49 protein-coding genes and 2 pseudogenes are annotated in these 53,857 nt (G+C 44.9%); 29 read left to right on the plus strand and 22 right to left on the minus strand.

The annotated features are described in order from the left end of the window. From MMY95_RS09615 to MMY95_RS09650, 8 genes and pseudogenes are all read left to right on the plus strand, one after another. Positions 1-269 (plus strand): hypothetical protein (locus tag MMY95_RS09615; RefSeq protein WP_241277620.1); only part of this gene is annotated, 269 nt, incomplete at its 5' end. Between the two features lie 122 nt (positions 270-391). Beyond that, a complete protein-coding gene (locus MMY95_RS09620) occupies positions 392-2,926 on the plus strand; it encodes a M1 family metallopeptidase (RefSeq protein WP_047672916.1) in 2,535 nt (844 codons plus the stop codon). Positions 2,927-3,337: 411 nt separating this feature from the next. Continuing rightward, a complete protein-coding gene (locus tag MMY95_RS09625) occupies positions 3,338-3,673 on the plus strand; it encodes a hypothetical protein (protein ID WP_053267331.1) in 336 nt (111 codons plus the stop codon). 35 nt (positions 3,674-3,708) lie between these two features. Next, a complete protein-coding gene (locus MMY95_RS09630) occupies positions 3,709-3,900 on the plus strand; it encodes a helix-turn-helix domain-containing protein (RefSeq protein WP_021355871.1) in 192 nt (63 codons plus the stop codon). A 51-nt stretch (positions 3,901-3,951) separates the two neighbouring features. Then, positions 3,952-4,071, plus strand: coding sequence for a hypothetical protein (locus tag MMY95_RS09635; protein ID WP_225914134.1), 120 nt, complete (start codon positions 3,952-3,954; stop codon positions 4,069-4,071). A 268-nt stretch (positions 4,072-4,339) separates the two neighbouring features. Beyond that, positions 4,340-4,438, plus strand: a pseudogene (locus MMY95_RS09640) (IS3 family transposase); the annotation flags it as partial. Between the two features lie 50 nt (positions 4,439-4,488). Further along, positions 4,489-5,055 (plus strand): annotated as a pseudogene (locus MMY95_RS09645) (IS3 family transposase); the annotation flags it as partial. A gap of 465 nt (positions 5,056-5,520) precedes the next feature. Further along, positions 5,521-6,039, plus strand: a complete 519-nt coding sequence (locus MMY95_RS09650; protein WP_087509813.1) for a hypothetical protein — start codon at positions 5,521-5,523, stop codon at positions 6,037-6,039. Positions 6,040-6,910: 871 nt separating this feature from the next. Here MMY95_RS09650 and MMY95_RS09655 read toward each other — a convergent pair. Then, entirely contained in the window at positions 6,911-7,441 is a 531-nt protein-coding gene (locus tag MMY95_RS09655) for a histidine phosphatase family protein (protein ID WP_053267329.1), read from the minus strand. Positions 7,442-7,555: 114 nt separating this feature from the next. Beyond that, positions 7,556-11,329 (minus strand): MucBP domain-containing protein, encoded by a 3,774-nt coding sequence (locus tag MMY95_RS09660; protein WP_202861297.1) that lies wholly within the window; start codon positions 11,327-11,329, stop codon positions 7,556-7,558. A gap of 208 nt (positions 11,330-11,537) precedes the next feature. Between MMY95_RS09660 and MMY95_RS09665 the strand changes: the two genes are divergently transcribed. From MMY95_RS09665 to MMY95_RS09680, 4 genes are all read left to right on the plus strand, one after another. Continuing rightward, positions 11,538-11,657: a putative metal homeostasis protein gene (locus tag MMY95_RS09665; RefSeq protein ID WP_003645748.1), complete on the plus strand. Its 120-nt coding sequence runs from the start codon at positions 11,538-11,540 to the stop codon at positions 11,655-11,657. An 87-nt stretch (positions 11,658-11,744) separates the two neighbouring features. Further along, complete coding sequence (locus MMY95_RS09670; protein ID WP_003644055.1) at positions 11,745-12,239, plus strand: kinase; 495 nt, start codon at positions 11,745-11,747, stop codon at positions 12,237-12,239. A gap of 68 nt (positions 12,240-12,307) precedes the next feature. After that, positions 12,308-13,060 (plus strand): helix-turn-helix transcriptional regulator, encoded by a 753-nt coding sequence (locus MMY95_RS09675; protein ID WP_021357437.1) that lies wholly within the window; start codon positions 12,308-12,310, stop codon positions 13,058-13,060. 99 nt (positions 13,061-13,159) lie between these two features. Then, entirely contained in the window at positions 13,160-13,711 is a 552-nt protein-coding gene (locus MMY95_RS09680) for a helix-turn-helix domain-containing protein (RefSeq protein ID WP_021357438.1), read from the plus strand. Positions 13,712-13,781: 70 nt separating this feature from the next. Here the strand turns inward: MMY95_RS09680 and MMY95_RS09685 are convergent, their stop codons facing one another. Beyond that, positions 13,782-14,708, minus strand: a complete 927-nt coding sequence (locus MMY95_RS09685; protein WP_021357439.1) for a LysR family transcriptional regulator — start codon at positions 14,706-14,708, stop codon at positions 13,782-13,784. Positions 14,709-14,894: 186 nt separating this feature from the next. On the opposite strand from MMY95_RS09685, the gene MMY95_RS09690 reads away from it, so the two are divergent. After that, complete coding sequence (locus tag MMY95_RS09690) at positions 14,895-16,784, plus strand: FAD-binding protein (protein WP_045352123.1); 1,890 nt, start codon at positions 14,895-14,897, stop codon at positions 16,782-16,784. A 275-nt stretch (positions 16,785-17,059) separates the two neighbouring features. Here the strand turns inward: MMY95_RS09690 and MMY95_RS09695 are convergent, their stop codons facing one another. From MMY95_RS09695 to MMY95_RS09725, 7 genes are all read right to left on the minus strand, one after another. After that, a complete protein-coding gene (locus MMY95_RS09695; RefSeq protein ID WP_021357441.1) occupies positions 17,060-17,533 on the minus strand; it encodes a MarR family transcriptional regulator in 474 nt (157 codons plus the stop codon). Between the two features lie 108 nt (positions 17,534-17,641). Continuing rightward, positions 17,642-18,271, minus strand: a complete 630-nt coding sequence (locus tag MMY95_RS09700) for an FMN-dependent NADH-azoreductase (protein WP_003644060.1) — start codon at positions 18,269-18,271, stop codon at positions 17,642-17,644. Between the two features lie 170 nt (positions 18,272-18,441). Further along, complete coding sequence (gene asnS, locus MMY95_RS09705) at positions 18,442-19,737, minus strand: asparagine--tRNA ligase (RefSeq protein ID WP_003645743.1); 1,296 nt, start codon at positions 19,735-19,737, stop codon at positions 18,442-18,444. A 38-nt stretch (positions 19,738-19,775) separates the two neighbouring features. Then, on the minus strand, positions 19,776-20,783 hold the full coding sequence (gene asnA / locus MMY95_RS09710) for an aspartate--ammonia ligase (protein ID WP_003641196.1): 1,008 nt from the start codon (positions 20,781-20,783) through the stop codon (positions 19,776-19,778). 452 nt (positions 20,784-21,235) lie between these two features. Next, a complete protein-coding gene (locus MMY95_RS09715) occupies positions 21,236-22,642 on the minus strand; it encodes a C69 family dipeptidase (protein WP_003641197.1) in 1,407 nt (468 codons plus the stop codon). A gap of 35 nt (positions 22,643-22,677) precedes the next feature. Beyond that, positions 22,678-23,910, minus strand: coding sequence for a hypothetical protein (locus tag MMY95_RS09720; protein WP_003645742.1), 1,233 nt, complete (start codon positions 23,908-23,910; stop codon positions 22,678-22,680). Positions 23,911-23,960: 50 nt separating this feature from the next. Continuing rightward, a complete protein-coding gene (locus tag MMY95_RS09725; RefSeq protein ID WP_003644064.1) occupies positions 23,961-24,227 on the minus strand; it encodes a hypothetical protein in 267 nt (88 codons plus the stop codon). Between the two features lie 219 nt (positions 24,228-24,446). Here MMY95_RS09725 and MMY95_RS09730 point away from each other — a divergent pair, with 219 nt between their 5' ends. From MMY95_RS09730 to MMY95_RS09740, 3 genes are all read left to right on the plus strand, one after another. Beyond that, complete coding sequence (locus tag MMY95_RS09730) at positions 24,447-24,644, plus strand: helix-turn-helix domain-containing protein (protein ID WP_003641200.1); 198 nt, start codon at positions 24,447-24,449, stop codon at positions 24,642-24,644. A gap of 257 nt (positions 24,645-24,901) precedes the next feature. Then, on the plus strand, positions 24,902-26,710 hold the full coding sequence (gene recQ, locus MMY95_RS09735) for a DNA helicase RecQ (RefSeq protein ID WP_053267245.1): 1,809 nt from the start codon (positions 24,902-24,904) through the stop codon (positions 26,708-26,710). A 42-nt stretch (positions 26,711-26,752) separates the two neighbouring features. After that, positions 26,753-27,634: an RluA family pseudouridine synthase gene (locus MMY95_RS09740; RefSeq protein WP_003645740.1), complete on the plus strand. Its 882-nt coding sequence runs from the start codon at positions 26,753-26,755 to the stop codon at positions 27,632-27,634. Between the two features lie 191 nt (positions 27,635-27,825). On the opposite strand, the gene MMY95_RS09745 is transcribed toward MMY95_RS09740, so the two are convergent. After that, a complete protein-coding gene (locus MMY95_RS09745) occupies positions 27,826-28,152 on the minus strand; it encodes a metalloregulator ArsR/SmtB family transcription factor (protein WP_003641203.1) in 327 nt (108 codons plus the stop codon). Between the two features lie 334 nt (positions 28,153-28,486). On the opposite strand from MMY95_RS09745, the gene MMY95_RS09750 reads away from it, so the two are divergent. The 6 genes from MMY95_RS09750 to MMY95_RS09775 all read left to right on the plus strand — a co-directional run bounded on the left by MMY95_RS09750 (position 28,487) and on the right by MMY95_RS09775 (position 34,085). Then, positions 28,487-29,269 (plus strand): NAD(P)H-dependent oxidoreductase, encoded by a 783-nt coding sequence (locus MMY95_RS09750; protein ID WP_003641204.1) that lies wholly within the window; start codon positions 28,487-28,489, stop codon positions 29,267-29,269. 419 nt (positions 29,270-29,688) lie between these two features. After that, positions 29,689-30,690, plus strand: coding sequence for a hypothetical protein (locus MMY95_RS09755; RefSeq protein ID WP_241277621.1), 1,002 nt, complete (start codon positions 29,689-29,691; stop codon positions 30,688-30,690). Next, on the plus strand, positions 30,654-31,904 hold the full coding sequence (locus tag MMY95_RS09760) for a YibE/F family protein (RefSeq protein ID WP_015640120.1): 1,251 nt from the start codon (positions 30,654-30,656) through the stop codon (positions 31,902-31,904). The genes MMY95_RS09755 and MMY95_RS09760 overlap by 37 nt, the downstream gene beginning before the upstream one ends. Continuing rightward, complete coding sequence (locus MMY95_RS09765) at positions 31,901-32,665, plus strand: YibE/F family protein (RefSeq protein WP_003641207.1); 765 nt, start codon at positions 31,901-31,903, stop codon at positions 32,663-32,665. Before MMY95_RS09760 ends, MMY95_RS09765 begins: the two co-directional genes overlap by 4 nt. A 2-nt stretch (positions 32,666-32,667) precedes the next feature. Next, the gene (locus MMY95_RS09770; RefSeq protein WP_238352281.1) at positions 32,668-33,285 is read left to right on the plus strand and encodes a GNAT family N-acetyltransferase; all 618 of its coding nucleotides are present in this window, start codon (positions 32,668-32,670) and stop codon (positions 33,283-33,285) included. Between the two features lie 131 nt (positions 33,286-33,416). After that, positions 33,417-34,085, plus strand: coding sequence for a histidine phosphatase family protein (locus MMY95_RS09775; protein ID WP_003644074.1), 669 nt, complete (start codon positions 33,417-33,419; stop codon positions 34,083-34,085). A 208-nt stretch (positions 34,086-34,293) separates the two neighbouring features. Here MMY95_RS09775 and MMY95_RS09780 read toward each other — a convergent pair whose 3' ends face one another. From MMY95_RS09780 to MMY95_RS09815, 8 genes are all read right to left on the minus strand, one after another. After that, positions 34,294-34,623, minus strand: coding sequence for a bacteriocin immunity protein (locus MMY95_RS09780; RefSeq protein WP_003641210.1), 330 nt, complete (start codon positions 34,621-34,623; stop codon positions 34,294-34,296). Between the two features lie 143 nt (positions 34,624-34,766). Beyond that, positions 34,767-35,783, minus strand: a complete 1,017-nt coding sequence (locus tag MMY95_RS09785; protein WP_003645733.1) for an alpha/beta hydrolase — start codon at positions 35,781-35,783, stop codon at positions 34,767-34,769. Next, positions 35,767-37,167: an MFS transporter gene (locus tag MMY95_RS09790; protein WP_003645732.1), complete on the minus strand. Its 1,401-nt coding sequence runs from the start codon at positions 37,165-37,167 to the stop codon at positions 35,767-35,769. The genes MMY95_RS09785 and MMY95_RS09790 overlap by 17 nt, the downstream gene beginning before the upstream one ends. Positions 37,168-37,510: 343 nt before the next feature. Beyond that, the gene (locus tag MMY95_RS09795; protein WP_053267242.1) at positions 37,511-38,992 is read right to left on the minus strand and encodes a UDP-N-acetylmuramoyl-L-alanyl-D-glutamate--2,6-diaminopimelate ligase; all 1,482 of its coding nucleotides are present in this window, start codon (positions 38,990-38,992) and stop codon (positions 37,511-37,513) included. A 194-nt stretch (positions 38,993-39,186) separates the two neighbouring features. Further along, entirely contained in the window at positions 39,187-40,389 is a 1,203-nt protein-coding gene (gene dapG, locus MMY95_RS09800; RefSeq protein ID WP_003641214.1) for an aspartate kinase, read from the minus strand. A 4-nt stretch (positions 40,390-40,393) separates the two neighbouring features. Next, positions 40,394-42,295, minus strand: coding sequence for an asparagine synthase (glutamine-hydrolyzing) (gene asnB / locus MMY95_RS09805; protein ID WP_003645730.1), 1,902 nt, complete (start codon positions 42,293-42,295; stop codon positions 40,394-40,396). A 470-nt stretch (positions 42,296-42,765) separates the two neighbouring features. After that, a complete protein-coding gene (locus tag MMY95_RS09810; protein WP_241277622.1) occupies positions 42,766-43,092 on the minus strand; it encodes an AzlD domain-containing protein in 327 nt (108 codons plus the stop codon). Beyond that, a complete protein-coding gene (locus MMY95_RS09815) occupies positions 43,089-43,790 on the minus strand; it encodes an AzlC family ABC transporter permease (protein WP_202861301.1) in 702 nt (233 codons plus the stop codon). The genes MMY95_RS09810 and MMY95_RS09815 overlap by 4 nt, the downstream gene beginning before the upstream one ends. Positions 43,791-44,120: 330 nt before the next feature. Here MMY95_RS09815 and MMY95_RS09820 point away from each other — a divergent pair, with 330 nt between their 5' ends. Beyond that, positions 44,121-44,339, plus strand: a complete 219-nt coding sequence (locus tag MMY95_RS09820; RefSeq protein ID WP_003641218.1) for a helix-turn-helix domain-containing protein — start codon at positions 44,121-44,123, stop codon at positions 44,337-44,339. 984 nt (positions 44,340-45,323) lie between these two features. Further along, the gene (locus MMY95_RS09825) at positions 45,324-46,466 is read left to right on the plus strand and encodes a hypothetical protein (protein ID WP_104795583.1); all 1,143 of its coding nucleotides are present in this window, start codon (positions 45,324-45,326) and stop codon (positions 46,464-46,466) included. A 769-nt stretch (positions 46,467-47,235) separates the two neighbouring features. On the opposite strand, the gene MMY95_RS09830 is transcribed toward MMY95_RS09825, so the two are convergent. Both MMY95_RS09830 and MMY95_RS09835 read right to left on the minus strand, forming a co-directional pair. Beyond that, the gene (locus tag MMY95_RS09830; RefSeq protein ID WP_003641222.1) at positions 47,236-47,958 is read right to left on the minus strand and encodes a DUF4811 domain-containing protein; all 723 of its coding nucleotides are present in this window, start codon (positions 47,956-47,958) and stop codon (positions 47,236-47,238) included. Then, entirely contained in the window at positions 47,958-49,436 is a 1,479-nt protein-coding gene (locus MMY95_RS09835) for an MDR family MFS transporter (RefSeq protein ID WP_003641223.1), read from the minus strand. The genes MMY95_RS09830 and MMY95_RS09835 overlap by 1 nt, the downstream gene beginning before the upstream one ends. A 129-nt stretch (positions 49,437-49,565) precedes the next feature. Between MMY95_RS09835 and MMY95_RS09840 the strand changes: the two genes are divergently transcribed. Beyond that, a complete protein-coding gene (locus MMY95_RS09840) occupies positions 49,566-50,030 on the plus strand; it encodes a MerR family transcriptional regulator (RefSeq protein WP_003641224.1) in 465 nt (154 codons plus the stop codon). Positions 50,031-50,533: 503 nt separating this feature from the next. Here the strand turns inward: MMY95_RS09840 and MMY95_RS09845 are convergent. Then, the gene (locus tag MMY95_RS09845) at positions 50,534-50,878 is read right to left on the minus strand and encodes a hypothetical protein (protein WP_003644081.1); all 345 of its coding nucleotides are present in this window, start codon (positions 50,876-50,878) and stop codon (positions 50,534-50,536) included. 211 nt (positions 50,879-51,089) lie between these two features. On the opposite strand from MMY95_RS09845, the gene MMY95_RS09850 reads away from it, so the two are divergent. The 4 genes from MMY95_RS09850 to MMY95_RS09865 all read left to right on the plus strand — a co-directional run bounded on the left by MMY95_RS09850 (position 51,090) and on the right by MMY95_RS09865 (position 53,602). Next, positions 51,090-51,737: a metal-dependent transcriptional regulator gene (locus MMY95_RS09850; protein ID WP_003641226.1), complete on the plus strand. Its 648-nt coding sequence runs from the start codon at positions 51,090-51,092 to the stop codon at positions 51,735-51,737. A gap of 251 nt (positions 51,738-51,988) precedes the next feature. Continuing rightward, entirely contained in the window at positions 51,989-52,189 is a 201-nt protein-coding gene (locus tag MMY95_RS09855; protein ID WP_003641227.1) for a cold-shock protein, read from the plus strand. Positions 52,190-52,357: 168 nt separating this feature from the next. Then, positions 52,358-53,107 (plus strand): threonine/serine exporter family protein, encoded by a 750-nt coding sequence (locus MMY95_RS09860; protein WP_003641228.1) that lies wholly within the window; start codon positions 52,358-52,360, stop codon positions 53,105-53,107. Positions 53,108-53,140: 33 nt separating this feature from the next. Further along, a complete protein-coding gene (locus MMY95_RS09865; protein WP_003641229.1) occupies positions 53,141-53,602 on the plus strand; it encodes a threonine/serine exporter family protein in 462 nt (153 codons plus the stop codon). The last annotated feature ends 255 nt before the right edge of the window (positions 53,603-53,857 follow it).

Consider the following 53,857-nt stretch of genomic DNA (forward strand, 5'->3'; position numbering starts at 1 on the left):
ACCCGGTATGGGTTTATTTTTTTACTTTGTGTTGCATTTCAATTGTAAATTCGCCGGATAAAAATAATCATCAAATTTCAGGGCAAATCCTGATTAATGCAAATAGTAAGGATACCCAAGTTGAAAAGAGAATATGGCGAGCCAATCTCACCTTAGTGGATCAGCCGTATGATCGCAATCAAGTGTATGACTTAGTTATTGAAAATATCGAAAGTGGTGCACAAAATCGAGTTCACTATCGAATTGATATTGTAGACGATCGGGGCTAAGTGCTTCATGAAAAGTGTTGGTAAGAGCCAACACTTTTTTATTTGTCTTGGCAACGTGAATACGGCATTAAAGTGATAATTGTCGTATAATGAATATATTCTTAAAAAACGAGGAGAATAATATGGCAACCACAACTCATTTTTACGAAACATTTCAACCAGAACATTACGATCTTTATATCAATATTAACCGGGCGGATAAGCTGATTTCGGGGAAGTCAACGATTACCGGGGATGCTAAGGCGCAGGAAGTGCTGATTCATCAGAATGGTTTGACCATTGCTGGTGTCCAAGCCGATGGTGCGGACGTGCCCTTTACTGTGGATGATGCGATTCAAGGAATTCGAATTGAACTTGCCAAGGCCGGTCAAACAACTTTGACGATTACGTACAGCGCCAAATTGACGGACACGATGATGGGTATCTACCCATCATATTACGAAGTCAACGGTGTGAAGAAAGAACTAATCGGGACGCAGTTTGAAACGACCGCGGCCCGGCAAGCCTTTCCGTGTGTCGATGAACCAGAAGCTAAAGCGACTTTTGATCTTGCCATCAAGTACGATGAACATGATGGTGAAACAATCTTAAGCAACATGCCCGAAGATCATGAAGCCGATGGGGTGCATTACTTTGAAACCACGGTGCGGATGTCGACTTACTTGATTGCGTTTGCCTTTGGTGAATTACAAGGCAAGCAGACGAAGACCAAGAGTGGCGTGACCATCGGTGTTTTCGGTACTAAGGCCCACAAGGCTAACGAGCTCGACTTTGCTTTGGACATTGCTAAGCGCTCAATCGAATTTTATGAAGATTTTTATCAGACGCCATATCCATTGCCACACTCATGGCAATTGGCCTTACCAGACTTCTCAGCTGGTGCGATGGAAAACTGGGGCTTAGTTACTTATCGGGAAGCCTACTTACTATTAGATCCTGACAACACGGCCCTCGAAACGAAACAACGGGTCGCCACGGTGATTGCCCATGAACTTGCCCATCAATGGTTCGGTGATTTGGTTACGATGAAGTGGTGGGATGACCTCTGGTTAAATGAAAGTTTCGCCAACATGATGGAATATGTGGCGACGGATGCCTTAGAACCAGACTGGCATATTTGGGAAACTTTCCAAACGTCCGAAGCATCAATGGCGCTTCAACGGGATGCCACGGATGGGGTTCAGTCAGTCCACGTTCAGGTGGAAGATCCGGCCGAAATCGACTCGATTTTTGACGGTGCGATTGTCTACGCTAAGGGTGCGCGGATGTTAGTAATGGCACGGGCCTTAGTTGGTGATGATGCCTTACGAGCAGGTTTGAAGCAGTACTTTATCAATCATAAATATGGTAATGCCAAAGGTGATGACTTGTGGAACGCCTTAGCGGATGCTTCTGGGATGCAAGTTGGGGACATCATGCATTCATGGCTGGAACAACCTGGCTATCCAGTGGTCACGGCAGCGGTTGTTGACGGTCAGTTGACCTTGTCACAACAACAGTTCTTCATCGGTGAAGGTGAAGAAGTCGGTCGTCAATGGCAGATTCCGTTGAATAGCAACTATGAGGCGGCACCGGCGATTATGAAGGACCAAGCTGTGACGGTCGGCGATTATGCCAAATTACGTGATGCGAGTGGGCAACCATTCCGCTTGAACGTTGGGAATAACTCCCACTTCATCGTCAAGTATGACCAAACGTTATTGGATGATATTCTAGCGCATGTTGATGACTTAACGGCTATTGACCAGTTACAGTTGTTACAAGACTTACGCTTATTAGCAGAAGGTCGTCAAATCTCATACGCAGCCGTTGTGCCATTATTAAGTCGGTTTGCAGCCAGCCATTCAACGGTCGTTAACGCAGCGTTGTACCAAGTTGCGGGTAACTTACGTAAGTTTGTTACGCCAGATTCTGATGAAGAAAAGCATTTACAAACGTTATTTGACCAATTGAGTGCCGCTCAGGTTAAACGGTTAGGGTGGTTGCCACAAGCTGGTGAATCCAACGATGATCAGTTGACGCGGCCATACGTCTTGAGTGCGGCTTTGTACGCCAAGAATAGCGCGGCCGTATTGGCTGCCCATGAATTATTCGAAGGTAACCGTGATAAGTTAGCGACCTTACCAGCCGATGTGCGGGTCTTCATTTTACGGAATGAAGTCAAGAACTTTGGTAGTAAGGACTTATTCGATAGTTTATTGACGGCGTCACGGCAGACAGCCGATGCTAGTTACAAGGCTGACATTTGTGACGCATTGACCGCAACTACGGACCCCGAATTAATCAAACAGTTAGTTGTGAAGTTTGAAGATGCGGATACGATTAAGCCACAAGACTTGCGGGCCTGGTTCCGCGGCGTCTTGGCTAATCCAGCTGGTGAACAAGCAGCTTGGGATTGGATTCGCGACGAATGGTCATGGTTGGAAGCCACGGTTGGTGGTGACATGGAATTTACCACTTACATCACCGTCATTTCCCGGGTCTTCCATACGGCTGAACGTTTAGCAGAATTCAAGGCGTTCTTTGAACCAAAAATCAATACGCCTGGTTTAACGCGTGAAATTAAGATGGATACGAAGGTAATCGCCAGTCGCGTTGCCTTAGTTGAGGATGAACGTGATGCGGTGAATGCGGCGGTCGCGGAAGTTGTAAAATAAGTTAATATTCGTTATAAAGGTGGTTCGGTGCTGGACGTTTCAGCGCGGGCTACCTTTTTAGTTTGTGTTGTAAGCTCTTTTGTCCCTTGATCTTTCATGTATAATAAAGCCAGATAGATTTTTTAACACGAGGATGAAGATATGCGATACAACAAAATTGAAGAAAACATTGGCGACATTGAGCCGGTTGTAGAAATTGTTCCATATAAAATACTGGTTATAATGTTAGCCTACATAGAGATATGCAGAATAGAGAGCTGATATTTGAATATCCGACAGTCTATTTAATTTATGATAAATTAGGTTTCTGGCCGCAGTAGTAATGACCCTAAGTTCAAAGTTTATGTTGGAGAAACTAACGACATAAGTAGAAGAACACGACAACATTTAAAAGATACTGGAAAGTCACGGATGGATTGGAAAGCATTAAATGAGAGTCATAATTCACAGATGATTGTAATTGGGGACTATTATTTTAACAAATTCCTAACGCTCGACATTGAAAATAAATTGATGGTGTATTTATTAAGTGCGGAGAGTGTTACTCAATTGAATAATCGACGCTCAAATCCGCAGCGAAAATACTTTATGTCGGATCAGTTTGAAAATGTGCTTGAAGGAGTCTGGCAAACGCTTAGGAAAAAAAGGCCTGAGATTTTCCCGGAAAAATCAGAAATTGAAAATTCTGCGGTGTTCAAAGCATCGCCTTTCCATTCTTTAAACGCTGAACATAAAGTGAACCCCTAAGGTTGGACACTACATCCAATCTTAGGGGTTTTACTATGACTAAATTTAATTTAGATTTTCGCATAAAGGTCGTTACTGAATATTTGTCTGGTAAAGGTTCAACAGCTTTAGCCAGAGCGTATGGCATTAGCACGCATTCAATCATTCTGGATTGGGTTCATCGGTTTGAGCGGCGAGGCATTAAAGGTCTGAAAGATCGGTCAATGTCTCAAGAATATTCTAGTTAGTTTAAAGTCGATGTATTAAACTGGAAGACACAAAATCGAGCTTCGCTTCCAGTGACTGCACTACACTTTGACCTATCATCGCCAAGTACTATTTGGCAATGGGAAAGACGTTTCAAGAAATCTGGGATTGCGGGACTTGAGCGAAAACACCGACCCCAGCCGCAGAATTGAAACAGTTGAAACAAGAGAATCAAATGTAAAAAATTGAAAATGAATTCTTAAAAAAACTCGATTCCTTAGCACGAAAGAAGTCAAAATACACGAACTCATTGAACTAGTAGACGAGTTAAGGCCGGAGTTTCAAGTTTCCATCAAACTAGTTCTTAAAGCGGTTCATATTCTTCGCAGCACGTATTAGTACGCTAAGGAACATCGTGGCCGTGACTTAGACGATTCACAAATTATTCAGGCCATTGACGAGCTTCGTCAACAAGATCCGAAGTACACTCGTAAATATGGATACCGACGAATAACTGATGTTTTACATGATTACGGCTTTAAAATCAATCACAAGCGGGTCTTACGTATCATGCGGGAGCATGACTGGTTATGTCGAGCTTTTAATCGCCAGAAGCGAAATATAATTCTTATAAAGGAACCGTTGGTGTGATCGCACCTAATCGGCTTAAACGGCGCTTCAAAACAGATCGACCTTACCAGAAGTTGGTCGCCGATGTTAGTGAATTTCGATACGGAAACAAAAGTCAAGACGAGCGGGTCTATTTAGAACCAATTTTAGATCTCTTCAACGGAGAAGTTTTAGCTTTCAATATTAGTAATCACCCCACCGTTGAATTCGCCGTAAAGCCTCTAAAAGAAGCCTTAAATCAGATACCGGTGTTAGATTATCGCACGACCGTTCATACTGACCAAGGATTTCAATACCAGCATCATCACTGGCAAATCGTGCTTAAAGACCATCGTGCATTTCAAAGTATGTCTCGTAAAGCGACTTGTCTCGGTAACGCCGCCATGGAATCGTTCTTTTACATCATGAAAGTCGAAGTTATAGATGAGCAGTTTGAGACCAAAGTAGCACTTATCAAAGCTATGACTGAATGGATAGATTTCTATAATCACCGTCGTATCAAAACAAAACTGGGCGGTAAGTCCCCGGTAAAATATCGGGAACTTACCGCCCAGAAAGCAGCTTAATAAAGTTGTCCAAGTTTAAGGGTTCACTTCAAGGTACACAGATTTTTTGTTATTAAATCTGTGTACCTATGGCGGAGTATATCCAATTTAGAAATTAAGATATGACGGACTTTTTTTCAGGAATAATATTATGACAAAATCATAGGGGGAAACCCTTCCGTCACTAAAATCGTGACTACTAGCTTCTGGAGATAAAAAAATTTTAGTTGACCTATTTACTGTTTAAAGTGCTTTTTCTGTGCAAACGACGAACAAGCTCAGTTGAATCTTTTCTGAGATTTTGTTAATGTCAAGGCGTTGATGATGACTGTTTTCAGATTCGAATGGAGATAATTATTGTGTTAAAAAAAAAGTTTTGCGATTTTTGCTGCCACGTTACTCTTGATCTCGTCTTTTCTAACACTATCAAATGTCAAAGCTGACACTATCTCTCTTGCAGTTACACAAGAAGAAAGTGTAACAGATTTGTTTTCTAAAGCTAATAAATATGTCACTCTCAAAGGAAAGTTTTTCGTTTTAGATAAAACGGCTGAAAATCTTTTTACAAATTCGGAAATAGAAAAAATTAACACACAGATTTCCCAAACTAACAAAATGCTAGATGAAACTTATTCAGCTGAAAACGCAAAAAAAATCGTAGAAGTCAATCATAGCAATAATACCGTTTTAATTGATCCAGATAATCAAGATAATTACCAAAATGTGGAGGCTCTAACTAGAAGTCGATATCATCAAGGTGTCAATAGTGTTTCAGTACACTGGAATTATATTTTGATCAAAATAAAGAAGAGTACGCTTAACAACATTAAAAATGGTTCAATAGGTGCTGCTGGCTATTTAGCCGGTAAATTTAAAAACATATACATTGCAATAGCTGCCTCAGCAATCGTTGGTGTATTATCAGCTAACTCAATAAAGGGTGGTATGTGGTTTAGAGTCCACACCTACGTTTACACTGCATTAGAAGGGTGGGGGTGGCAATGAGAATCAACAAAGCAATGTGGACTATCATCATAGGAATCCCATTATTTGCAGGACTCCTTCAGCTGATATTTCCAGATTACAATGTTAATTGGTATTCAGTATGGACTGTTGAGTTTATAGTAATCGTCCTAAATATAGTTGATTTTACATGGAATTTTCTCAAAAGGAAAAAGAATACCAAGTAAAATCTAGGCGCAGTCTTCACAAACTTAGTTGTAATAGTAATATGAAGGAATAGAATGATGATTCATGCTATACCCCAGAAGAAGGAGTACGCGAAACGGCTATTAAGTACTATATGCCAGCTTTTGCACGTCGTGTTTTAAACTAATAAGTTATTGATTGATAATTTTTAGTGAGCTATAATTAGTGAATTCGAAAATTTGGTCAGTCTACCTTTTTCTGGTCATATTTTCAAACTTGGAAAAATATACCTTGTATCTGGATTTAATAATGTCCTTTTAATGAAGGTCTGAATTAAGCTTTCTTTCAAGTTATGAGCGGCAGCCCTGTCAAGCTGATAAGGAAATTTTTCTAAATAGATTTATGAACAGTACGCAACAGCCTAATTCATTTACGAATTGAGCTGTTGTTTTTGTTAAAAGCAATGATATATTGTGAGGCCAGGGTAAACATGTCAAATGGTTAATCGTTTCTACTTCACAGTATTTAAGTTGTGTTCAGCCATTAAATTGACATATGACTTCATTATGAGTGATATAGGCGATATACTAGTACTTACCAAAGACTGTATGGCGTGGTGGCGAATGTCGGCACTTGTTTCGTAGTTTTTAAGCCTGATTATTATTAGATTGACAGTGGTTGATAGTTCATTATAGGCGACCATTGCTTGACAACTGCTTATGAATTGTCAATCAACCGCAATAACACGCACACCACAATAATCCACGTCTTTCTGATCGCCAAACTGCCGCATGACCTCGCCGTGCGTGACGCAGGCGATGCAATCGTAAGATGCGGCATACTTATTCAAAGTTGCCAAAACTCGGGTCTTCATTTCAGCTGCCGATTCGTAAGGGAGGGGACTAGCGGTGGTGCGTTTGCCGGCGTGTTGGCGATAGAGCTTGTAGGCCGTGGCCGCTTGTTCATCGGTATCAGTCCGACTACCCGTGTTATCGGGCAGCCACTCGTGTAATCCAAGGTCGACCTTTAGTGGAATATCATTAAAACGCACGATTTCCAGTGCCGTTTGTAAGGCACGCGTGTAGGGTGACGACAGAATTAATTGGACTTGTGCAAATAACGGCTGCTGGGCGCATTGTTGTGCCAGCATAATACCACGGTCGGTTAAGCCGCCGAGTTCACGGCCGAAACCAGTTAATCCAGCTGTAGTGACCTGTTGGTAAGTTGGTTCGGAGTGACGAATGAGATAGACTTTCATCGATTAGGACTTCCTTCATTGGAATTATAATGATTAATTTCATTATAGGCACCTTTGATCAGAAAAAACGACACTTCATTTTTCGAAGTGTCGTTTTCGTTAGACCTAATGACGCTATGATTGCCGATGTTTACCATAGAACCCGAACGTGACGACGGATAATAACAGTCCTAGGATCACCGCTAATTTGCCAGTCTGTTCGTCGGTTTGTGGTAACTGGGCTGAGTGTTCAGTGACGGGACTCGTTGTTTTGACCAAACTTGCCTGGGCGGCCGCGGGTTTAAGCGCTGGTTTCACGGTCGCTGCTGGTTTTACAGCTACCGCTGGTTGAGTCGGTTTAATACGATCCGGCTGCGTTACGGTCGTTCCTGGTTCGTTAGGCGTCTCGGGTGTGGTTGGCTCAACCGGCTTAGTCGGTTGTTCCGGTTCTTCGGGATCAATAATATCGTCGGTACCAGCCGTGTCAGTTGCTTGGTAGACGTACGTGACGTCCACGTTATCAGCAGTGAAGAGACCCGTGGCATTTTCCGGCTGACCAACGAGTTCATGATCAGTGAACGTCAGGGGCACGGTTTGATAAGTGGTTCCCGTCTTGCCGCTCAGCACGGTTGGTTCGTTTAGTTTAATGCCGTCCTTGGTCACGTAATGCACCGTAACGGTTCCTTGGGTATCTGGAATCGTGGGGGTGTTTTCAGTGTAAACGTAGGTCACAGTCTTCGCGGTAGTTCCGAACGTCCCACTGACGTCACCCTGCACAGCCTTGAAGGTGTAACCATCGATAACCAGCTGTTTAGTCGAGTAGCTGTCACCCAAATAACCACTGAGAACAACGTCAGGATGGATAGACTTACCATGCTCATCCAGATACTTGACAGTGACGGGTAGCCCTGCCGTCCGTTCGTAGACGTAGGTCACAGTCTTCGCAGTAGTCCCAAATGTCCCATTGACATCGCCTTGAACAGTTTTAAAGGTATAACCATCGATAGCGAGTTGTTCGGTCGAGTAGTTGTCACCCAAATAACCGCTGTGAACAACGTCAGGATGAATAGACTTACCATCTTGGTCCTGATACTTGGCAGTGACCGGCTGTCCAGCTGTCCGTTCGTAAATGTAAACGACGCGTTGCGGCTGTGCAGTATAGGTCCCAGTCGTGTTACCCTGTGTCGATTTTACCGTATAGCCGTTAATGTTCAGCGGCGACGTTTCATAGGGCTGTCCTAATTGACCTTGACCGCTTAATACGTTATCGGCGGCTAACTGCTGGCCGTTTTCATCTAAATACTGAACCGTGATGTCACCCGCATCCTCGCGAGTGTAGACGTAGATGACAGTTTGCGCTTGGTCGCTGAATTGCCCAGTAGCGTTCGCTGGCGTTTGAAATAAGCGATAGTTTTCAATCGTCTTGGCGTTCGTCTGGTAGGGGCGACCTAGCTGACCGTTACCGGTTAGGATGTCGTCGGGAGCTAAAGTCGTGCCGTTAGCGTCCTGATACTTCACCGTGATATGGCCAGCATTCGAGCGCGTATACTGGTAAATAACAGTTTGCGTGTCGGTTGAAAAGGTCCCAGTGGCGTTCGCGGGTGTGGCGACTAGGTAAAAGTTAGGAATTGAAATGGCTGCCGTTTGATAGGCTGTTCCTAACTGCTCTTTGCCGTCTAAAAGCTTGTCGGGTGCTAGTGGGTTACCAGCACTATCTTGATACTTAACAACGATCTGGCCAGCATCGCGGCGCACATAGACGTAAATGACCGTCTGTTCCTGGTCTGTGAAAGTGCCCGTGGCGTTTGCCGGCGTTGTCATCAGGGTGTAATTTTCAATGCCTAGTGGTTCAGTCGTATAAGTTTGGCCGAGTGATTGGGAGCCGGAAACTGTCTTATCGGGCTTTAATTGGTGTCCCTGCTTGTCTTGATATTTCACCGTAATGTTACCGGCGTCTAAGCGGACATAGACAAACGTGATGCTTTGCGGATCAGTCGTGAAAACGCCAGCCGCATTGCCGATAGTTTGCTGTAATTTAAAATGGTCAAAGGTTGGCGCATCTAAATTGTAGGCGTTACCGAGATTGTGTTTTCCAGGTAGAATTTGCGGTTCGTAGACTAAGTTGCCATTAGTATCGACCATGTGAATCGTAATGTCGCCGGCGTCCTTACGAGTATAGTAATAAGTGACGGTCTGGGCATCCGCCGTGAAGACACCACTGGCATTGCCGACAATGTTCGTAAAGTCATAATTTGGTAGCTCGTCATCAATGCGCTGAGTCGTGTAAGGCTGACCGACGATTCCGTTTAAGGTGAGGTCAGTGGTGACTAAGGATTCACCGGTAAGCGCGTCGACGTATTTGACCGTGATGGGCGCAGCAGTGGCAGCTAAGACATACGGGCGGACAACGACAAAGTTGTTACCGTCAGAAGCGGCGGTCATGAAATAATAATCGTCCATGGGAATAACCGTGGTACCGTTAAAGGTCGGACCTGTTAGTCCGGGTTGCTGGGGCTTCATATTCGTGTAGTAGATATGACCGTTGCTGTCGTAATTACCACCGCCCGCACCGTTAAAGTACCAGCGAACGTAAAGCTGACCGTTTTTGTAGAAAACAGTTTCACCGACGCCATTATTGGGCTTCAGTTGAACCTTAGAGCCATCTGGCAAATAGCAATCAATCGCCAGCGTCGCAATATTATTATCTGCACTAATATAGGCGGGTGGTAAGGTGATAAATTGGTTACTGAATGTGCCTTTCAGATTTTTAAATCCTTTAAGTGGCGAAAAATCTGAAATGTGGTTATAGGCGGCATCGACCTCCGTTAAATTCTTTAAGTTTGCGAGCGGTGAAATGTCCATGATCCGGTTTTGCTGAATATTGACCACTTGGAGTTTTTGTAAGTTGGCTAATGGTGAAATATCAGTGACATCACTATAGTAACTGCCAGACGGTGCGTTCAAGTTGTTGTTGAGCCAGACTGTCGTAAGGTTAGTGGCATATTGCAGTCTTTCTAATGAGTAGGAAGTCTTGCCGTCGATATAAGTGTCCTTGCCATAGTAGGTGGTCAGTAGTAGCATATCTGCCTTAGTGATGTCTGCAGCTGAGTTCCAGGTACGATCTGGGTTCTGTTTGCGCAGTTGACTGAGTACCTCTTGTTGCAATAACGTGTTCGGCATCCAATCGTTAATATTTTCTGACGCGGTGCGGCTAATGGCACGGACGACTGGTTGGTTAGTTTTCAAAACCAGCTTTTCCTGGTTTACATTGGTAACAATTTTATCATCGGTTGACGCTGAGCTAGTCGCTGACTGAGTATTCACCTCGGTGGTAGTGGAGTTGGACGACGCGGGTACGGCTTGCTGGCTTGGTTGCTTGGAAGCTTGATTATCGGTTGTCGTTGCTTTAGCTTGACTATCAGTCGCTGATTCAGTGTTTGATTCGGTAGTTGGTTCAGTAGTTGATGCGGAGGCTGTTTGAGCTGGTGCGGTTTGAGTTGGGTGCTTAATATCTGTGGTCGGTGTTGATTCTGACGTGGTAGTTGCTTGAGATTGTGATGCTGGATTTGCTGATTGTTGTTGTGGGTTGGTGTTCACTGACGACGAGTGCTCAGAGGGACTTCCGGTTGATGTGGTGGGTGACGTGGCTGCGACTGCTGACTGGTCGGATTTTATCGTGGATACTGATGTAGAAGTATCCGCTTTCAAATTGACCTGAGTAGCGTTAACTTGAGTATTCGTATTCAACTGACTGTTGGTCGGTTCGTTGGTTGTGGTCGTGACTGTATCGTCGGCAGCCGCCGCCTGACTGGCAATCGTTAACGTTGTCAGTATCATGGCGGTTGCGCTCGTGATTACCCATCGCGATTGGTGACGTTTATTCTGATTATTAACATTGTTTGGTTTCAAAGATCCCCACTCCTTCAATATACTTATATAATGTCGTTGACAATTTAAGGGTAACATTGTCATTGCCGTTAGTCTAATAAATGATAATTTAATTATTGGGAGCTAATTGTATCTGTCAATGTCAGCTGGCTGCATAATAGTTGACGTAAGCATAAGATTGATTATAATTTAAATGGTAATAATTACTATTTATCAGGAGGCACCCATGATGGAAAAACAAGATTTAGCAAGTGCGCGCAGGCGTCTACGGGGGACCAACTTAAAATCGCGGAAACGCGCATTGAAGATTTTACATGATGCCCGACGTAACGCCAGTAAAGCCAAATAGTATCAGCGAACGTTAGCCAATTTGGCTAACGTTTTTTGTTAGCTGTGCGGTATGATTAAGATACAGGAATGAGCGGAGGACATGTGGATGGAAACAACTTTGGTGATTATTCGGGGAAATTCTGGGAGTGGCAAGACGACGCTAGCGCAGGCGTTGCAACGACGCGTGGGCCATCATACGTTGCTAGTGTCCCAAGATGTCGTTCGTCGCGACATGCTGATGAGTCATGATTACCCGGGAAATATTTCAATTGGTCTGATTGAACAAATTGCGTGTTATGGGCTGGGACGTGTGCCTGTAGTCATTGTGGAAGGCATCTTAGCACGTGATCGGTATGGAAAAATGTTGGCGCGGCTTAGTCAGTCGTTTCCACGCGTCCTTACTTATTATTTTGAAGTGAGCTTTGCCACGACCTTGGCGCGTCATCAAAAGCGTCATCGTGATTTTGGTGTGGAAGACATGCGTCGGTGGTGGCTTCCACATGATACGTTGGGCGTTGCTAACGAAGTCTTAATTGGCGAGCAACAAGATTTAACCACGGAAGTTCAACAAATTATGACTACCATACATGATTGTGACTAAACAACCATGAGTTGATTGGTTTGATCGTGGTTGAGGATTAAGCTGAAATCATAAAGGGGGGCGAGCCAATGTTACTCGCAGCATTATTGAAAACGCGTCGCTGTCAGTATGGATTGACACAGGCACAATTAGCGTCCAAGTTATTTGTTACGACTCAGGCGGTGTCTAAGTGGGAACGCGGAAAGGCGATTCCGTCAATCGATAATTTACTGGCACTGTCGGATCTGTATAATCTATCCTTGGATGAATTAGTGCGTGGTAGTGCTTTCTTTCCAAAGCCATATATTGTTGGTCGACGACTAAGCTTTGGTCGACTTCTGGGTCTCGGATTATTTTGGCTATTTGTTTGTCTATTGTTTACTGGTTTTGGTTATCAGCCGTGGTGGCTCTTTTTATCACTTTATATTGTTGGATTGATTGTGGTCGTTCCAGTGGGAATCAATAGTTACTGGGTGATTCAGCCTGCTACCATTGAGTTGCATACGTATGCTGCATCGACATTGACTAAGTTTCGCCAAATTGTGTTCAATTGTCCACAGCGCCTACTAATCTACTATACGGATCTGCAGCGGGTTACCATCAGTTATCGGTGTCGCAAACGATTTTCACCATTTGATTTCAATCCGGATTATTTTCGATTGATTTTAAAGACCAATGCTCAAACTTATCAGCTAGAATGTGCGTTGAAGGCCAGTGACTATTTACCGCAATTTGTTAGTTATTTGCAACGACAAGGTGTGACGGTTGATGATCCTCAACAAGTTGTGGAATTGTTAGTTTCAGGAAAGTCGTTGTATCAGCATTTTCATACCGAGACTTGATCTTGAGCGGTTGCAACCAACCGTTGCGGTAGCGCTTAAGTGTGTTGCAATGAATTGGTGCACTCAATAGTCTAGTATTGTAATAGAGGAGCGGGTAGGATGAAAATTGTGATTGGCAGTAAAATAAAAGAGCAACGACAACAGCATGAATGGTCCCAGAAGACGGTGGCGGAGCGGTTACACGTCTCACGGCAAACTATTTCCAAGTGGGAATTAGGAAAAAGTTATCCAGATTTAGAGTTATTGGTAGCACTGAGCAAACTATTTGCTGTCTCAACGGATGAGTTATTAGGTTTGAGCAGAAGACCTGTTCAGCGACCATGGTGGCAGTTGTTATTGCGTAAAAGGAGTCGAACAGATATGACGGTGAAATGGTACAGCGGGGGGCAGGATCGGGCACGTGTTGCTGTGGGCATAATTAGTGATTTAGTTGCTAATCTAAATACCACGAATGAGCAACCGTTACGACAGCTGCTGGCAACTTATTATCAGGAACTATTGGAACAACGAACTGGTTCAGTACTGGGAGTATTCGACAGAATGAATTTAGACATCTCCAAATGTCTGCGGCAGCAACAAATCAAACTATCGCCAGAAAATGAGCAACTAATGCAACAGTTGATGGGGTTGAACATGATTCACTATCGTTGATGGATTTTGAAAGTAAAACGCAAACTGTCAAGCATCTAGCTTAATAGATGCTGACAGTTTGCGTTTTATGTTAAAAATCAATCGCAGGATTAAAGGTTTGACAAGCTTGTTCGACTAGATAAGCAATCGGCTTAGCTAGCACGTGACTTGGTAAGTAGGCAATACTAAAATCAAGGCTGAGCTCGCTTGTTGGTAATTTGAACGCATTGATAGGGTACTTGGCTGGTTCAGTGGCTAGTTTTGCCAACATTGCAGTGGCTAGAACAATGCTACCAAGTCCTTGAAGTGTCAAGCTTAGTGCAAAGCGAGAGTTATCGACTTCAATGAGTGGAATCGTTTGGATGCCTTTATCGGCAAAGTAATGGTCAACCAGTTCTTGAAAGCGAGCTTCACCGACTGCGCGGATGACAGGCTCACCAGTCATTCTTGTAAGAATGGTGGGGGTGAACGGTCGCCAAAATTGATTGGACTGATATATTCCGGCTGTTTTTGGAATGACTAAAGACAAAGAAATTGTCTGCAAAGGGATGGTTTTGACGTTAGTTTGATGAATTGTTTTGCCAATAAAAAAGTCTAGCTGATGACTAGCTAGCAACGTTTCTGCTTTTGATGTTGTGATTTCTAGTATTTTAGTGCGAATGTTCGGAAAACGTTGATAAAAAGCAGGTAGTGTTTGACTAAACCAAGCATTAGCCATCGGTGGTGTAATCCCAATCGTCATACTTTGATACTTATTTTGACTGATTTCTTTAAGCTCAGTGTTCATTCGCTGATGGAGACGAGCGTCACTTTGCAAATAAGTCAGTAATCTTTCTCCAGCATAAGTTAATTCAAGTGGATGATGGCCGCGGTCGATTAAGGGGGTCCCAAAATGAGTTTCCGCACTTTTAATTGTGCGGCTAATGTACGGCTGACTGATGAATAAACTTTGTGCAGCTTTCGTCATACTATTGTGCTGTTGAATAGCTTCTAAAAATACTAACAATTTATTTTCCATAAAATCGCCACCTTCAATGCTTAATCTTATTAAAATCAAGTATAACCCATTACTCATTTGTAATAATAGATAATCAGATTGTTATTTCTATAAAAATGAAAGCGGTTATATAATACAGATGTAGTTAAAAAATGATTCTATTTGTGATTTAAATATCAATTTCAATTGTGCTTTAGAATACGTTAAATGGATTCTGAAAGGGTGATCAGCATGCTCAAAAAAATGAATCAGGTTAAATGGGATTATCAATATGATACGGTAGTTATTGGCTTTGGTGGTGCCGGGGCGACAGCAGCGCGGTTTGCGGCGGATGCACATGCGAAGGTGTTGCTCACGGATGCAGCGCCGAATGGTCATGAAGGAGGCAATACCCGTTATTCTGCCCAACTCTTAGGAACGGTAGATAGTTTTGATGAGGGTAAAAAATATTATCAAAACTTAACGGCACCCATGCAATTAGACGATAGTATGGTTGATACTTTCGTAGCGGGCATGGCGAATATGCGCGACTATGTTCAAAAGTATCTCAATGTTGAACCGGTGAGTGTCAAAAATGATTTTACAGCTGCTGATTCTCCAATTTCATTAGACAGTGCAGTTCATGAGTTTCCTGAATTTGATGGAGTCCAATCCTATGACTTTACAACCGTCCATCATGGCATTTTTGATGCAGCTTTGTGGAAAATTCTTCGACAAAAAGTGTTAGATCGGCAGCAACAGATTGATGTCTGGCTTAGTGCTCCGGCACAACATCTGATTCAAGATCCCACTACGAATACAATTATCGGTGTCCAAATCGAACGTCAGCATCGTTTAGTTAATGTTCGAGCTACCAATGGCGTAGTCCTAGCTTGTGGTGGTTTTGAAAATAATCAACAAGCCATCCAGGACTACCTTGGTGCTGAGCACTTGGCACCATTAGGCACGCTGTTTAATAAGGGTGCTGGTATTAAGATGGCCCAAGAAGTTGGCGCGGACTTTTGGCACATGCAAAATTATGAATCACTCGGATTTTTACATGGTCTTTCGATTGCCGTACCACAAGGTGAACGTGGTCGCTTGATTTTAGGCTGGCCGGAAGTTAACCATGGTAGCGTTATTACGGTGGCTGATGACGGTAGTCGGTATTTTGATGAGAGTGAAGCCAACCGGCACGGTCACATTTATGATCATGGAATGTGGCGAGTACCGCGGACAAATGTCCATCCATACCTGGTTTTTGATGAAACTCAGTATCGACAGATGTTAGCAAGTCAATATACGCCGATTAATAATCTCACCGATTTAGTTGTGAAGGCCACTACTCTAAACGACTTAGCACGAGTTATGGAAGTTGATGGTACGGTACTTACCAAGACCGTTCATGATTTCAATTATTTTGTCGAGTCTGGTACTGACTACGCGTTTAATCGGCAGGTTGATACGATGCGGGCATTTGATGGTGGGCCATATTATGCGCTTAAGTTAACAAACAACGTACTTAATACCCAAGGGGGACCACGTCGTAATGACCGGGCAGAAATTTTAGATGCAAATCAGCAACCTATACCGCACTTGTATGGTGCAGGTGAGTTGGGCGGTATTTGTGCAAATCAGTATCAAGGTGGTGGTAATTTAGCTGAATGCCTGATTTTTGGAAAAATCGCTGGTGAAAATGCAGCTAAACCTAAGGAAGAAACGACACAATTAGTCGATGAAAAAGCAGTGGCTAAGCCGGATGCGAATACTAGTGCTTCGGTGCATCAGACTGGTGCCAATGATTTGCTAGCTGAAGCATCACCGGACATCACAGTTGGTGAACACCAATACTTAGGGCGCTCAAATGATGGCATTGGTGGGCAAGTTGTGGTTCGTATCACGTATGTTGACCAACAATTAACTCATGTTGAAGTAGTTGAACAACATGAGACTGGTGAAGTTGGTGGTCAGGCAGTTGCCGAATTGCCGGCAAAAATGGTGGCTGCTAACACTTATGATGTGGATGCAGTTTCCGGCGCTTCTGTATCGAGCCGTGCCATCAAGGCCGCAGTCAAGGACGCGCTATCCCAGGCCAAACAGACCGTGTCAAATGATTAACCACTGATCGCACAACCCACGAATCACCTAGTGCTTTTAGTATCTTTTAGTGCGTAATACCGGTAAACTAGAATTAACAAATTCAATCAATGGAGGCCGCTCATGCGTATTACAAAAACGAGTTTGATCCTCAGCAGTTTATCATTGGTACTCAACACGTTGTCATTGATTATGGCAATTCGCAAGTATCGGTTACAAAATCACTAATCATTAGAAATTCAAAAACACCGCTGTGACTAACGAACGCATTAGTCGTAGCGGTGTTTTTGGTTTTATTAAGCTTCATAATCCGTCAAATCAGCCAAGAAGCGTTGAATCACCGCAAGTTCTGCTGGTGAGTAGTGTTCATGGAGGAGCGTGATTGCTTGATGATTGCGGGTTGCATGCATCTTATCATGATAGCGGGCCAGCTTACGACCACTCGGCGTTAAGCGGTAGAAGATCTTTTTGTGATCATCGGGTTGCTGGAATGAGCCAATTAAGCCCTGCGTTACGAGTCGTTTGGCTGCCCGGGTCACACCACCTCGAGTGACGCCGAGGTTAGTGGCTAAGTCGATGCCCGTTTGTGGACCGGCCTCTAGTTCAGATAATAAATGTAGGCCAACGATGGAAATATCCGGCAACAGGCAGCGTAGATTGGCTTCTGTGATATGCTGCTTTAACCATTTCTGTTCACCAGTAGTGGAAGCACGCTTGGTTCGAATCGTTTTGAGCTGCGTTAGAATTGTCTGTTCCGTGGATATTGACATCGATTGATCCCCCTTAGATAGTTGTGCGTCACGGCGACTGGTTCTCGTGGTGGTTAGCGCGCAATTATCAATTAATCATTAGCTTTTATTACTATTATTATACCGGTTTTAAAATTCACCGGCGAGTTTTTCTGCTGCTACCTGTGCGGCAGTGATGGCCTGTTCTCGCTGTTCTGGAAATTGGTCCAATCCTTCAATGAAGATGGTTCGGTAATCCTGAATCCCATACAGTTGCATCATGCCACGGAGGTAGGGGTCGCCTGCTTCAACCTGGTTGTGCTGATCAGGTTGGTGATAGTAGCCACCCGCAGCCTGAATGTGTAAGACGTGTTTGTCGGGTAATAAGCCGACCGGGCCGTTGACCGTGTACTTAAAAGTTTTACGGGCGACTGCGGTTAAGTCTAAGTATTGTTTGAGTTCGGCTGGAAGAAAGTGATTGTACATTGGATTAACGAAGACGATCTTGTCGGCTGCTAGAAATTCAGCTAGCCAGGCGGCGTGACGGCTAAGTAGTTCAGCTTCCACTGACGTTAGTTCTTCACCGTATTTTTGTTTACGCCAAGCTTCGAAGGTTGTGTCGTTCAAAGCGGGAACGCCGTCCTGATAAAGATCGCGTGTCGTAATCTCATCGTTCGGATGGGTTTGCTGATACGCAGTTTTAAAACTCGCTGCAACGGTCAGTGAGGCACTGGGGACGGTCGTGTGTGGATGAGCATTAATCATTAATAATTTTGTCATTTTAAACAGCCCCTTAATTTTGTTGACAAGCAACATTTTATCTTGAATATTGTTGCTTGTCAACAAATAAGATAAAAAATTCCCCACACATTCGAAAATGCGTGGGGAATTTAAAGGATGCACGATTAATTTTGATTAACCAATGCTACTAGCACTAGGTTGGAGCGACTTTACGGGTAAATACGGTGCAACATACGTGGAAACGGAATGGTTTCGCGAACGTGATCTTGCAAAGTGATCCAAGCCAGAAAACGTTCCAGACCCATACCGAAACCGGAGTGCGGCACCGAACCATATTTGCGTAAATCGAGATACCACTCGTAATCCTGCAAGTCTTGACCGCTGGCTAGTAACCGTTCCTTCAAGTAGTCATAATCTGTTGAGCGTTCGGAACCGCCGATGATTTCGCCGTAACCTTCAGGTGCTAACAGGTCAGCTGCAATGACGACATCATCGCGCGTCGGGTGTGCCTGCATGTAAAAGGCCTTGATTGCTTTGGGATAGTTTAAGACAAAGACTGGTTGGTCAAAGTGTTCTGCCAAAAATGTCTCTTCCGGTGAGCCAAAGTCGACACCCCAGTCGACGTCAAAGCCGTTCGCTTGGAGTAGTGTAATAGCATCGTCGTACGAAACTCGCGGAAATGGGAGCTTGGTGTACTTTTGCAACGTCGCAACATCGCGGTCCAAAACGGCCAGTTCGTGGGGGCAATGGTCAATCACGGCTTGAACGAGGTAGGCCACCAATTGTTCTTGGACTTCCAGACTTTCATCTTGATGCATCCAGGCCATTTCAGGTTCAAGTTGCCAGAATTCTGTTAAGTGGCGACGAGTCTTGGATTTTTCGGCCCGAAAAGTTGGTCCAAACGTGAAGATTTTGCCGAACGCCATTGCGCCAGCTTCACCGTATAACTGGCCGGATTGTGATAAATAGGCGTCCTGACCAAAGTAATCAGTTTTGAATAATTCAGTCGTCCCTTCAGGAGCGGAACCGGTCAAAATCGGCGCGTCAATCTTAATAAAACCGCGGTCATTGAAGAACTCATAAACGGCTCGAATGACCTCGTTGCGAATCCGCATAATTGCGTTGGGACGCGATGACCGTAGCCAAAGATGGCGATGATCCAACAGGAAATCAATACCATGGTCCTTGGGCGTGATCGGGTAGTCGTGACTAGTCCCAACCACTTCAAATTGTGAGATGGCAAGCTCGTAGCCAAAGGGGGAACGGGTATCTGCATGAATCGTGCCGGTGACCCAGAGGCTAGTTTCTTGCGCGAGGTCGGTCAGTTGTGCAAAAGCCGTTTCACCGAGCTCGTTTTTGAGAGCTACCCCTTGAAAAGTTGCAGTGCCATCGCGTAATTGAAGAAAGGCAATTTTGCCGCTAGAACGCTTATTACTGAGCCACACCCCAATTTTAACTTGTTCATTGACATGGTCAGCGGCGTTGATAATACTAATGGTTTCCATGATATTGATCACTCCTTCTTGTTGGATTTTAAATCAGATTAAAGTAAATGAATGTTATGTTCGGCACATTGGTCGATCATGGCTTGTGGCCACAAGGCAGCTTGTACTTCACCGACATGGGCTTTGCCAAGTAATAACATGCAGAGCCGTGATTGACCAATCCCGCCACCGATCGTGTAAGGGACGTCCGCGTTCAAGATCATTTGGTGGTATGGCAAGCTAAGCCGGTCTTCGGCGTCCACGTCTTTAAGTTGTTTCTTCATTGATTCAGCATCGACCCGGATTCCCATACTTGAGATTTCGATAGCTTGGTCTAATGGTTCATACCAGAAGAGGATATCGCCGTTCAATTTCCAGTCATCATAGTCGGGGGCGCGGCCATCGTGACGTTCGCCGGAATCAAGCTTCCAGCCAATTTGCATTAAGAAGACACAGCCGAGTTTCTTGCAAATGGCGTTTTCGCGTTCGCGCGGCGTCATGTCAGGGTACATGTCTTCGAGCTCTTGTGTGGTTAAGAAGTGAATTTCGTCTGGTAAGTGGTGAACGGCTTGTGGGAACTTGTACCAAACTTCGTGTTCCATGTGCTTGATCACTTTAAAGATTTGACGTACCGTGGCTTTCAAAGTTTCAACGGTTCGTTCTTCCTTACTGATCACTTTTTCCCAATCCCATTGATCAACGTAGGCGGAGTGGTAATTGTCCAAATCTTCATCCTTACGAATAGCGTTCATGTTCGTGTAGAGACCTTCATGCATATCAAAACCGTAGCGCTTTAAAGCGACCCGTTTCCACTTAGCAAGTGAGTGAACGATTTCGATTTGTTCATCACCCATGTCTTGCATAGTGAAGGAGACAGGTTTTTCGACACCGTTTAAGTTATCGTTCAGACCAGTTTTCTTTTCAACGAACATCGGTGCTGAAAGCCGAGATAAGTTTAGTTGCTTCCCAAATTCATCTTGGAACGTTTCACGAATGTAACGAATGGCCTGTTGGGTTTCTTTAACGGATAATTTAGGATCGTAATCCTTTGGAATAATTAAATGCATATGCGTGGTCTCCTTTAAAATAAGTTCAGATTTTAGTTACAGGATAAAAGAAAAGAGCCTTCCATCCCTTGAATTATCAAGGGACGAAAGACTCTTTCGCGGTACCACCCAAGTTGTTTACCTTACAGTAAACCAGCTTTAAAATAGTGTACAAACATACACCACCGATGGTAACGTACCGGTTAACGGCTAATCCTACTTTAACGAGGTTATTTCAGTTAGCAACTAAGAAAGTGTTTTTCGGATTAGTCAAGTTCTGGTCGGGTTTCCACTCACTCCCGATTCACTGGCAGGTTGACTAATCGTACTCCTCTTTCCTCCGTTTTTTATCTTGTGACATTTATATTAGCACGATTCTGGTATTTGTAAACCACTAAATTAAAAATAAATTAGTTTAGTCTCATGAATTCACCATAAAAATCTTAGCTAAAACCGCAAGCTACCGGGCTTAATTAATCGTTCAAATTATAACGTAATTTCATTTTTTCAGAACCGGCAATGACCATATCGCCGAGTAATTTAGTTTGTAACTTCATCGCGGTATCGGCCAATTGTTGGTTAGCCGTTTCAAGATAGGCCGTGACGTCTTGGTGGTTAGCCAAGTCAGCGTCGGTATCATTCTCGATTTTACGGTAAGCACTCATGGCTTCGAGTTCGTAACTATTCCGCATATCCACGTAAAAGTCGTAGTCGGTGTCACCCAAAAGGGCGGTTGTACAGCTTAACCAGTACATGTGGTTGAGATTAAAGGTGCCGTCCGCATCTTTGTAGCTAGCTGGCGTGTCATTGACATTTGCATAGAATGGTACGACCGTGTTGAAGGTATTGGCACCAAAGGCTAACCAGTGAATACCGGCAACAGCAGCGGGGACGTTGTTGCGAATCTGTAAGATGTGCACATCGTGGTTACGGTTGATCCCGATTGGCCGGAAAAGGGTTTTGTCAGCTTCAGAGCCACTCCCGTAAACATCGTATTTCGTGTTTTCAAAGTGAGAACTCAAAACAAACTTGACGTCTTCGATAGAAATCTTACGGTTAGCATGGCAGATGAATGGTAAGTCTTGTTCCATTGGATCTTGCACAACGTCCGGCGTGAAGTATTTCTGACCGAACCAAGCCCGGGGGTTGTTGTAAACCGTATCTTTGATTGAAGCACTCCCAAAGATGTGCCGCAAGTTGACACGGTCAAAGTCAGGATTCAAGTGGTAATCTTCAATTAATTGTTCAAGGTCAGCTGAAGCTAAGGTATCATCAGCGTTAAAATCGAAATCGTCAATATTCATGCGGTTCGGAGCAACCACGTAAGCATCGTCAGGAATACGTTTAGCAGCCCAGTGGTGACCACCAATGGTTTCTAACCACCAGATTTCGTCTTGATCAGAAAAAGCGATACCGTTTGGTTCGTAAGTCCCGTATTGTTCAAGCAGGGCACCTAGACGAGTAACGCCTTCCTTGGCGCTGTGAATGTATGGTAATACTAGGGTGCAAAGGTCTTCTTCACCAATTCCGCCGGCAACGAAGGGATCGATTCCCAAGATACGCGAGTTCGTGGTGATGGTTTCGGTTGCGGACATGGCGATGTTCTCACTGTTGATCCCTGCTGCTGGCCAGGTCCCATTGGTCAAGATTGAGTTGGGAATTGAAGTATACCGTAAGGGATTGTCAGGTAAGTCGACTTCGACCTTACTAATGACGGACTGATAGTGCCGGGGTTGATCTGCGGGATTGACCACAACTAATCGTTCGGGGTCTAGGGCTTCGTGACCATCATCGTTTCGTGAAATAATGGTCGAGCCATCGATTGAGGCTTTTTTACCGACGAGAATCGTGGTACATGAACCTTTAATACGTTTTTCCATGATATTAAAACACTCCTTTTAAGCTATTAATATCATTATACGCTTTCTGAGCGGGTCGGGATAGAACGGGCTTTTTTGAGAATATAATTAATCCCGCTAATACTAAAACCGGTGACCGCCGCAATTTCACGGTAAGTCTTGCCACGTGCCCGTAACTGGTGAACTTGCGCGTGGCTGGCATGTTGTGGTGTGGGGCTAGGCGTCTGGATTGACGGAACCACCGCTGGCACCGTAGCTGGTAGTGCGATCGGTGCAGGCGGTGTAGTGATTACCGGCGTTTGGTGAGTTAGTTCAGCAAGCTTAACCATGACTAATTCAGTTGTCTGAACATCCCAAATGGCGTTATGCTGGTGTGGATTGCTGATATTAAAAAGTGCGGCTAAGCCATTTAATGGCAGATCATGGCTACCGACCTTATGGTTGCCACGATTGATCAAGGTATTCGTATAGGCTTGGGCATCAAAAATCGTGACCGGGCGACTGACTAGCTGCTGTTCGGTGGGGGTCAATTGCTGATAATACTGAGTTAGTAATAATCGAATGTGTTTCATGTCCTGTGTCTGATCCCAAAAAACGAGGGGGAGTTGTGGCTGGATAACTTGCTGGATGAATGCTTTTAGAATCGTCAAGGGGTCGCCTTGCGCCTCGTAAGCGACGGTCGTTAAGCCAGTTGCTGATAAACCGGCCAACTTTTTGTCAGGTAAAAAGTTAGGATCATCGAAGTAACGATTGAAAAAAGGCGCTGTCTGCGTATGATGGGAAAAACCGATGGCACTGAGCTGGAAGATACTAGCCCGTAATTCGGGTGATTCGATGACGTGCCAACTGACGGCTTTAGCGGAGCCATTACGACGAAAGCGAGTGCCGAACTCGCAGTCGATGATTACGTAAGCGGTCGGACATTCACTCAATTCCGTTGGTGAAGGTAGGATCGTGGGTTGGCTTAGTTCACCGGCCGGCTGCGCAGGGGGAAACTGGTATCCCAGCGTCGCCAGAAATTGAACGGTATCCTGCCCGAGCTGGTTATTGGTTACTTTAGCGACCTTCTTTTCAGTTAAGACAATTTCTTTACGCGCCACGAATAAAATATGATAGCGCTGCTGTTCATCACAGATAATTTCGGTCACGTTGCCGGCAAGGCTGTATTCTGAAGCGAGTGCTAATTGATGGTCCTTTTGAATACGGTAAACGGGATGGTTGACAAAGTATAGACAATTCAAGTTATTTGAGATCTTACGCTCAAGTAAGGTTAGGTTCGTTGGCATCATCGACAACAGCTCCTCTGATCTAAGTACTTATATTTTAGCGGCTTTGTACATTAGCTGGCTAGTGTTTGCACTGCAGATCGAACCATGAATTTGGTAATCACGAATTGGTGCCTGGTGTTATAGTGACCGTAGAGTGCTAGTTGTGCGTCAGGTTGGAGTTGGTAAAATAAAGTCAATGCATGCTTGACGATGATGCAGTTGATGGGCGTAGGCTCGGTCGCCTTTAATGGCGTGACTTGTAAGTACAACATAAAGGGGTCCAACTTTAATATCTTGCTTTTATTTAAATACTTAACGGTTAGATTTTCTGACTGCATGCTAATCACCTCAACACGAGTATACGAACATATGTTCTTAAATGCAAGCAAAATAACTGCGTTAACAAATTTATTTTAAGATGAGCGCTAGGTGCGCTGGACTGATTCGAAATAATTTATTAAAAATCGCAACGAATCAGGCAAGTCACGGGGAAAAAGCTACAAAAAATTGAGAACTCTTGGTATGATGAATAGTAGTGAATGAGAGGAGGCCGAGTCATGGATCGAGGACGACGCGCAACGCTGGAAGAACGAATTGCGATCGTAAAGTATACGCTGGACCATTGCAACGATTATCGAGAAGCCGCTAAGCATTTTAATGTTTCGTATCCACAAGTCTATACATGGGTACGAAAATATCGACAACACGGCATGGAAGGTTTGGTGGATCACCGTGGCCGACCCAAGCAAGGCTAAGTCAGCATTGTACATATAAACTGTGTGGGCGAGTGCCCTTTGATGGCCAATCTGACATGGTCGTTTAATCGATATCGGTCTCTTTAAAGTGTCCGTTCCTATAAAATCAATAGGGACGGGCACTTTTCGGTATTTTGATAGTTTTCGTGGCGCAAGTGCGACTTAACGTACCTAGTGATTACCGGGGCGCGTTCTTGTCATGGGCCGGTATTCTCGGTAGAATGAGAGTATTAATTCAAAGAGGGAGTTTACGTGTGATGATTGACTTAGCGGCGGCACAGCAAGTATTAAAGACCACGTTCGGATATGATGAATTCCGACCGGGGCAAAAAGCAGTGATTGAACAAGTGTTGGCCGGTGAAAACACCCTAGCGATTATGCCGACTGGGGGTGGTAAGTCATTATGTTACCAAATCCCAGCGTTACTTTTTCAGGGGCTGACCGTCGTTGTCTCACCATTAATTTCTTTAATGAAAGATCAGGTAGACGCGTTAAATGATAATGGCATCGCGGCGACTTTTATTAACAGTTCACTGGATTTCCAAGAGATTAACGAACGGCTTCAAGAACTACGGGCGGGGGATTATACCTTACTTTATGTGGCACCCGAGCGGTTAGATTCGGATTATTTTATTCAAGCGCTGGGCCGGTTGCCCATCCAACTGTTAGCAATTGATGAGGCCCACTGTATTTCACAGTGGGGGCACGATTTTCGTCCCAGTTATTTAGCGCTCAGCACGGCGATTGAACAATTGCCGACCCATCCGCAAGTTCTAGCTTTAACTGCGACGGCAACTGAGCAAGTTGCTGCGGATATTTGCGGCCGCTTAGCGATCGATCCACAACATGAAGTGAATACTGGTTTTGCCCGCGATAACTTGGATTTGACGGTGGTCAAGGACCAAGACACGGACCGTTACATTTTAGATTATTTGAAAGTTAATCATGGTGAAGCCGGGATTATTTACGCCAGCACCCGTAAAGAAGTGATGCGTCTGACGAGTTTGTTGCAAAAGCATGATATTAAGGCCACGCCGTACCACGCTGGGCTAGATGATGCGGTTCGGCGGCAAAACCAAGAGGATTTCTTGTACGACCGTGTTGACGTCATGGTGGCAACCAACGCGTTTGGAATGGGCATTGATAAGAGTAACGTGCGTTTTGTGATTCACGCGCAGGTCCCCGGAACTTTGGAAGCTTATTATCAGGAAGCCGGTCGGGCTGGCCGGGATGGGTTACCTAGTGAAGCGATTTTGATTTTTCGACCGGTTGATATTCAACTTCAGCACTTCTTTATTGATGAGTCGGAGATGGATACGGAGCACCGACACCTGGCGTATCAGAAGCTACAGGTGATGACACGGTATGCGAATACCCAGGGCTGTTTACAACAGTTTATCTTGAAATACTTTGGTGAAAAATCCGCGCCGTGTGGTCGGTGTAGTAATTGTACTGATCAGCGGGAATCACAGGATATCACCACGGCAGCTCAACAAGTCTTATCGTGCGTCGTTAGGCTTCATTCCCGGTTCGGTAAAGGGGTCGTGGCCCAGGTATTGACGGGCGCTAATAATCAACGGGTCCGCGAATCGAACCTCAATACGTTGTCGACGTACGGGTTGATGTCCGGGCAGCGACAGAAGAGTGTCGTGGAACTGATCGATTTTTTGACTGCGAGCGGTTATTTGCAGTCGGTGGGTGGTCAGTATCCAACGCTGACAGTCTCAGCGAGTGGAGTGGCCGTGCTTAAAGGAACGACCACGGTACACCGAAAGACGGCCCAAAAGGTGCAGCAGACGGTGCCAGAGAACAGTGCCCTCTTCGAACAGTTGCGGACACTTCGGCGCCAATTGGCGGAAGAACAGGGCGTACCACCATTTGTGATTTTTTCTGACCGGACGCTTCATTCGATGTGTGACCTGATGCCAGAAGACGACGCAGCTTTCTTAACGGTCAAAGGGGTCGGGGCCAGCAAACTTGAAAAGTATGGTGAAACCTTTATGGCGACGATTCGAGCGGCAGCTCATGCGGAATCAGCAACTAGCACCGATGAGGAAAACGATTAGATGGCTGATTGGTAAACTACGAGATGAAATGGAGTAACACGTATGGAATTTACTTGGCAACACCAGGGGCAACCAATGGCAATGAAACGATTCCTGACGACGCATGCCATCAGTATGCGAACAATCAAGGCAATCAAGCATGGCACCGGCGCGTTTCTTGTCAATAATCAAGTTCAAACGGGCGTTATTACCATTCATGATGGCGATATTGCGGGAATTCAACTACCAGACGAGGCACCGGATACAGCGGTAGCCGTCAGCGAACAACCAATTCAAATTGAGTATGAAGATGCTAATTGGCTCGTTCTTAATAAACCAGCCGGGTTAACCAGCGTGCCGGGGCCTAGTAATCGGACCGATACGTTGGTCAATCGAATCAAGGGTTATTTGATAGCCAGTCATGCCAGTAATCAACGACCGCACCTGATCACGCGGTTGGACCGGGATACGAGTGGCCTTGTGTTAGTTGCTAAACATCGGGTGGCGCAGGGGATGTTGACAGAGCCCCGAATTGCGGCGCAATTAGTGAAGACGTATCAAGCTTGGATTGAAGGGACCATTACGCCGGCTAGTGGCACAATTGATCGCCCGATTGGCCGGGTGGCTGACAGTCCTCGACGAGTGGTCACCACGGCGGGCCAACGCGCCATTACGACGTATCAAGTGGAGGCGGACCAATTGCAGCATAACGTGAGTCGGTTACGGTTGGAACTTGTGACTGGACGGACGCATCAAATTCGGGTCCATCTAACGACGCTTGGGCACCCCTTATTAGGTGATGCGCTGTATGGCGGTAACTTGGCGTGGATTCAACGGCAAGCCTTACACGCCGCTAGTTTACAGTTCTTTGACCCCTTTTCGGAACAGACTTTACACTTTGAGGCGGCATTGCCAGCTGATCTGCAAGCCCTGAATCACGACTAAGTTCAGTTTAGGACCAGTGATAATCCGGATGAATGGTTAATAAAAATCGGCACTGCTAGAATGCGTTGAACATTCTGGCAGTGCCGATTTTTGGTTGGCAACCGTCTAAAATCAAGCTAACGTTTAGCGGGTAAGTTGCAGGCCTGCGTTATCCTGAAGGTTGCGGTGACTATTGAATGAGGCGCTAGTGCTTACGACTGACTAAGTGGCGCGTTATCAGCCGTTAGCGTCGCAAAAGTTGCCTGTAATTGCTGTAATGGTGCGGTTAACGTGAGAAAATAAATATGCTCGACTCCGTTACTGCGCATATCAATGACCCCAGCTTCACGCATTAAGCGTAGATGATGTGAAACGGCGGGGCGTGAAATATTGACCAAGGCGGTAATATCAGTAACGTTGAGACCATTATCACTGTTCCCCAGAGCAATGATAATCTGACGCCGAATTTTTTCGGCGAAGATATTAATTAGTGTGGCACTTTCAATAAGTGCCGTTTCGGATTGTTGAAAATTAGCCATGGTGACTGCGTCCTTTCAAATTCAATTTACACTTAAGGACTAACTCCCCCCATCGGCAGTACGCTGAATTAGTTGTTAAGTGTTGGTATGACAGCTCGATGTTCAAGTTCTGGTGAAATAGTTGCAGCCAAGAAAACTTTAAGTCTACAAGTTGTCAGTTAGACTAATTGTTATTGGAACGTTCGTACTTATGTATAATTAAAGAAAGTCGTTAATCGATTGTCAAACCTTTTTGTTAAAAGTAAGTACTATTAGCGGGTTTAACAATTGCTGTTCGTTTGATAACCATATTTTTATGTTGAAATGCGTTAAAATAAAAATAGCTTTTGAATGAATGATGGGAGTGGAAAATGTGAAAGTCTTAGGAATATTAGGTTCGCATCGCGCTGATGGCGTGACTGCCCAGCTACTGCAAGCCGTCTTAAAGGGGGCCGCGGCCAGCGCTGACACGGAACTAGTCAACCTCAACGATTATGAGTTGCGACCAGATCACGATAGTCAACCGAATGCTGACTTAGACGCGCTGGAAGCAAAATTAATGGCGGCGGATGTCTGGGTATTAGCTGCACCAACCTATTTGGGGAGCTTATCGGGGGTAATGAAAAACTTCTGTGACTGTTTTCGGGGGCGGATCGCACGGTTTAATTCCGTGGGTGAAGCAGTACCTGATCGCTTTAAGAACAAGCATTATGTGACGATCACGGATTGTTACGCGGGTGGTATTGAAAATTATTTGACCGGCGTGACTGACGCAACGTTTAAAACACTTGATAAATTTTTGACGATGGGTGGTCTCATCAAATTACGGGAGATTGTCGTAACTAAAACGTGGGGTATGCAAACCATCACAGCTGCTAAGCAAGCAGAATGTGAACGGGTCGGCGCGCGGGCTGCACATAAAAAGGAAAGGGATGACAGTACGGTGAAACGGTATATTCAATTATTCTTCATGATTGCGGTGATGGCACTACTAACCATGGGAATCGAAGCGGGGATTCAACAATTGATTCCGCTGAACAATTTTTGGGCCTACTACGGCGTCTTTGTCGTCGTCTTTTATGTTCTTTTAGCAATGATTTTACATTTCTTCACTGTTGTTAAACACCGGCGTCGTTAAGGGATACGGCATGTGCATTCAGCAACAACGACATTAAAATTCAATTGATTAGCAAGCTGGGCTTGGCGTCTTAATCGCCGGAGGTCAGCTTGTTTTGCTATAATAAGAACAATTACGAAGTACCAGCGATTATTTCAGTGTCCACGCGTATAATTAATATGGTATCGTCGAATTAGAAAATGAGGACACTTGGTACTGGTTGCCAGGCGTATGAACCATAATTAAAACATGTTAAATTAGATGAATTTTTATTTGGCAGCATGCTGTGATTGGTTTCGGTTTTGGCGCATCCAAGCTGCCGGTTTTTGAATCTAACTTTGTCAAAAACTAATCATGGGTCATGCCCAAAAACGTATTATTGATTTCAAAATTAATTTTGTTAAATAAAGGCTGTCAATCAAGGTACGAGGAGGAATAGCATGCAAGTTTTTGGACAATTTATTGCAACAGTCGGTTGGCTAGGATTGGCACTAGTCGCCAGCGAACTAGGTGCGACGTTAATCCATTGGCTCGGTCAGTGGGTCGGATTTCGATTAATTGGTGCTCGAATTGTCCGGATTACCGGTTTTCGACTTCAATTAAGTCGGGTTCGTGGTCATTGGAAATTAGAACGACCGCTGACGCGTCATCCACATATCGTGGCAGCACCCCCGGCGGATGCCAAACGGTTCAATCACGCCATTTATTGTTTTGGCGGTGGCCTGTTCAACTTACTGACGGTCATGCTCAGTTTAATAACTCTGAATCAATTTAAGTTTAGTTTCGATTTATGGTTGTTTTCGTTCATTATTTGGATCTGGGTCAATACGTTGAAAGCCGCCCAATTATTACCAATGAACTTGCACGGTTATCCCACGGCGGGACAGGAATTTCGGCAGGCACGCGAATCAACGGTGGCGATGACCGCCGCGTATGTCACTGCGTGTGCTGCGGCCGTTAAGGTTCAGACCGGTAGTGTCCGTGACCTTGATGCGAGTATGATTGTTATGCCGCGCGATGGTGGCAATCGGAATTATTTAGTCGTCCGGCAAGCCTGGTTGATTCTGGAATGGGGACTTCAACATGGGCTGGACACCTCCGAACTGTTAGCGGGGTTGAGTCGCTTGGAGCCAAGTTTCAATACGTTGCCGCCAGCTGATTTGGCGAAGTATTTAGATGCGACATTGTACTGGAACTTGGTCACCAATCATCGTGACCCCCAGATCATAGCCTGGTATCAAGATGATGGTGTTCAACAGTTATTACGTCGTTACCAACCTTTGGCTCATTATAAGTTAACTGCCGTTTATGAATGGCGGGTCCATCAGCAACCTGAACAGGCCCTGGCATTGATTGAAAAGGGACTAAAAATTGCTCAGCGCCTCCACGATGAGGAAGAAATTGCTTGGCTGAAAGCTTTACGCGTTCAAGTAACGGCCTAGATTACCGTAGAACCTTAGATTCTGTTAAAGATTGCCAGAATCGAAGTTTGTATTGGAAAATGGGTGGTAAACTGGTGACCATTGAAGTGAAAAAAGGTGAAAATGTGAAACAGCGAATCAAGCAACGGTGGGGGTTGTGGTTAACACTGCTGGTGATTATTTTAGGACTAATCGGGGTTGGATTGACCCGAGTTAATGCGGGACTTTATCAGCAGACAGTTGCACAAGTGACCCACGTGCAGACTAAGAGTCGAAGCACGACGACGGATGAATTTGAGAATAAGGATGCGACAGTGACACAGTTGGTAACGGTCCGGGTGCTCAATAAGGCACATCGTGGTCGAACTTACCAGATCAAGAATACGTATACGCGCTCAGGCGCAATGGATCAGCCGTATCACGTCCGTAATCAAGTCTTCTTACGGATTCCTAGCGATCATAGTAGTGCAGTGACGATTCAGGGGTTAAAACGAGATACCGCATTGGCGTTTGTCGCGTGGTTAGCCCTAGCACTGCTCTTGTTAATTATGCGTTTCAGCGGTCTGATGGCCTTTTTGAGTGTCGCACTCAATGCTGTACTATTTTATGCCGCCATTCAGATCGATTTAGCTACTAATGGTGGTCACATTTACCTGCTCTTTGGCGTATTGGCCGTAATCTTCGCCGTGCTCACACTGTTGCTAGTTCTCGGTTTTAGTCGTCAAATGTTAGTAACATTGGGCGCGACTGTGGTTGGCACGGGACTGGCTGTCATTATTAGTCTGATCGTCTTTGCGGTGACCCATGAGCGTGGTGTGACTTATGAATCGATGCAGTACGTGACGCAGGTTCCCCGACCGTTATTTTTAGTCGAAACAGTCCTCGGTTCACTCGGAGCAGTCATGGATGAATCAACAGATATTGTTGCTTCATTGTTTCAATTGAAAACGGAGCGCCCGGACATTGCACCACGACAAGTATTTAAGTCGGGTATTCAAATTGGCCGGTCTATTATGGGACCCTTGATCAACGTGCTATTTTTGATTTTCATGGCGGATACTTTCGCGATGACTTTGCTCTATTTCCGTAACGGCAATAGCTGGGGTTACACTTTTACAATGAATATGTCGTTGGGGATGGTCCAAAGTTTGATTTCTGGTATCGGTATCGTTTTAGCGATTCCAGTAGCCAGTTGGTTAGCCAGTCGATTGATGCCTAAGGCGGTGATGGCATGAACACGATTACCGTTTTAGGATTGATCTTACTAGGATTGATGACATTAATTGGTGGTAAGACTGGAGCGACGGCCTTTTTGAGTTTGTTATTTAACTTTGGATTGTTGTTTTTAGCCGTTGTTTTGATTTCATGGGGCTTTCCAGCAATGGGGGTGTCGTTGGTCATTGGGACAATCATCTTGGCCTTCACGATTTTCTTTGGGGAGGACAACGAAGTGGCGGCCAAGCCAGCTTATATTGCAGCATTGATTGTTATGGTCATTTTAGTGCTGATTATTTTTCCCGTTGAAAATTGGATCATGGCGCAGGGCTTTAGTTTAGAAGATAGTGAAGATCTGGAAGGTATGTCGTTAGCCATTGGGGTCTCCTTTATTGGCGTAGCAGTAACTGAAGCAATTTTAAGTACACTAGGGGCCATTGCGGAAGCTGCTATTGCGATTGCGGCTGGTCTGAGTGAAATTCTGGCGCAGCATCCGCAGTTGCCAACTAAGCGACTCTATATCGATGGTATCAGTATTGGTAAGCAGATTATCGGGACGACTTTTAATACCTTGTTTTTCGGCTTTTTTGGTGGCTTCTTGGCGCTATTTATCTGGTTTGCGGGCTTACATTATTCCTTCGGGAGTGTTATCAATAATAAAATATTTGTTGCGGAAGTATTAATGGTATTATTCTCGTTAATTGGCGTTATCCTGGTAGTTCCCGTCACGACGTGGGTGATGACGATTCAACATCGGCAACAAATTAAGCACAACGATTGACGATGACCGCGGGATTTGCTACGGTTGAGAAAACAGTTGGGAGCGTTGTGATGATGGAAATTCGAACGGCACAACCGCAAGATAGTGCTCAAATTGCACCATTGATTGCGATGATTTACCGTGATATGGAAATGCCAGTCTTAAAAAATGTTAGCGAGGCCGACCTATTGGCAATGTTGACTGAGTTGTATCAGCGACCGGCCAATTTAGATGGGTTAGCGCAGACTTTTGTGGCGGTCATGGATCACAAAATCGTCGGTGTCGCGTTTGGGCACTTAGCGAAGAATGAAGTCGCTGTAAACGATTTGTTGCGGACGACTTCAGGTCATCATGCGGGGTTTGAGGCACCACTGGAATTAGGTGGTGAGACCCGGCCGAATGAGTGGTATTTAAGCATGTTGGCAGTTGATCCGCAAGCTCAGGGTCACGGAGTTGGTAGTGCCTTACTAGAAGTATTACCAGGACTCGTTGGTCAACTGGGGGCCACGAAACTGAGTTTAAACGTTGATGATGGCAATCCCCGGGCAGCTAAGTTATACCACCGGCATGGTTTTGTCCCGGATGGTCAGCTCATGATTGGCACACATCCGTACCAGCACTTGGTTAAGCCTTTATCATAATAACTGAAATATCGTGGTGTGTTTCTTAGACCACGGTATTTTTTTACGTCATTATGGCACTGAAGACTTTTCTATTGAGCATGACACAGTTAGAATTAAACTATTGAACGGATTAGGAAGGTGAACGTGCCATGCAGATTTATTTCATTCGTCACGGTCGAACACAATATAACTTAGAACACCGATTTCAAGGTGGACGAGCAGATTCCCCGCTGGTTGCTAGCGGAATCGATGGGGCAAAAGCCGCTGGTGATTACTTAAGCACCACCCAATTTTCAGCAGTATATAGCAGTCCGCAGCAACGAGCGCTGGATACGGCGAAATACATTGTGGCTGCCAATCAGTGGCAACCGCCGATTCAAATCGACGATGGCTTGCGTGAGTTTGATTTTGGTGATTGGGACGGCAAACAGGAAGCGGAAGTACAGCCGCAGTCCTACGCCCAAGTTATTTTTACTAAACCCGCCGAATACCGACCGGAACTAGCTGGCGGTGGCGAAAGTTATGCGGATTTTGTCACCCGAACGACTTCGACGCTACATCGTTTGATTGATCAAGTTGGGGTAGCTAGCACGCAACCACTATTAATCGTATCGCACGGCCTGGTGACGACGATGACTGTCAAGGCGTTAATGGGTGTCCCCGTAGCAGAATTACGAGCACCTTTTGTGGTCGATGGGCAAGTTATGAAGACAGTCGGCCACGGAATCGTGGATAATGATAGCCTGACAGTGTTATCGACGACGGATAATCAGCATTTTGAACTGACGACTTGGAATGAAACCGGGTACTTGAAGTAAATGGCTGAGCCAAGTACAACGCCTTACTTTAGCTGTTAACTTGACTCTGATCGATAAAATTTTAAGTAGTTAGTAAAGGGACGCTTCTGGCATGGTTTGTCAGGAGCGTCCCTTTGAAATTAACGGTTGATTCAAGTTATTTGTCTGTGTTCCGGTTCAAAACTGTTGTTAATATGATTTATAGTGAGCGCTCGCACGTGATAGTGCTTTACCACAGCCCACTAAAAATACTAGCTGCCGCCACGCCCCAATAATATTCGGAGGTGCGGGCGGTTTGGGTGTAGAGTGTGTTAATTGCTTGGAGTGGTTGGTGCATGTGATCACGCATGACGCGCATTGCCATGCCGTTAACTTTAGTGGCAATTAATAAATAGTTACCGTTCTTGTCAAGTTCCATAGCATAGCGAAGTAAGTCAGCACGAACTTGTGCGTCTTGTTTAACTTCAGGATCATTATAGGCAACGTCGATTTGTTGCATCAAACGCTTGGCTTTATCATTTTTGTTCACGTTAATCCCCCCATGCCAAGAGTATAGCACAAGTCTCAGACTTAAATGTTAGCTTAACGCGAAACCGCCCGCATTTCGGATAGTAAAATGCGGGGCGGTTTTTATCAGTCCGCTTGTTTTTTACATGTGATTTCTGCAACGTGATACTGGTGATTTTTGATATGCCCTAGTCGCTAAATTAACGCGGCCGCCATCACTTGGGCCACATCTTGGCTTTGCCAATACTGATCCACTAATGGTGCGAAAGCGTGGTTCAAGCCCTGATACTGAATAAACGTGGTCGCAGTATCGGCAGCGGCCAGGCGTTGTGCATAAGCCCAAGCTTGTGGTCGGAATGGATCAAACTCGCCGACCATGATCGTGGTTGGTGGTGTCATTGTGAAGTTTTCCTGGTGTAGCGGTGAGATGAGTGGAGAATGTGAATCAAAGTTCTCTGGAACATAATAATCCGTCATGATGCTGTCAAGTTGCCGAAAGAGGTCGTGATAGTTGGTGAGAATGGCACGCTGTGAGTCAATAATCGGAAAGGCGGCCAAATCCCAGAGTGGACCGGCGTGGTCAGCATTTGGGGCGGTAACTGGGTACAACAGCAGTTGTTGATTGATACGATTGCTACCGAGTTGTTGATTCAGATTTGTTGCAGCCATGATGACGTTAGCGCCAGCCGAATCGCCAGCAACGGTAATCATTGTTTCAGCGTCACGTTGTTCCAAATATTGGAAAATCGCGAGCCCGTCTAAAATACCAGCGGGTGCTGGTGCTTCTGGCGCTAAGCTGTAATCGACATTAAGAATCTCGCAGTGACTTTTAGCTGCGACCAGCTTTAAAAGGACCGTATTATTGCCGGGAACACCGCCGTAAAAGGCACCACCGTGGAAGTAGACCAGTACTGTGTGATTAATGACATTTTGTGGTGTCAGCCATTCAACGCTGACCGTGCGATTCAGAGCCGTAATATTTCGACTTTGAACTGTAACCGCATCACCAACAGGGTCCGCGATGGCGGGGGTTAAACTACCACTGCGGAGCGCCGCTAGATCATTTTCAAGGATGGGTGGTTGTTTGAAGGCCGTTAGTGTTTGAAGGACGTGCGGGTCAAATTGTTCACCGGCGATGTCGTTGTTAAATGGTTTAACGATTTTGACGACGCCGTTGACGGTTGTTTGAATCGAATTAATTGTTGGCATCATATTCAACATCCTCCTTAGGTTCAACTTTAGCCGCTGCGTCGGCCTTGTTGGCTTGTAATTCTTTTTCGTCTAACCGATAGAATTGCATCATGAAAATCATCGCGGCTAATAAAATAATCGGCATCCAAATAAAAGCGAGATTAATAAATGTAATGGTTCGTCCGGACTGTACAGCTGCCTTGGCATTGAATTGTCCCCATGCGAGAAATTGACCGGCTAGAAAACCGCCAATTCCCATTCCTAATTTGGCGCCAATCATTGGTACGGCAGATAAAAATCCGGTTTCATTTAGGCCCAGTACTTTCGTTGAGTAGTCAACGGTATCTGATAGCATCGCGAAGACAATCGTGAACGTGATCCCCATCGCAATCAAGAAAATGACGGAGCCAGCAATTAGTAGGCTCACACTACGCATCTTTTCAGCGATTGGCAGCAGTAGTTGGCCGATAACGCCCAGTACGAGTGAAAACTGCAAAACGTTACGGTTCTTAAAGCGTTGTGATAGGAATGGTACGGACAGGTTCCCGATGACGGAAACAAAGCCAATCCCCAGGAAAATTGGCGCTAATTCAGGCCGACCGTAGACGTATTTGATAAAGAAGATCGCTGAATTTCCCCGTAGCATCCAGAAGGTTTGTAGCAGAATGAATGAGCAGGCTAATAATAGCCATGGTTTGTTGCTAGCCGCACCCTTCAAGCTTTGCCAGATTGAGAGTGATTCGGCTGACTCAGTGGTACCGTCTGGATTTTGTGCACCGTTAGTTTCCTTGAGATTGAGAAAAGCAAAGATGAAGAGTCCCATGATAACGAGGCCTAAGATAATAGCCCAGAGGGTGAAACCTTTCGACTGATTGCCTTTGCCGAGTAATTTAACCATTGGCAAAGTGATGGCAGCCACTGCACTGGTCCCGATGGTTGTCATGACCATCCGAGCACTCGCTAACTTGGTCCGTTCAACGCTATCATCAGTCAAGCTTGGTAAAATCGAAGTAATGGGCGTGTTGGCACCAGAATAAATCAGGCTAAAGAAAGTGTAAGTGATTGAAATGTAGACGAGTCGCATTGTGGTATTGCCGCCAAATGATGGAATCATGAATAGCGACATGGCCAGCAACCCTAACGGAATGCCAAACCACACAAAGTAGGGGCGCGATTGTCCATACTTCGTGTGTGTATGATCAATCAAATAACCATAAATCAATGCATCAAACGCATCAATGAAGCGCACGACGAAGAACAGCATTCCTGCAAAAGCAGCTGAGATGCCCGCGACCGTTGTGTAATAGAACAGTAAGTAAGTGCTGACCATTTGCCAAATAATATTACCGGCCATGTCAGTGGAACCGTATGCAATTCGGCGTTTCCAAGTTTGAAAAATTGACATTATAAATCCCCCCAAACGAATTAAACTTAAACTAACAATGATAATTAACCCCTTTTATCAACATAATTATATTTCCAAATTAGGTGAATTATCAAAGATAGGCGATAGTTTGGCTGGTTAATAATCGAAAGGTGGGTGCATCTTTTGTACAAACACGACTGATGCCTGTTTTGTAGCGCTGGTTGGGAGAAAGCCAAACAAGCAAAAAACACCCCCAGCAACGGCCAATCAAATTAGCTGTTGCTGGGGGTGTTAATGGTTAAAGACGCGTGTCGCGGATGTCACCAATTGTTAACAGAAATAGAATTGAAAATAGCCTTGTCGGTCAGTTCTGTTTTGACCATTAATCAATGGTTGGTTTCAGAGCTAGTGTTTTAGCGGCTTCTTCACTGTCATCAAAGTGATGCTTAGTCCGGCCGATGATTTGATAATCTTCGTGGCCTTTACCAGCGATTAAAACAACGTCGCCGGGTTGTGCTGCTTCAATGGCCTTGGCGATGGCAACGTGGCGGTCTTCGTAGACGGGCACGTCGGCGTTTGGCACGCCGGCAACCATGTCATTTAGAATCATGGTTGGGTCTTCCGTCCGAGGATTGTCAGAAGTAAAGATTGGCTTAGTACTGTGTTCGACAGCAATTTTAGCCATCTTTGGCCGTTTCGTCTTGTCGCGATCACCACCACAGCCGACGACGCAATAAATATCCTTAGTCGCGAAATCTTGAATCGTTTCTAGGGCATTCAATAAGCCGTCCGGAGTGTGTGAGTAGTCAACGATGACACTGACACCCGTGTGGGAAGGAACGGATTGGAAGCGGCCCTTAACGCCGGTAACCTTCTCCAGTGACTTAATGATTTGGTCTTCGGGGATGCCACTAGCGTAAGCTGCGGCGAAGGCCGCCAGCATGTTGTACACGTTGAACTGGCCAATCAGTTGCATCGTCACGTGGGTTACGTGGCCGAAGACGGAGAGGTCAAATTCAGTCCCGTGGCTCTTGATTTCAACATTTTGTGCGTTGATCATGGCATCTGGTTTGAGTCCAAATGTTAGTACGTGCGCTGCCGTGTACTGTTCAAATTCACGGCCAACGGGATCATCGGTGTTCAGAACAGCGACCTTATTAGTTCCGTCGGCGCTGTACTTATTGCCCAGTTGTGCAAAGAGCATGGCCTTGGCTTCCGTGTACTTAGCCATTGTTTTGTGGAAATCCAAATGGTCTTGCGTCAAGTTCGTGAAAACGGCGATGTCGTAATCAATCCCCCAGACCCGTCCGAGTACGAGGGCAATTGAAGAAACTTCCATGGCGACAGTTTCAACACCGGCATCCCGCATGGCCGCTAGAGTCCGTTGCGTTGTGATGGCGTCGGGGGTGGTGTTGGTAGTTGGCAGTTTTTCATCCTTGATTTTGCGATACATGGTCCCAATCAGGCCGGTGGCTTGCTGCTGATCACGATAGATTTGTTCGATCAGGTGGGTGACAGTGGTCTTACCATTGGTACCCGTCACCCCAATCATCCGCATCTTTTGACTAGGCGCACCGTAGAAAACGTCGGCAAGAATTGCCATAGCGCGTTCGGTGTTTTCAACGTAGATGACCGGTACGTTGACGTCTAAAGGTTTTGACGCCACGATGATCTTGGCCCCTTTTCCGATGGCCTGATCAACGAGGTCGTGACCGTCGACGTGATAACCAACGACGGCAATAAACATGGCGCCGGGCTGAACTTCGCGGGTATCCTGCGTCAGCATGGTGACATCAAAGTCCGTGGTCAAGGCGGGCTGAACCTGCTTGAATTTTAAACTATTAATTAATTGACTTGCTTGCATAATATTAGCGTCCTTTTCAATAAAGTTACTGTTTCTAGAATACATGCAAACCGGATAATTGTCACCCCAAATGAGAATTGAAATTATGCTTGTAATCGCTCGGTACATGGTGTGCTGCTGGTTGAACGTGCCATCTCCAGGCCAATCTAGGTCAACAAAAAAGCCCGGCAATTAAGCCGGACTTGCAGGGATGGTTATTCGATTCCTAAGAACTCATCATGTAAGGCGTTCATGGCCGCTTTTAAATCGGCTTCCTTAACGAGCACCCAGATGGTCGTATAACTATCGGTCGATTGTAAAATATCGATATGTTGTGCAGCTAATGCCGAGACGATCCGAGCAGTGACGCCGGGTGTCCCAGTGATACCAGCACCGACAACGGAAACTTTAGCACAGTTCGCAATTGACTGACAATGGACGTGCGCGTCAGTCAGTAGCTGCTTGGCAACGTCCGCGTCACCATCAACCAGGTTGAAGACAACTTGGTGTGGTGTAATGTTAATAAAGTCAACACTCAAACCGTGCTGTGCCATCAATTGGAAAATGGCACTTGAACTTAACGTATCGGTAGGAACAGTAAATTGCGTCAAATCAGTTTGGTGTGCAATCCCTGTCACGGTACGATAATGTTCGATTTGGGTCGTGGTCCGGTCAGTGACTAAAGTCCCTAATTCGTCGGGTTCCTGATAAGTTGACCGAATCCGCATCGGCACGTGAGCTTGTTCTGCAATTTCAACAGCACGCGGATGAATGACCTTAGCACCTTCATGGGCCATGTTAGCAAGTTCTTCGTAGCTGATGGCCTTAATGAAGCGGGCGTGGGTGACGAGTCGTGGATCGGCAGTCATCATGCCGTTGACATCAGTAAAAATATCAACACGTTTTGCTTTTAAAGCGGCGCCGAGGATGGCTGCTGATGTATCGGAACCACCACGGCCAATCGTAGTAATGTGGCCGCTCTCAGTAGCACCTTGAAAACCAGTTACGACTACCACGTCGGCGTCAATAAAGGCGTCCGTGATTGGTTTCGGATCAACGCGGAGAATCTTCGCATTTTGAAAATCGTCGTTAGTCACGATGCCAGCATCATGACCAGTCATGGCCGTGACGTTTAGGCCTTGCTTACGCGCTAACTCGGTAAAGACAGCGGTCGAGATGGTTTCCCCAACTGAGACCAACATGTCGAGTTCTCGATTGGTTAAGCGGGAGTGCTCGGCCCCAACTAATCCGAGTAATGAGTCGGTGGCGTAAGGGGCACCTTTCCGGCCAATTGCTGAGACAACGACAATGACTTTATCGCCCTGATCGACGGCGTATTGAACGTGCTTTAAAGCTTGAATACGGGCGGCTTCGTCCTTGACTGACGTGCCGCCGAACTTTTGAACAATAATTTCCATTGATCTAAAACTCCTCGACTTTTTCCGCAACGGCGTTAGCTTCGGGGCTATCCATCAAGTGGTCAGATTCGACATAGAGTCGGTGCCACATCATGAAGGTGAGGACCGTCCAGAGTTTCCGAGAATTATCCCGAACGCCGGCCTTGTGGTCATCTAAGAGTTTCAAGAAGTAGTCCTTATTGAAGTATTGGTCAGTTTGCGAATCGTTAATGATCTGCTTAGCCCAGTCGTACATTTCATCTTTGAGCCAGAACCGAATTGGTACTGGGAAACCAAGCTTTTTACGGTGAAGGACGTGCGCTGGCACGATGTCTTCGACCGCTTTACGAAGAATGTACTTTGTTGTGCCGTGACTAATTCGAAGATCAGCTGGAATTTCGGCTGCTAAGTTATACACTTCACGGTCAACAAACGGGGTCCGCAGTTCCAAACTGTGCGCCATCGTTGTCCGGTCGGCGTTATGCAACAAGTCACCGTTTAACCACGTGTGCATATCGATGAATTGCATCCGACTGATTGGATCATAGTCGACGGATTCATCATAGAGCGGTTGCGTGATGGACTGGAACGGATGGTTCTGATTGTAATTCTTGAAGAAGGCTTGTTTTTCTTGTTCACCAAAGATAAAGGCGTTCCCAACATAGCGATTTTCTAATGGGGTGGTCCCTCGTAGTAAGAATGACCGACCACGCATTCCCTCTGGCATCATGAGTGCGATACGCTTCAAGGCACCATTAATCGGTTTCGTGTAGCGGAACGGTTTCAATGATTCTGGTTCATGATAGATGGTGTAGCCACCGAAGAGTTCGTCAGCGCCTTCACCAGTCAAACAAACCTTAACGTGTTTGACCGCTTCTTTGGCTAAGAAATACTGCGGCACAGCGGCCGGGTCAGCCAACGGATCATCCATGCTCCACACAAAGTGCGGGAAGGCCTTCATGAAGGCTTCAGGCGTAATCGTCATGCTGTAATTCTTAACACCAAGCTTTTCAGCGGTCTCTTGAGCAACGTCAAGTTCACTATACCCTTCACGTTCGAAACCAACGGAGATCGTTTCAAGGTTTGGGTTGAAGTTTTTTGCAATCGCGACGATGATTGATGAGTCGATCCCGCCTGAAAGGAAAGAACCAACTGGTACATCGGAACGCATGTGAATCTTAACGGAGTCAATTAAGGCATCTTTGATTTTTTTGGCATACTCGTCTTCAGAACGTTGGACCGGATGGAATTCACGGTGATAATACCGATCGATCCGTGGCGCAGACCCCAACTTTTTCGTCAAGGAGCAACCAGGGGCGAGCATTTTGATTTCTTTTGTGAGTGTTTCTGGTTCAGGAACAAATTGGAACGTCATGTAATCTTGTAAGGCATTTTTATCGAAGGTTTTATCCTTTAAAATCTTGTAAATGGCCTTGCTTTCAGAAGCATAATAGAAGTCATCACCACTGATAGCGTAATAGAACGGCTTGATCCCGAACTGATCGCGCGCGGCAAATAACGTTTTTTCTTGTTTATCCCAGATGACGAAAGCAAACATTCCCCGTAAGTACTTCGTTGCGTCAGCGTGGTACTTGGCGTACATCGCAAGAATTACTTCAGAATCGGAGCTTGTTTTGAATTCATAGCCTTCTTGTTTGAGTTGTTCACGTAATTCAACGTAGTTATAAATTTCCCCGTTAAATGTCATCCAGTAACGTTCATTATCATAAGATAGTGGTTGGTGACCACCGGCTAAGTCAATGATACTTAAGCGCCGAAAACCCATGGTAATGTTGTCATCAGCAAAATAACCGTCATCATCGGGTCCCCGATGGACAATCATTTTAGTCATTTCGTGGATGGTCTGATCGTAAGCTGCGTTATCCGCTTTAGTCCGATCAGTTAAGCAACCAGCAAAACCGCACATGTCTGTTCATCTCTCAATCTTTAAAGTTTAGACAGTTCTTATCTACTATATGTGTACAGATGGTTCGTTGTTAATTTACCCGTTTCATTCACGGATGTAAAGCACTCTGAACAATTATAACGGTTTCTTACCAATGTCTGTCATAATTATGCTTGACAATCCGCGACGTACACTTTGACTATTATACTTGCTTTAATTCATAAGATAAAGCGGAGCGCGCAGATGGAACGCTTTCATTGATAAAAATTTCATATTGCGTGAAACGTCCAATTAGTTGGATGCCGGTTTATTGGCAGAGCGGATTTCTACTGACTATTTAGGTAGTTCGAATTGACCGTTATTGACATGACACATTTAGATGCTGATTGCCGGCCTTATGGCTGAAAAAGTCACAGAAAAATCCCGCAAACTCATGCACAAATTTGCGGGACGTTTAAGTAGGAATATTAAATTAGATGTGACCTTGCGCTCTAAGCCCAGCCAACTAGGCGTAATACGGCCATGGCAACGATACCTGTGATAACGACGGCTAGTAAACTTTTGGTGAGCACTCCTGCAAGAATGGCAGGAATTGAGGCATAAATATTTGGGAGATTAAATTCTGGCCAGTGTCCCGCATGGTAGGTGAGCAGACTTTCCACAAAAATAGCGGTCATAATGGCAACTGGCACAAATGATAAAAAGCTGATTGGCCATTGGGGGACTGACAGATTTTTAATGATGGCAAACGGGACAATGCGTGATAGCCAAGTCACGAGGCCGCAGAGTAAGATGGTCACAAAAATGTAAGTACTCATTTGTGGTCCACCACCATTCCAAAACCGCAACCGAGTAGCGTCGCAAAGATCAAAGCCAAGTTGCCCGGAACCCAACGCATGAGAAAATACATGGCGAGGGCCACAAATAGTACGACCCACAACTGGGTCGGCAATGATTTACTGCGATCCGTGATGATCTGCAAGTAAAGTAAACCAATGAACATACCAACAACGGCAAAATCCAAGCCGAACTGGTTAGGGTCAGTAATCAAGTTACCTAAAAGGCACCCCACCACTGTCGCGGCTGCCCAAACTAAGTAAGCCACAATGTTAGCAGCGTGTAACCAACTCGTTTTTAATTGTTGATTGGTCTGATTGAGCTTGTTCATGCTGAGCGCGAAGGTCTCATCAGTTAGTAACGATCCCAGTCCGATATTTTGCAATAACGACTCTTTTTTGAAATATTGAGCGATTGACATGCTCATTAAAATCATGCGTGAATTAATCAAAAAAGTGGATAAGACGATTGCCAAAATCGGACTACCTGCTAGGAGCATACTGACGATAATAAATTGTGCGGAACCAGCATAGACGATTAGTGACATGAGCAGAACGGCCCAAACTGATAGGTGACTCGTGTTGGCGACAATGCCCATTGCTAGGCCAACGCCAATGTATCCAAAGACGGTGGGAATGACATCCTTGATGCCCGCGCGAAAGGTTAAACTAGAATCCATAAATGTACGACCTCCGATTCAATAAGTATGCGTTAACCAACACTAAATGGGATTATCTGACAATTAGTGTGGTTCATGAAACAGGATAACTATGTAGGTTAAGTTTGAGTGCGTGTTATGATGAAAAAGCACGCTTGATATCCGCCAATAGTAAGGTGACGAATGAGGCAAAGGCGGGTTAAGAATTAGTTTACTACTTTCGGTGAAAATAATGAAGAAAATTATCATTGACTTTTAATCGTGACGTTACGAAATTGTTGCTTGCATTTCAAAAGCTGGGGGCGTAACATAATCACATTGATTTTTTGAAAGGACAAATGGTGAGAGAAAATGACTCTGGAACAATTAGCAGCCCATAGCGGGGTCGCTGCTGATAAAATCGTCGCCTATACCAATGCCGGGTTATTACCTTGCAAGGATGTCAACGCGCATTTTAGCGCCGATGATGAATATTGGCTAGATATGGTCAATTGCTTCTTAGAAAATGGCTCATCCGTCGAGGATTTGAAAGATTTAATGCCACTTTGTGAACAGTGTGCAGCTCAATAAATAAGTAAGTTAAGACAATCGCACCGATTCTACTAGAATTGGTGCGATTGTTTTTTTATTACTCATCGTTATTAAACAATCATGATTAAAACGTGCCGATTCTTAAGTTCAAAAGCAGCCAGCTTAGACCCGCTGGGAAAAGTTCAAGTTAGCGTAAATATGCTTAGATTGGTTCGTCCTACATCGACCTCCAGGCATTTCTGCCAATTGCCGGAACGTGGTGGGCACAGATTTGAGCCGAAAAACCACGTCTCAAATACTGGCCTTTCACTAACCAAGCACAGAACGCTTGCTAAGTGAACTTTCACCACTGGGCATTGTCAAAAACGCCTTCCAGTCGGGATAGTATTCGAATGGCAGACGGTGAGGTACCCAACTTTTGATGAATTGGTCGTTGCTTTTCATAAACGGTAATTTTGTCAATCAACTGTCAGACTAAAAATAATATTGAGATGGCTCACTAATCCTGAATCGGTGTAGTAGGATTTAATCTCTTGACAGAGTGCTTAATGCACCTAGCGCTTTGTTTAAACTTCCAGCATCAAAATAGTCAGCGACTAATTGTACCAAATTAGGTGGTCGTTCATCAGCCATTCGAGCGGTTTCCCGACCGGAGGGGCTGGGTGACAATGCTCAGTAGCCAAATTATTCTTAGTCGGAAGTGGGTTGCTTCCGGCTTAGAATAAGACTCGTATTTGAGATGACGCGGGTTATGCGTTAGCTCAAATCGACGTCGGCTTACGTTCCAGCAATTGTCACCCAGCCCCGGAGGTCGACATAGGACGTGCACCGGCTGACGAACAGGAATCCACCTAATCGGCACGGTTTAATCATAATTAGTCCTGATTGGTGTTTTGGAGCGGACACTATTTTTTAAATGTTCAATCGGAATATAAATTAATTTATATGGGCTAGCAGGATTGAGGGACTAACGGTATACTTATTGAAGCATAAATACCAACCAAAAAGGATAGTGAAGCAGGGATGAAATCGGGGAAGCACCGGGTATCATTATTGATACTGTTATGTTTGATGGTGGTCGGTTTAGCTGGCTGCCATAACAAGGCGTATTCGCAGTCAATCGAGAAGGGGTTAAATGCGGTTGCTGAGAATAAATACCAAAAAGCGCTGACGTATTTTGATAACGCGCTAGCGCAGAAGCCCAAGGATGAAAAGGCACAGGCGTACCGGGATCAAACGCAGGCCTACTTGACGACCACATCGGAGTTGAAGGCCGGAAAAGTTAAAACGGCGCTGACGACGGTTGATAAGGGTGTCAAGATTACGAACGGGGCAACAAGTTTGACGAATAAGCTGAAACAGTTGAAAGTCACCGTAACCAGTGATTATCAGGAATATCAGCAATTGTCAGATGATGTTAAAGCACAGTTAAAGGTGAAGAACGGCAACTATTCAGCGGACGTGCTCAAACGTTGCGCAGCCATCAACTGGGATAAAAAGCCATATTTGAAACCGTTGAAGGCTAAGGTAAAACAGTTATTGACTGCGGCAAAAAAGGCCAAGACGAATATGAAAGTTAGTGCGGCTGAAGCGAAACGAGCAGCGGCGTTACGTCGGAAGATTGCTGCCGCTAAAAACAAGTGGAACATGGCCGAATTAGACGATGTGCCCGATTGGTTCATTTTGGCACTTTTTGCCGACGATAGTGATGTGGATGATGCTGCTGAAGAATTAGATGACGAATATGCCGATCAGGCCGACGATAATGACGATTATTCGGATCGGGATGAGCAAACGACTGATTCGAATGATGACACGAACGACACCGACGCGGATTCGGCTGATGACGATTGGAGTGATCAAGATACGGATTCGAATGACGATACCGACGATGATTCCGATACTAATAGCGATGCTGACAGCGATTCGGATTACTCAGAAGATGATGACGATGAAGATTCGAATCGTGATGACGCCGATGACAGCGAAACCCAATCCGATGACGATTACGATGATGATACTGATAGTGAGTCTGATGACGACGATTATGATACTGATGATCAATATGACGATGATGATGACTACGATGACGCCGAGAGCCTACTCAACCCGGCACCTGTTCAACCGTCAGTGGCCGACCGGCTGTTTGCGTCGGCTAGTTGTTAGTCGTTCAGCGGTAAAATCACCAAAGATCGTCTGACAGTTTTAATAATGCAGTTATGGGCGATATAAAAACAAGCGTCCGCGTTGATTAGATCAACGTGGACGCTTGTTTTCTTACGTGGAGTTTGTTGCCGAACATGTCTGAGTACCAGTTGCTCACGGGCAAGCCTTTATCTTAGCGTTGATTAAGGCTGATGTTTAAAGCGAGCGTAAATCGAGCTCATTGTTGAAAATCCGATGACTATTAAGACCATGATTTGTAATACGCCAGTGGGTTGCTGAATTTGCCTGACGATAATGTAAGTCAGAATAGCCAAGTTGATCAGCCAACCAAATCGTCTTATTTGCTTAATTATAAAATTTTTAGGGTCTGTTTTACTAAGCATATAAAGTAAAAGGGCGATGATGATCCAAAACAATCCTGATGTTGAGTGATAGTACACGTAATCATTCCTTTAGACGTCTGACTTTCTAATGACATCGTAACAATCAACTTGGTACGTGATAATCGTATCATTTGCTCGAAAGCATCAAAATCATGTTTTAGTAAAGATAGTGTACATTTTCAGAAAAGAAACGTGAATTTTTTGTAAACCACCGGCATAATTAACCGGCGCATCGATTTTGAATAAGTGTGGTCTTGACGCTGGGGCGCCGGCGCTAGTTTTGGCAAGACGTTAGTGAAAGGGGGGGACAAGCCATGATGATCTTTAGACAACAAAGACCCCGGCATGCCGGGGTCTTGTCAGCTATTTTTAATTGTTAGTTCAAGTTATTTGCTAGCTTTAACGGTTTTAAGCATGCTCTGAATGGCATTGGCTTGATATTGAGCAGCCGCTGCTTTTTGAACTTTTGCGAGTTGCGCTTTGCTCATTGTCGGGTTCTTGACCATTGCGGCCTTGACCTGATTAGTCACGTAGACTTTAGCACGCGCTTTTAATGTCGCTTGCTGTTGCTTCATCAATTTACTGAATTGTTTAGCTTGGGTTGTGCTAAGTACGACCCAGTTCTTATTGATATAGAAGTAGTTGGTTCGCTTGATCAACTGTTTGTCATTGTTGGCTAAGCCAAACCAGAACTTCATGGCGTTACTCTTATAAGTCCACCGTGTCGTCTTAGTAACTAACTTAGGTGTCGCGGTCGTCGTCTTAACTTGGTTAGCAGTCTTGACGCTGGCTGTCGTATGGCTAACTTTTTTCTGATTAGTGGTCTTTTTATAAATATAGACCCGGTGCTTGTCAGCGGTACCCACACTTTGATAGAGCAATAAATCAAGTTGCTTGCTACTACCAGCAGACTTTAATGATTGCGTGGTGGTCGTCGTTGTTTTGACCATCCCGTAATGTTGACCATCATTCTTGGAGACGAAGACGATCGAGGTCACTAAGAGTGCCGCAAAGATAACGGATAGGCTGATTCGTAATGTGTTTTGGTGAACGTAGATAAATGATAAGAAGAGCGCGATTGCGCTAACAACGAGTAGTACGAGAATCATTAGTCGTTCACCTCCTTAGTGTTCATTACTGGCTTAACGGAATGCTGCTTGCCTTTCATGAAGAACGCGACGACGAGCCCGACAACTGAGAAGCCCACGGCAACCCAGAAAGCCGCGTGGTAACCATTTAAGGTTGCGTTGAAATAGCTGTTCTGATAACCAAGTGGATTGCTCTTAATCAAGCTATGAGCTGGTTTTGTGGCGTCCGTAACGTTTGATAAGACGGAAGTCAAGATGGCAGTCCCAATGGAACTAGCGATTTGACGCGTCGTGTTGTTAACGGCAGTCCCATGACCCATTAGTTCAACGGGAAGGGCGTTCATCCCAGCGGTAGTTGCCGGCATCATGACCATGGCAATCCCAAACATCCGAACGGCATAGAGAACCACGATGTAAACCGTTGCGGTATTACGAGTAATGAAGGCAAATGGAATGGTCCCGATTGTCAGTAAAAACATCCCTAAAATTGCCAAGCGTTTGGCACCAAAACGGTCAAAGGCCCGGCCGGTAATTGGACTCATAACCCCCATCATTAGGGCACCAGCTAATAGTGATAGCCCAGATTCAAAGGCGGAGAAACCATGAATAATTTGCAGGTAAAGTGGAATAACCATTTCGGCCCCTACCATGGCCATGTTAGCAACTGAGCTCAAAATAGCTGCAATTGTGAACTCGGCATGCTTGAAGACCCGTAATTGGAGGAATGGATTTTCCATCGTCAATTGACGCCAAATAAAACCAATGATGAAGATAACACCAATAATTAAAGTTGAGAGAACCACGGTTGACGTCCAGCCATTGTCACCAACGGATGAAAAGCCGTATAGTAAGCTCCCAAAACCAATGGTAGAAAGTACCAAGGATGCAAAGTCTAATTTTGGCTTAGACGTTTCCAAGACGTTGGCCATGAAGAAGAAGCCAGCGATTAGAACGATTGCGACGATTGGAACGATCAAACCAAATAAATCACGCCATGATAAGTTGTCGATAACCCACCCAGATAAGGTTGGACCGATGGCTGGGGCCAAACCGATAACAATTCCGGCAGTCCCCATGGCAGCCCCACGCTTATCAGCAGGGAAGATAGATAGCATAATCGTTTGAAGTAATGGCATGGTGACCCCGACCCCAACGGCTTGGATCAAACGCCCAGCCAATAAGAAGCCAAAGTTTGGTGCTGTCCAACAGATAATAGTACCCACTTCGAAAATGGCCATTGCGGAAAGATATAACCATTTAGTGGAAATCCGTGAACTTAACCACGCACTAACGGGAATCATAATCCCGTTGACTAACATAAACCCGGTTGTTAACCATTGCACGGTCGACGTTGTGATGTCGAAATCTTTCATCAACGTTGGGAAGGCAGTGGTTAAAATCGTTTGATTAAGAACGGTACAAAAAGTACCAACTAATAAAACTGCAATGAGCAAGCCACGGTTATAAGGCTTCCCATGCGTATCAACAGGAGTTGACAAGTAAATCCCTTCTCTCTAAAAAAGTACGTTGTCTAATATAATCGGATTTATCGACTTTGTCAACAAACTTGACATTAATATTAAAAATAATATACTGAGTATTGAAAATGTTAGAAAAGAGGTTGACCCGTGGATAAGCAAGAAGACGGTGTATTTTTTAAGAAATTTAAAGAACAGCTGGGTAAGCATCAATTCACAATCGGAATTAGCGATTTGGCGAAGATGACCGGCGTCTCTCAGACACAGCTACGTTACTGGGAACAGAAAAATTATATTCATAGTCTTAAAGTGAGTGAGAAGAATACCACGCATCGTTATTCGTATGGTATGCTGATGCGTGTTCATTTTATCAAGATGATGTTAGACGAGGGTTTTACACTGGCAGCGGCTGTCGAGCGGGCCGATGGGTATAATAACCAAATGGAAATGATGCGCATCTTTATGATGACGGCTTTTCAAGGAATCGAAGAACGGGATGGTCACCACATGGTCAAGTTGGGATATTTTGACGAAGCGAAGACACAACAGCTTTATTGTTATATTCAAGATGAGACGCCACATTATCGACTTTATCCCGTTAAGTCAGAGCGCTAGCAACCTTCAGCTTGTGTAACCGATTAATTAATGTTAAATTTAAGTTGGTAAATGTCGGTAAGTCACTTGGGCATTTAAGTTTCCCGTTCGTCAACCGATCTTATGGCTGGGTTGACCGTTGTCATGTTGGTCGTGTTTTGAAGTTTAACTTTGCAAAAGGATTTACAACGGAGCGCGAATAAGCGCTGAGAGATGCCTAGCTAGAACTAGGTAGTAATCGTGCATAAAACAACGTGTAATTGAAACTAGTAGTAGTCTTCAATCGCCCGGTGATGATATTTACCAGAGGTCCCAAGTGCTGCGGGAAAGCTTGGGGCTTTTTTGTACTTTCGTACGTTAAAACGTAATCTATCAGTGTGGTTATCAACAAAAAAGAGACCGAGTATCAACTCAATCTCTTTAAATAATCTATAAGTACGCGTGGTGCTTGTCTTTCATTTAGTATTAATTCTACTTCTATATGAAATAATCACGAGTAGCGCGCGTTAATTAAGTAGGAATTGTTAAGATGTCGCAGTTTGAGCAAACTTGGCGGCTAACCATTCATTCCATGGTAGTGCTGGATTACCACTAGTAAAGTATTGTTGATCGAGTCGATCAATCAAGTTGACGTAGGCGGTAAATGAAAAACTAACGGTGTCACTCAAGCGCTGAGCCTTGGTCATGTAGCGGCCGTAAGTAAGGTGTTCATTGATGTCTGTCATATAGCTGGCAACATCATAGTTGGACATCATTTCAAGGTTGTTAGCGTCAAAAAGTGGTAAGTAGAATGCGGCAAAGTCTTCAACTGCCTTGTGCTGCAAAGAACTATCCAATTGCGTAATTGATAATTGAGCATCATCATTCACGATGCGGTTCCTCCTTAGTTGAACAAGCACGTTTCTAAATTAGTAACCAAATTGGTTATTTTGCGCTACAATTAATTATGTCACGATTAGGCAATTATTTCAAAGCTTTGTCGTTATTAGAGACTAGAACTGGTGTCTCAATTGTAGTAAGATGTTAGAATTATATTAGAGAGAATCAGAAGTAACTATTTAGTTGAGGTGAAGAATATTCATGACCCCCATGAAGGAAGATTACTTAAAAATTATTTTCGAGCTTGGTGGTACGAAAAAAAAGGTGTCGAATAAGCAAATTGCCTTAAGTTTAGACATCGCGGCCGGCTCTGTAACGGAGATGGTCGGTAAATTAGTTCAGGAAGGCTTGGCTAAGCATACCCCGTATGCTGGGATTTCGTTAACAAAGAAAGGCATTCGCTACGCTGAAACGTTAGTTCGCAAGCACCGAATCTGGGAAGATTTCTTAGTTGATAAATTGGATTATGATTTGCCAGACGTGCATACGGAAGCGGAAGTGCTGGAGCATGTGACCAGTGAACGACTAGTGGATTCTTTGGAAGCCTTTTTAGGCAATCCGACGCATTGCCCGCATGGTGGCGCGATTCCCGATAAGGATGGTCATTATCAGGAAGACAGTCATGTGAGTTTAGCAGATACGCAGGATGGCACAACGGTTACGATTGAGCGATTTATTGATAATCATGATTTATTAGTTTATTTGCATGATACACCGCTCAAGATTGGACAGCAGGTCACGGTTTTAAAGCACGATCCATTTGAAGGTCCTGTTACCGTTTCCATTCAGAAAACGGGCGAGGAAATCCCAGTTAGCTATAAAGCGGCGCACAATGTCTTTGTAAAGTAAGCATGCGGCACCTATTTCCGAACAAACCTGTTAATTGTTAGTTAGTTATTCTGTTTCATTTATCATCACATAAACATTTCATGGAAATCATGGTGTTTGGCTACCCTTTTTAGAAACAATATGCTACAATTGTTCTTGTAGCTTGGTTAGGTAATTTTGGTCAGATCGTTTCAATAAACTATCCCCATTTGTACCGAATCATGATTTACATTATTTTATACGTGCAAAATGCACTAGGAGGATTTTTTATTATGGAACACGGAACAGTTAAATGGTTCAACGCTGATAAGGGTTTTGGTTTTATCACTCGCGAAAACGGTAGCGATGTATTCGTACATTTCTCAGCTATCCAAGAAGACGGCTTCAAGAGTCTTGATGAAGGCCAAGCTGTAAACTTCGACGTTGAAGAAAGCGATCGTGGCCCACAAGCAGTTAACGTTACAAAAGCATAATTAACAGCTTAAATGGCTTAAACCGGTGATGAGAATTAATTCTCATCACCGGTTTTTTGTCGTTTTGCAGCGGATGCTTAATTATCATAAATAAAGCTTTACTAACAGCCAGACATTGGCTAAAGTAAGAATTATTAGAGAATGTAATTCTGATTATTAAAGGGTGGGATGACAGTGACAACCGATGAGATGATTATTGCGACTTGCTTGAAGGCTGGTAAAATCATGGTCGAGAATGGTTCGGAGATTTCGCGAGTAGATGATACGATGATGCGGATTGCTCAGAATGCGGGGGTTGTTGCTGCCAATACCTACGTGACGATTACGGGTGTCATGATGTCGATTCAAGGACGTAATGCAACGCAGATTGCCGCGGTTAACCAGCGAACGATCGATCTTGAAAAAGTGGCACAGGTCAATCAGTTATCCCGTGAATTTGCGGCTACGACCATTGATTTACCAACTTTATATCAACGGCTTAATCAGTTAGATGCAGCTTCGCGCTCATTTCCGTTGTGGTTGCAGTTGGTCGGTGCAGCCTTAGTCAGTGGCCCCTTGATGATTATGTTTCGTCAGGAAATTGTTAATACGTGGCCAACTGTTATTATTGGAACATTAGGTTACTTGGTCTTTTATCTGCTTAACCGGTATCTTAAAATTAAATTTTTGAGCGAGTTAACGGCGGCACTTCTAATTGGGTTTGGCGCGGAATGGGTGTGTCAGATTGGGTGGGGAACCAATGTCAATGATATTATTATCGGGTCGTTGATGCCACTAGTGCCCGGAGTGCCATTAACAAACGCCGTACGAGATACTCTGGCTGGTAATTTCGTCAGTGGGCCTGCACGTGGCGTGGAAGCGATGCTGAGTGCGGCAGCACTAGGCTTTGGGATCGCCGTTGTCATTACATTATTTTAAGTACGGGCACTAGCCTGGGTATTCGGAGGGATCATGATGGGCACAATTGGACAATTAGTGCTGGCTTACATTGCGGTACTGGGGTTTGGCCTGATTATTAATATTCCGCATCAAGCGTTAAACGTTGCGGGCTGGATTGGTACCCTAACGTGGGGTGGCTATTTGATTGTTCAGGCTTTTGATGGTGGGGTCGTCTTAGGAAGCTTAATTGGCTCGGTCGGTATTGGCGTCCTCAGCAGCTTAGCAGCTCGCTACAAGAAGATGCCCGCTATTATCTTCAATATTCCGAGTTTAGTTTCATTCGTGCCCGGCAGTCAGGCTTATCAGATGGTGCGTAACTTTGCGCTGGGTAATTATCGTGAGGCGGTTTCATTCACGTTGCAAGTGATTATGATTACTGGTGCGATTGCATTGGGATTCTTATTAGCTGAATTACTCAACCGGCTTATCGCATTTTGTATTCGCCAGTGGCGGTTGCACCGATTGGAGTCGTAACCTAACTGTTGGCTGATTAGTTGTGAATCGTGAACAAAGTTTGCGGACGCTAAGACTAAGCACCATAAATAAATTCCGCCAAAAGTGGTGGGTTAGTGCGACTAATTTGCCGTGTGCCAGCGTTCTGAATAGTTACGCGCTTAGATTAGTTATTACGACTCGCATTCAATACAGAAAAAGCGCCAACTGAACTGCTCTACTACTGTCTCTTATACACATCTGACGCTGCCGACGATATGACAATCGTGTAGATCT

Source organism: Lactiplantibacillus sp. ME-2 (assembly GCF_022549155.1).
GTDB classification, from domain to species: domain Bacteria; phylum Bacillota; class Bacilli; order Lactobacillales; family Lactobacillaceae; genus Lactiplantibacillus; species Lactiplantibacillus plantarum.

Coding starts and splice junctions, on each gene's coding strand:
- MMY95_RS09620 (WP_047672916.1), top strand. CDS start 392: ATGGCAACCACAACTCATTTTTACGAAACATTTCAACCAGAACATTAC.
- MMY95_RS09625 (WP_053267331.1), top strand. CDS start 3,338: ATGGATTGGAAAGCATTAAATGAGAGTCATAATTCACAGATGATTGTA.
- MMY95_RS09630 (WP_021355871.1), top strand. CDS start 3,709: ATGACTAAATTTAATTTAGATTTTCGCATAAAGGTCGTTACTGAATAT.
- MMY95_RS09655 (WP_053267329.1), bottom strand. CDS start 7,441: ATGAAAGTCTATCTCATTCGTCACTCCGAACCAACTTACCAACAGGTC.
- MMY95_RS09665 (WP_003645748.1), top strand. CDS start 11,538: ATGGAAAAACAAGATTTAGCAAGTGCGCGCAGGCGTCTACGGGGGACC.
- MMY95_RS09670 (WP_003644055.1), top strand. CDS start 11,745: ATGGAAACAACTTTGGTGATTATTCGGGGAAATTCTGGGAGTGGCAAG.
- MMY95_RS09675 (WP_021357437.1), top strand. CDS start 12,308: ATGTTACTCGCAGCATTATTGAAAACGCGTCGCTGTCAGTATGGATTG.
- MMY95_RS09680 (WP_021357438.1), top strand. CDS start 13,160: ATGAAAATTGTGATTGGCAGTAAAATAAAAGAGCAACGACAACAGCAT.
- MMY95_RS09685 (WP_021357439.1), bottom strand. CDS start 14,708: ATGGAAAATAAATTGTTAGTATTTTTAGAAGCTATTCAACAGCACAAT.
- MMY95_RS09690 (WP_045352123.1), top strand. CDS start 14,895: ATGGATTCTGAAAGGGTGATCAGCATGCTCAAAAAAATGAATCAGGTT.
- MMY95_RS09695 (WP_021357441.1), bottom strand. CDS start 17,533: ATGTCAATATCCACGGAACAGACAATTCTAACGCAGCTCAAAACGATT.
- MMY95_RS09700 (WP_003644060.1), bottom strand. CDS start 18,271: ATGACAAAATTATTAATGATTAATGCTCATCCACACACGACCGTCCCC.
- asnS (WP_003645743.1), bottom strand. CDS start 19,737: ATGGAAACCATTAGTATTATCAACGCCGCTGACCATGTCAATGAACAA.
- asnA (WP_003641196.1), bottom strand. CDS start 20,783: ATGCATTTAATTATTCCAAAGGATTACGATCCTAAATTATCCGTTAAA.
- MMY95_RS09715 (WP_003641197.1), bottom strand. CDS start 22,642: ATGGAAAAACGTATTAAAGGTTCATGTACCACGATTCTCGTCGGTAAA.
- MMY95_RS09720 (WP_003645742.1), bottom strand. CDS start 23,910: ATGATGCCAACGAACCTAACCTTACTTGAGCGTAAGATCTCAAATAAC.
- MMY95_RS09725 (WP_003644064.1), bottom strand. CDS start 24,227: ATGCAGTCAGAAAATCTAACCGTTAAGTATTTAAATAAAAGCAAGATA.
- MMY95_RS09730 (WP_003641200.1), top strand. CDS start 24,447: ATGGATCGAGGACGACGCGCAACGCTGGAAGAACGAATTGCGATCGTA.
- recQ (WP_053267245.1), top strand. CDS start 24,902: ATGATTGACTTAGCGGCGGCACAGCAAGTATTAAAGACCACGTTCGGA.
- MMY95_RS09740 (WP_003645740.1), top strand. CDS start 26,753: ATGGAATTTACTTGGCAACACCAGGGGCAACCAATGGCAATGAAACGA.
- MMY95_RS09745 (WP_003641203.1), bottom strand. CDS start 28,152: ATGGCTAATTTTCAACAATCCGAAACGGCACTTATTGAAAGTGCCACA.
- MMY95_RS09750 (WP_003641204.1), top strand. CDS start 28,487: ATGATGGGAGTGGAAAATGTGAAAGTCTTAGGAATATTAGGTTCGCAT.
- MMY95_RS09755 (WP_241277621.1), top strand. CDS start 29,689: ATGCAAGTTTTTGGACAATTTATTGCAACAGTCGGTTGGCTAGGATTG.
- MMY95_RS09765 (WP_003641207.1), top strand. CDS start 31,901: ATGAACACGATTACCGTTTTAGGATTGATCTTACTAGGATTGATGACA.
- MMY95_RS09770 (WP_238352281.1), top strand. CDS start 32,668: ATGACCGCGGGATTTGCTACGGTTGAGAAAACAGTTGGGAGCGTTGTG.
- MMY95_RS09775 (WP_003644074.1), top strand. CDS start 33,417: ATGCAGATTTATTTCATTCGTCACGGTCGAACACAATATAACTTAGAA.
- MMY95_RS09785 (WP_003645733.1), bottom strand. CDS start 35,783: ATGATGCCAACAATTAATTCGATTCAAACAACCGTCAACGGCGTCGTC.
- MMY95_RS09790 (WP_003645732.1), bottom strand. CDS start 37,167: ATGTCAATTTTTCAAACTTGGAAACGCCGAATTGCATACGGTTCCACT.
- MMY95_RS09795 (WP_053267242.1), bottom strand. CDS start 38,992: ATGCAAGCAAGTCAATTAATTAATAGTTTAAAATTCAAGCAGGTTCAG.
- dapG (WP_003641214.1), bottom strand. CDS start 40,389: ATGGAAATTATTGTTCAAAAGTTCGGCGGCACGTCAGTCAAGGACGAA.
- asnB (WP_003645730.1), bottom strand. CDS start 42,295: ATGTGCGGTTTTGCTGGTTGCTTAACTGATCGGACTAAAGCGGATAAC.
- MMY95_RS09810 (WP_241277622.1), bottom strand. CDS start 43,092: ATGAGTACTTACATTTTTGTGACCATCTTACTCTGCGGCCTCGTGACT.
- MMY95_RS09815 (WP_202861301.1), bottom strand. CDS start 43,790: ATGGATTCTAGTTTAACCTTTCGCGCGGGCATCAAGGATGTCATTCCC.
- MMY95_RS09820 (WP_003641218.1), top strand. CDS start 44,121: ATGACTCTGGAACAATTAGCAGCCCATAGCGGGGTCGCTGCTGATAAA.
- MMY95_RS09825 (WP_104795583.1), top strand. CDS start 45,324: ATGAAATCGGGGAAGCACCGGGTATCATTATTGATACTGTTATGTTTG.
- MMY95_RS09830 (WP_003641222.1), bottom strand. CDS start 47,958: ATGATTCTCGTACTACTCGTTGTTAGCGCAATCGCGCTCTTCTTATCA.
- MMY95_RS09850 (WP_003641226.1), top strand. CDS start 51,090: ATGACCCCCATGAAGGAAGATTACTTAAAAATTATTTTCGAGCTTGGT.
- MMY95_RS09855 (WP_003641227.1), top strand. CDS start 51,989: ATGGAACACGGAACAGTTAAATGGTTCAACGCTGATAAGGGTTTTGGT.
- MMY95_RS09860 (WP_003641228.1), top strand. CDS start 52,358: ATGACAGTGACAACCGATGAGATGATTATTGCGACTTGCTTGAAGGCT.
- MMY95_RS09865 (WP_003641229.1), top strand. CDS start 53,141: ATGATGGGCACAATTGGACAATTAGTGCTGGCTTACATTGCGGTACTG.